This window comes from Pseudomonas sp. efr-133-TYG-23 (assembly GCF_030209215.1).
Classification (GTDB): domain Bacteria; phylum Pseudomonadota; class Gammaproteobacteria; order Pseudomonadales; family Pseudomonadaceae; genus Aquipseudomonas; species Aquipseudomonas rhodesiae.
Map to the genome: position 1 here is coordinate 1 of NZ_JARVSL010000022.1, position 57,435 is coordinate 57,435.

The window sequence follows — 57,435 nt, forward strand, 5'->3', positions numbered from 1 at the left end:
CCCTGATGCTGGGCGCCCAAATCGGCGAGCGCGTGGCCGACATGCCCGCGCCCCGCCTGCAAGGTGCCGTGGGCAACAACGTCAACCCCGCTGACGTTACAGGCAGCGATGTACTGGTGACGTTCACTTACCTCGATACCCAGCCCGGCGACAAGCTCCATTGGTCTTGCATCGGCTCGGGCCTGGGCGGCTCCGCCAACGGTACCCTGGACATCAATGGCGCCACCGCAGGCCGGGAACTGCCCTATCCGGTCACCCGCGACATTCTCGACAAAAACAACAACGGCAGTTTACGCATCAGCTACAGCCTGGAACGCCAAGGCCCGCCCCGGGTGGAACTGCGTTCGGAAGCCCTGAACCTGACGGTTGGCGTCGGCGTTCAGTTGGAGCGGCCGGTGGTCGGAGGTGCCTCGTTATTCCCTGACCAGCTCAACCCGCTGGCCGTGGTAGACGGTACCTATGTGTTGGTGAAGTTCCGGCCGATGCTGGCAACCGATCAGATTCGTGTGGACTGGATCAGCGCCGACGGCACTGGCAGCGTGGCCGTGAGTGCACAAGGCAACCCCAGCACCCACGAAGTAGAGGTGCCCATACCGTCCGAGGTCATCGCCAAAGGCATCCGCGAGGGCGGCAATCGCATCAGCGTGCAGTACCACTTCACGCGCGGCAGCTTCCCCTATGAGTCCGATGTGCTGGACCTGGAACTGCTGCCCCTGACCGGGCTGCCCACGCCGACCATCGACGGGGTGGGCGACAAGGTGCTGTTGGTGCTGGCAGAACTCAACGATGCCGCCCGTACGCGTATTCCGGTGTGGAGTTTCATCGCCCCCAACCAACTGATGTGGATGACCTACACAGGGACTTTCGCCAACGGCAGCATTTATAAAGAGCACACCTACACCGCCAACCTGGTGACCCCGAACGGCGTCACCCATGGCATTTTCCCTCCGACCCCGGTGGACAAACTGCGCCTGCTCAAGGATGGCTCACGGCTGACCATCGAGTTCTGGGTCACCTTGTCCGAAAGCTACGACATAAACTCGGCCGTGCTGTTCGGTGTGCGCGAACACACGGTGCAGGCGCTGCCTTCCACCTTGCCCGCCCCGGCATTTGACAACCGGCCGGGCGCGACCCTGACCATCTACCCGCTGGACTATGAAAACACCGCGTCGGTCACGGTGAAATACGACGGCATGAACGGCGAACACGTAATCCAGTTGAAATGGTTGTTCCCCGATGGCTCCGAAGCCGATATTCCGGCTAAGAATGGTCTGGCCGGCGGTCGTGTGGACTTTGCCATCAGCCAGCAGATCCTCGCCGCCAGCGTGGGTAAAACCATCGAGTTGATGTATATCGCCATGATCAATGGCAGCCCGGTGGACTCCTTCGAACAACGGCTGACGGTGCAAACGATCCGCGAATCGGACCTGCCACGGGTATTGATCAACGCTAAGGCCAATGGCGACACGCTGGACCTCAACACCTTTACTGGCAACGCCACCGCGGCCCTGGCCAAGTGGCGGTTGAGTATCACGGGGCAACGGGTATGGATCACCTGCAGCGCTCCGGGCGTCACGCCTCTGGAAGTTTTAAGCGCGTATGACATTAACTCACTCGAAGCCAACAATGGCCTGGCGAATAAGACGGTGCTGCGCACCTGGTTGGCGGCGTTGCCGAATAATCAGGAGATCACGGTTAGTTGTGCGGTGACGTTTGATGGAAGTACAGATAGATCAACGGCCGTGGACTTGCCGTCGACGACCTATCGCGTCTTGACAGCCATTGGGGAGTTGCGATTGCCCAACTTGGTCCAAGCCAGTGGTATCGGTGCCTCCCAGACGCTGGCGCCCTTAAGTGCCTTGAATGGCGGCACGGTGGAAGTGAGCTACGACGGCATGCTGACCACCGACATCATCAAAGTCACCATGGTGGGTAATGGCGCTGCCGGTTCTCCCAACATCCCGGAGAAAAATGGCAGTGTATCGGGCACCGTTCCATTCCCCATCCCAGCGCATGCTATTGGGGTCAATATCGGTCGTACCAACCAGACTTTCACCCTCCAGTACAAGGTCACCCGGAACGGCTCGCCCAAAAATTCCGGCGTAGTAACGGTGACAGTGACGCCGATCCCCGTGGGGAACATGCCAAGGCCGTTGATCAACAACACCCCTGCCGGAGCGACGCTGGACCTGAACACCTTTGTCGGTAATGCAATGGCTACGCTGGCGAAATGGCCGTTCAGTGCCGCTGGTCAACGGGTGTGGTTGATTTGCAGCAGTGCGAATGTGGGAGACCTGTATGTGCTCAATGGTGAGCCCATCAGTCAGTCAGAAGCGACAAACGGGCTGGCGAATAAACCGGTGTTACGCACTTGGTTGGAATCTGTGCCCAACGGCCAGCAGATAGAGCTCAAGGCCCAGGTGACGCTCGACGGTAGTCAGACTCCGGGCAGAGAGACTCCTTTTCAGAGCACGACTTACAAAGTCTCGCAGGCTTTCCAGATCGATCGTAGCGATATGGATTTGAAAGGGTTTGCGATTATTGCATTCAACTGGCCGAGGAATGGGCAGGATTACCCTGGAAATGCAGCAACTCGCGTACCCACGGGAGGTCAACCGCCCTATACCTATGTATCACGCAACTCAGCCATCGCCCAGGTGACCTCGACGGGTAAAGTGACAGGCTATAGCAATGGCGTCACGACCATTGATGTACGAGACAATGCAGGGCACTGGTTGTCTTACAATGTGTACGTTTCGAACGTGTGGGCAGTGCGCGAATACCCCCATGCGATAAGCAGCGCTGACGCCTATAACTGGCGCCGATCATTACCCGGCGCCATTGGTCTGGATTGGCCCAACGGTCTTGAACATATGCAAAAAGTCTACGGTCCATCCTCGCAGTTCCCAGTGCCTTATGATGCCTTTTACTGGGTGTGTATCGACAACGGTGTGTATTGCTTCACGTTAGTCGATGCTGCTTGGGACACGCGACTGCCAACACAGATCAGGTGTTTAGGCGTCAACTATCGAGCACCGGCCTGGTGCTTACAGCCGACTTGATTATCCATTCACCGCCGATTAACACGTAACGGAGTTTGAAAGATAAACCCGTTACGTGTTTTTACTTAGTTTCAAATCCCCCAACACTTCCCACTCTTCGCCAACCGCCCCCGCATCGCATCCACATTCGCCGCTAGTTGCAGCGTTAACAACCGATACCCATCCAGCGCGCTGTACACCGGCGCATCCAGCGTGGGCTCGCGGCCCGTGCCGGTACTTGGGCGCTCCAGTCGTTCGGTCATGCCGGATTTCAACGCCCGCGCCATCCCCACCAATTGCACACGGATCTGCCGATGCTCGGCCTTCAAGACGGCCTGCATACGGGCCATCGCTTGTTCGTCGCGAGGGTCGGGACGGGTGTTGCCGAGAATCTCCAGGGTGCTGATGCACAGCCGTAGATGACGCTGGATGGCGTCCAGCTCGGTCATGGAAATGCGCACTTCCTTGGATACCGACGGCATCAGCGAGCGCAGTTGCACCATTGCCGCATTCAAACGGTTGAGCAGTTTGACGTGTTCATCATCGGTGACCGACTTTCCACTGATGATCCGGCTGTAGATCTGTGCGCAGTCACGCAGGGCGCTGGCCAGGTTATAGCGCCACGAATACACGGCATACAGCGGCAGGGCGAAGGAGAACGCCAGGGCCAGGACGATACCGATGAGAATATCCACGGTACGCCATAAACCATCCGACAACGGGTTGTCACCGTGGCCGGCGACGATAAACACGGTGATCGCCGACAGCAGCGCGATATAACCGCCCTTGCCGATGGCGTGATAGGAGAAGAACCCGCACACCACCGACATTAGCAGGTAGGTCAGCAGCGGTAGGCCGAAGTAGGCCTGTTGCACCACCAGCAGCAGACCGACACTGGCACCGATTAAGGTGCCGTAGGCGCGTTCCACGGCTTTTTTGCCGATATTGCCGTGGTGCTGCAGCCCGCCGATCACGATCAACATGGTTACCGACGCCCATTCGCCGTGGGGCAGGTTGATGCCGGTGGTCAGCAGGATCGTGGCCAGCAAGCCGATGGACACGCGCACGGCGTGGATCAGCTTGGCATGCCGGTAGCGGCGGTAGGGGTCGAGCAAGGGGCGCAACAGGCGCCGGGCAAACATCGGCAGATTCATTGATAACAAAGGACCCTCAACTCTCCAGCTATAAACAATCCAAATGTGGGAGGGGGCTTGCCCCCGATAACTGTGGATCAGTAAAGAATCGGTTAGCTGACACACCACTATCGAAGCCAAGCCCTCTCCCACATTGTTTGACCGAGGTGAACTTAGAAGATGTAGTCAGTGGTCAGGAAACTTGAATCACGGTTGCGCAGGATCTCGCTGACCAGTGCCTTGTTGCTCTCTTGGAACTTGGTCGCCACCAGGGTGCGGATCGAAAACACGCGCAACGCGTCATGTACCGACAGCGTGCCTTCAGCCGAGTTCTTGCGCCCGTTGAAGGGGAAGGTGTCCGGCCCGCGCTGGCATTGGGCGTTGATATTGATGCGCCCGACCTGGTTGGCAAAGGTATCCACCAGGCGCCCGATGGCTTCGGGGTTGGTGCCGAACAGGCTGAGCTGTTGGCCGAAGTCCGAATCCAGAACGTAATCGATCACGGTATCCAGGTCGCGGTAGGGCACGATCGGCACCACCGGGCCGAATTGTTCTTCGTGGTAGACGCGCATTTGCGGATTCACTGGGTACAGCACCGCCGGGTAGAAGAACGAACCGCGACTGACCCCGCCATTGGCATTCACCACCTGGGCCCCGTGCTGCGTCGCGTCGGCCACCAAGCCGTTGAGGTAATCGACCTTGCCCACTTCCGGCAACGGCGTCAGCGAAACGCCGTCCTCCCAAGGCATCCCGGGCTTGAGCGTCGCCAGGCGTGCGTTGAATTTTTCGATAAAAGCCTCGACCACCTCTTCATGCACGAAGAGGATTTTCAACGCGGTGCAGCGTTGGCCGTTGAACGATAGCGAGCCCGTCACCGCTTCGCTGACGGCATTGTCCAGGTCCACCTCGGGCAGCACGATGCCGGGGTTTTTCGCGTCCAGGCCCAGAGCGGCCCGCAAGCGGTGCGGCTTGGGGTGCAGTTTCTTCAAGTCGCTGGCGGCTTTGTTGGTGCCGATGAACGCAAAGATATCGATCTTGCCGCTGGCCATCAGCGCGCTAACGGTCTCGCGGCCGCTGCCATAGATCACGTTGATCACCCCGGCCGGGAAGCTGTCGCGGAACGCTTCCAACAGTGGGCGGATCAGCAGCACGCCGAGCTTGGCCGGCTTGAACACCACGGTGTTACCCATGATCAGTGCCGGGATCAGGGTGGTGAAGGTTTCGTTGAGCGGGTAGTTGTAGGGGCCCATGCACAGCGCCACGCCCAGCGGCACGCGGCGGATCTGCCCGAGGGTGTCCTGTTCCAGCTCGAAGCGGCTGGAGCGGCGATCCAGCTCTTTGAGGGCGTTGATGGTGTCGGTGATGTAGTCGCAGGTGCGGTCGAATTCTTTCTGGGAATCCTTGAGGTTCTTGCCGATCTCCCACATCAGCAGCTTGACCACCCCATCGCGCTGCTCGCGCATGCGCCGCAAAAACGCTTCGACGTGGCGGATGCGGTCAACTACGCGCATCGTCGGCCATTCGCCCTGGCCACGATCGTAGGCACGCACGGCGGCGTCGAGGGCGGTGAGGGCGGTGTCGGCGTCCAGCAGCGGCGTGCTGCCGATCACCACCCGTTGGTCACCCAGTTGCACCGGGCTGTGCACTTGGGCCAGCGGGCCATTCCACACCCGCAACTGGCCGTTCACCAGGTAGTCACGCTGTTCGATGGGCGCTGCCAGGCGGTATTGCTCTGGGATCTCGGCGGTGGAAGTAGGAAACAGCTGAGCGAGCAAGGGCTGAGTGGTCATGGAGCTATCCCTGTAATAGTTACAAAACTTGACTGGTACTTGACTAGAGAGTCACCCAACCAAGGGCTCTATGGCAAGGCTTGCGCGCTTTGCAGTACGCAGAGCGACTGGCGCCGGGTAAACTGCGCGCCTTTCTTGAAGGAGTTCATATGAGTCAGTACCAGCCGGGCATTCTTGCTGCACCGGTGCCGTTGCAGGCACGCCATCTGTTTTTCGCCGTGGATTCCCTGGCCGCCGTTCCCGTTGCGTTGGACGCATTGGTGCGGATGGCGGATGCGGCGGCGGTGGTCGGGTTGGGTGAGCCGCTGGTCACTGCACTGGGCGCAACCATTGACGGCTTGCGGCCGTTTCCGGCGATCAGCGCGCCGGGGGCGCATAACCCGTCGACCCAACAGGCGCTGTGGGTGTGGCTGCACGGTGCGGATCGCGGCGAACTGCTGCTGCGCAGTCGCGCGTTCGAGAAGGCCCTGGCCCCGGGCTTTCGTCTGGTGCAGTCGATTGAAGGCTTCCGCTACAAGACCGGCTTCGACCTCACCGACTACGAAGACGGCACCGAAAACCCTCACGACGATGCTGCCGTGGACGCCGCCTTGACTGACGGCGGTGCCAGCTTCGCCGCCCTTCAGCAATGGCAGCACGACCTCGATGGTTTCGCCGCGTTGCCAGCCCAGGAACGCGACCACATCATCGGCCGCCGCCACGGCGATAACGAAGAACTGGACGACGCCCCAGAGTCGGCCCACACCAAACGTACCGCCCAGGAGAGCTTCACCCCCGAGGCCTTCGTGGTGCGCCGCTCCATGCCGTGGGCCGAAAACGGTCAGGCCGGCCTGATGTTCCTCGCCTTCGGCCATTCCTTCGATGCCTTCGAGGCGCAGCTGCGCCGTATGAGCGGCCTGGAAGACGGGATTGTCGACGGCCTGTACCGCATCAGTACGCCGTTGACCGGCGGCTACTACTGGTGCCCGCCGGTCCTGGATGGGCACCTGGATCTTAGTGCGCTGGCCAGTTGATAGTGGCGCGCGTGACTAGCCGATCAGCTCAACCTTGCCGCTGTCGAGGCGGTACACACCGCCGACAATCTGCAAGGTGCCTTTGGTCAGGGCGTCGGCCAACAGGCTGGATTCAGTCTTGAGCCGTGCGACGGTATCAATGACGTTCTGTGCGATGGCGTTATCCAACACGTTGCCCGGCGCTTTCAGCACCTTGGTCACGGACGGTTTGATCGCGTCGGCCAGGCCCTGAATCTTGCCGGGGAATTGAGCGTTGTCTTTGACCGCCTTGACCCCGGCCGCCACAGCCCCGCAACTGTCGTGCCCCAGCACCATGATCAGTGGCGTGCCCAGCACCGCCACGGCGTATTCGAGGCTGGCCAGTCCGTCATCGGTGACGAAGTTGCCGGCCACACGCACGGCGAACAGGTCGCCTCGACCGGTATCGAAGGCATATTCGGGCGCGATCCGCGAGTCGGCGCAACTGAGTACCGCGACGAAGGGGTTTTGCCCGCCGACCAAGGCCTCACGTTCGTGCATGAAATCATGGCGTCGTTTGACGCCGGCGGCATAGCGCTGATTGCCCTCCATCAAACGTTCCAGCGCCTGTTGTGGGTCGAGCTTGTTGGCCGCTTTCGGCACCGGGGCGGCCTGAACCATGCCGCTGGGTAAAGCGCCGGCCAGCATCAACGCGCTGGCGCCGAGTGTGGTCAGACGCAGAAAGTCACGGCGGCCGTTGTTCGACGGCGTATCAGTGGGGCGATGGGCGTTGCACATGGAGGGGCTCTCGATAGGGGTTAGCGAAAGCGCCAAGGGTGCAAAGAATGCTGAGCGAAGAATGTAGGAGGTTTCTGCATGTGCAGCGGACGCTGAACCCGAATAGGTCGAAAGCTCGTCGATCGTCCGCTGAAAAGAACAACGCCAGCCCTAAACCTGAGAGCCTTCGCCGCCTGCGTGAATCGTTTGTGACTCAGACGCTTTTGAGGTGGTCGAGCCAGGCAGGGTCCAGGCGGGTCTGGTCGGTGTCCAGCCCCAGCGCCTGCATCTTGCTGACGTGGGCCTGCATCTCACCGACCAACTGCGCCTGGGCGCTGGAGTTGGCGTCCAATTCGTGCATCTGAGTCAGCCCCAGGTGATAAAAACGCAGCAGCTTCATGGCTGTCGGATCATTGGCCTGCACTCCCTCGGTGACCTTGTGCATCACGTTAGTCACGCTCATCAGGCTACGCTTGAGCTGCCAGCCATACACCGCCGGTGCCAGCCACGCCTGGCCCCAAAAGGGGCCGCGCACCAGCGCCAGGGTGATCAGTACGCCGGCGAACACACCACCGACGTTGAAGCGGAAATTATCCCCGCCGGGCTCGCCGAACAGCGTCACCGCCAGGCTCGACAGCACCATGGCTAGGGCCAAGAACAGCACCGCCACGGTCAAAGTGCTGCGGCGGGTCTGTTGGCGGTAGAGGGCGGGGTCACAGGGTTTGAGCTCGAACATCCGGGTCAGGTCTCTAGAGGATGGCGGGGTGGCATCATCGCACGTCGGGGCAAACAAGTTGAACGTTGGTGCGCGGGGCTTTCTCTAAATCGGTGCAGGCCACCCATTATGACGAGGTGAACCATCATGCCCGAATACAAACAGCCACCGCCCGGCACGCCAGACCCCAACCGTACCCCCGGTGAGGAGGAGCGCGACAACGACGCTCTGCGCCCCAATGATCCCGCGCATCGTCAGGACATTGACGATACGGAGCAAGCCGAGCAAGACCTGGAAACCCTTCACGATAAAGCCCGTCCGCTCTAGAGGAGATAGCCATGACCGCTCCAGACAAAGGCCCGCGCTCCAGCGAGCACGCCAGTGGCAAGGATGAGCTGGGTTTCGACCCGGACTCGCCGGATGTCGCCGACCCGCAGGTCGACCCGATCGGCCCGGCCATCGCGCCGCTGGACAAGGATAAAAAAGATCACCCGGAAAAAAAGCCGCCTTACGATCCGTTGGGCGACTTGAAGAAGTGATGCAGGCCCCGCTCGATTGAGCGGGGCTTTTTGGTTTAGGGGATGGGGGTTATTTAGGTGGCATCCAGGTCACATTGGTGATGCCGTATTTCTCCGCCCAGGGGCGGGTGGTTTTTTTGACTTGCTCATGGCCCACGCGGCCAATGCGACTCACATGGGCAACGTCGGCGTCGACCGCCGCCCAATGCCAGGCCTCGGCGTTATTCATCACTTCGGCGCGTACTACAAAGGACTTCGGTTGACCGTGCAGCTGATAATTAATGGTGTAGATTTTTGCGGTACTCATGGTGCCTCCCTGACTTGTTATAAATGGATAGGAAGGCGTTTAAAAAGGTTCATTCAAAATGACAATCTGCACGCGGGCGCGGCATAGTGACGCCTTCGACCGTGCTCAAGGACCGTGCCATGCCCCGTCTCACCCATTGCCAGCGCTACCTGCAACGCCTGGGCTACGACACTCCGCCACCGCCCACCCTGCAAACTCTGCAAGACCTGCAATTGCGCCATGTTTGCACCTTTGCCTTTGAGAGCCTGTCGACCCTGCTGCACCAGCCGGTACCGATCGATCTGCCGAGCGTCGAGCACAAAGTATTGTTCGAGGGGCGCGGCGGCTACTGCTACGAGTTGAACCAGATGTTTCTGATGCTATTGCAGGAATTAGGCTTCGACGCGCGCGGCATCACCGGCCGGGTTGTCATGGGCGGCCCGCCGGATGCGCGTACGGCGCGTACCCATCGTCTGAGCCTGGTGAACCTGGACGGAGTGCGCTACATCGCCGACGTGGGCTTTGGTGGCATGGTGCCGAGCAGCCCGTTGCAACTCGATACCCAGGCGGCGCAGGCCACGGCCCATGAGCCTTACCGCCTGACATTCGATGCGCAGGAGAGCAGCTATACGCTGTGGGCCGAAGTGGCCGGGGAATGGCGCGGCTTATACGTGTTCGACCTGCAAGTGCAGGCCGACATCGATTACGAAATCGGCAACTGGTACGTCTCGACCCACCCTGGCTCGCCCTTTCTGGGGCAGCTCAAAGTCGCGCGGCTGGCCGTGGGGGAGCGGCACACGTTGAACAACGCGCATTACGCAATTCACTATCTGGACAGGCCCAGCGCCAAGCGTACGTTGCAACACAGCGATGAACTGCTGGCATTGCTACGCGACACGTTCGGCATTCAGGTGCCTAAGCACCCACGTTTGAGCGACGCATTGGATGACTTGATCCGCGCAGGCCGCCAAGAGCCTTGATCTAGAGCGTTCGCTGAACCGTTTTACCTCCAAAATCAGGTGAATTTTTTCGAACCTTTTGCGCGCGCGGAGGTTCGAAGCGGTTCCTGAATAATTTGTCCACCTGACAAGGAGATGTAAAACGATGTCCAAACTATTCGGATCATTCCTCAAAAACGCCTCGCTGCTTGCGCTGGCCACCGCGCCGGCGATGGTGTTCGCAGCGCCGTCCACCGACCCGATTTCCATCTTCGGTCTGCAGGGCAGCTACAACGATTTCAAACTCGAAGGCGGCAGCCAGAGCGACAAGGACCACATGCCCGAAGCGGGCCTGTTCTACAACTTCGGCAACAAGCTTACCGCTGAGTCCGGTTTTATCTACCAAGCCGGCCTCGAAGCCAAATATGGCGAGAAGAGCGACAACAAACTCAAGGAAGGCCAGGCCGATCTGGACCTGGGCTGGCGTGCCGCGCTGGATGCGCGCAACTTTGTCGACGTGATCGTGGGCGGTGGTTACAGCTGGACCCGCTACGAGCCAGAGTCCAACGGCAATGACCTTGAGCTGACCACCAAGTCGCCATTCGCCAAAGCGGCACTGGGTTACAACCACCAGTTCGATGACATGACCCTGCGAGTTGAAGCCGGCGCTCGTCACACCCTCGACGGCCGCGTCAAAGTCAAGGTTGACGGCTTGGGCAGCGACTCCGTCGACCTCAAGGACCGCACCAACCCGTACGCGGAAGTCAGCCTGCTGATGAACCAGAAAGGCAACCTGCCTGTGATGGCGGGCCTGTACTACACCCGCACCGAATACAAACTGGATGAAGACTCCCCCGTGGCCGACAACACCAAACTCAAGCGTGACGAGTATGGGTTCAAGGTCGGTATCGCGTTCTAACCCGTTTGTAGTGAGCTGGCTGATTGGATAAGAGGGGCTTTTGTGGCGACTGAGCTTTTGTGGTGTATCGGCTTTTATGCTGAACAGGCTTTTGAGGTGAGCGGGCTTGCCCCGCGCCGGGCTGCGCAGTAGCCCCACCAAAGGCATTGCTAAACCCGGCTTGGCACTGCGCTGCAAACCTCCAACCCAATCCCCACAATGCAAAAACGGCGCCCGAAGGCGCCGTTTTTGTTTACTCACGTCCCGCTAAGCGATCAAACACCCAGCACCGCGTGCTGCACCAGGGTGAGCAACGGCTGTGGGTAAACGCCGAGGAAGAAGGCGAGCAGGGCGATGGCCAGCAGCATCACGCCGCCGGCTTTCTGTTCCCAATGCAGCTCGGCATCCACACGACGCAGGTTCGGCTCGATCAGGTACAGGGTGACCATCACGCGCAGGTAGTAGAACACGCCGATGGCGCTGCCCAGAATCAGCGAGGCAACCAGCCACCACTCATGGGCTTCGACACCGGTAGCGATGATGTAGAACTTGCCGATAAAGCCTGCGGTCAGCGGGATACCGGCCAGGGACAGCATCATCACGGTCAGTACAGCGGTCAGGTACGGACGGCGCCAGAACAGGCCACGGTATTCGTACAGAGCGTCAGCGTCACGGCCCTTGTAAGGGGAGGACATCAGAGTAATCACGCCGAATGCGCCAAGGCTGGTGATCACGTAGGTGACCAGATACACACCGATGGCTTCCACGGCCAGGCCTTTGCTCGCCACCAGGGCGATCAGCAGGTAGCCGAAGTGGGCGATAGACGAGTAACCCAGCAGACGCTTGAGGTTGTTTTGAGTCAGCGCCAGCAGGTTACCGAACAGGATCGACGCAATGGCGATCACGGTCAGTACGTTGCTCAGCACGCCGGTGTTGGCAGCGGGGGAGATCTGGAACAGACGCACCATCACCGCAAACACTGCCACTTTCGACGCGGTCGCCAGGAACGCAGCCACCGGCGCCGGGGCGCCTTCGTACACGTCCGGGGTCCACAGGTGGAACGGCACCAGCGACAGTTTGAAGGCCAGGCCGATCAGCATCATCGCCAGGCCCAGTTGGGCGATCGGTGCAGGCATGTTGGTGGCGGCCAAGGCATGACCGATACCGGTGAAGCTCAGGCTGCCGGCTTCGGCGTAGAGCAAGGCCATACCGAACAACAGGAACGCGGAACCGGCGGCCGACAGCACCATGTACTTGATGCCGGCTTCCAAAGAGCGCTTGTTGAAGAAGGCATAGGCCACCAGGCCGTACGTCGGGATCGACAGCAGTTCCAAACCGATGAACAGGCCTGCCAGGTGCTGGGCGCTGACCAGCACGATACCGCCGGCCGCAGCCAGCAGGATCAGCAGGTACAGCTCTTCGCGGTTGCCCGGGTAGCCGGTGCCGCCTTCGCCGAGGTAGGCGTGGGCGAGGGTGACGCACGCCAGGGTGGCCACCAGGATCAACGCGATGTACAGCAGTGCGAAGTCATCGATCATCATCAGCGGGGTGACCGCCAACGGCGCGACCTTGAGGGCCGGAATGATCGACAGCAGGGCCAGGTTCAACCCGGCACAGGACAGCAGGAACGTTTGCGAGTGATTGCGGCGCCAGGCGATCGCCAGCATCACCACCACGATGGTGAGGCTGGTGATCAGCAGCGGCGCAAGCGCGATAAAGTGTTGGATCGTGAATTCCATAGCGCTCTTACCGGGCCGAAGCGAGTTGAGAGAAAGCGGTGCCGAACCACTGCTGCACGCCATGCATCGTTGCGGCAGAAGTGTCCAGGAACGATTGCGGGTACACGCCGATGTAGATCAGCAATACCGCAAGACCGAGCACCATGATCAGTTCGCGCGCATCCATCCCTTTGAGGACAGTGTCGGACTTGGCGGGGCCGAAGTAAGCGCGGTGGATCATGATCAGCGAGTAGACCGAACCGAACACCAGACCGGAGGTGGCGATGGCGCTGATCCACGGCGTTTGTACGAACGCGCCCATCAGGATCAGGAATTCGCCGATGAAGTTGCCGGTGCCCGGCAGGCCCAGGGACGCGGCGGCGAAGAACAGGCTGATCGCCGGCAGGTAGGCAATGCGCGACCACACGCCACCCATCTCGCGCATGTCACGGGTGTGCAGACGCTCGTACAGCTGACCACTGAGGATAAACAGGGCCGCGGCCGAAACGCCGTGAGCCAGCATCTGGATCACTGCACCTTGCAGCGCCAGTTGGCTGCCGGAATAGATGCCGATCAGTACGAAGCCCATATGGGAAACGGACGAGAAAGCAATCAGACGCTTGATGTCGGTTTGCGCGAAGGCCAGGAACGCACCGTAGAAAATCCCGATCAGACCGAGGGTCATGGCGATCGGCGCAAATTCGGCCGAAGCATTCGGGAACAGCGGCAGGGCAAAACGCAGCAGACCATACGCAGCGGTCTTCAACAGGATACCGGCCAGGTCCACGGAACCGGCAGTCGGTGCCTGGGCGTGAGCGTCCGGCAACCAGGAGTGGAACGGCACCACCGGCAGCTTCACCGCGAAGGCGATGAAGAAGCCCAGCATCAGCACGTACTCGGTGGTCAGGGACATCTTGGTCTTCAACAGGTCTGCGTAGTTGAAGGTAATCACGCCGGTGTTGTTGAAGTTGACCAGCACCAGACCCAGGATCGCCACCAACATGATCAAGCCGGAAGCCTGAGTGAAGATGAAGAACTTGGTCGCCGCGTAGATCCGGGTTTTCTTGCCGTCCGAAGAACTGTGACCCCAGAGCGCGATGAGGAAGTACATCGGCACCAGCATCATTTCCCAGAAAAAGAAGAACATGAACAGGTCGAGGGCGAGGAACACGCCGACCACACCGCCCAGGATCCACATCAGGTTCAGGTGGAAGAAGCCCACGTGACGCTGGATTTCTTTCCAGGAGCAGAGTACCGAGAGGATACCCAGCAGGCCGGTCAGCAGGATCATCAACAGCGACAGGCCATCGAGGGCCAGGTGCACGTTGATGCCGAAGCGCTGGATCCACACGTGCTTGAATTCAAGCGCGAAGGTGGGATCGACACCCGGTGCCGGAGCAAATGAATAGTCGCCATGGGCCCACAGCCAGAGGCCGAGCGCGAGTTCCAGGGACATGGTCAGCAACGCAATCCAGCGGGGGAGGGTGGCGCCGAAGCGTTCACCCATCCAGCAGAGCAGGCCGCCGATAAAGGGGATCAGGATTAGCCAGGGCAGAATCATGACGGGCTCGTTTCCTTTCGCAAGTTCGCAAAGTTCATATCAGACCGCTACCACTACGATGGCGCCGATCACCAGCACGGCGCCAGCCGCCATGGAAGCCGCATACCAACGCAATTGGCCGGTCTCGCTGCGGCTCAGGGCGGTGTGACCGCCTTTGGCCGCGCGCGGGATCAAACCAATGGTCTGGTCGAGCGGGTCTTTACGCAGTACATGGCTGATGGCCAGGTACGGCTTGACGAACAGTTTGTCGTAGATCCAGTCGAAGCCCCAGGCAGCGAACCACCAGGCCGACAGGAAACGGCCGATGCCACTGTTGGCCACGGCGGTCACGAAGCGGCGCTTGCCGAGGAACAGCAGGGCTGCCAGCAGGATACCGGCAATGGCAATGGCGCCCGAGGCGATTTCCAGGCTGTGCTTGGCGTCGCCGCCAGCATGACCGACGCTTTCCGGCAGTACGCCGGCCAGTGGCGGGGTGATCATGGCGCCGATAAAGGTCGACAGGATGATCAGCACCGACAGTGGCAGCCAGTGGGAGATGCCATGGCCTGCGTGCGCTTCGGTCTTGGCTTCACCATGGAAGGTGATGAAGATCAGGCGGAAGGTGTACAGCGAGGTCATGAAGGCACCGACCAGGCCTGCGTACAGCAGGTTCTGGTTGCCGCTGGCAAAGGCTTCCCAGAGGATTTCGTCCTTGGAGTAGAAACCGGCGGTCACCAGCGGCAGGGCGGCCAGGGCGGCACCACCGACGATGAAGCTGGCGTAGGCCAGTGGCAGTTTCTTCCACAGGCCGCCCATTTTGAAGATGTTCTGCTCGTGGTGGCACGCCACGATCACCGCACCGGAAGCGAGGAACAGCAGCGCCTTGAAGAAGGCGTGGGTCATCAGGTGGAAGATCGCCGCGTCCCAGGCGCCGACGCCCAGGGCCAGGAACATGTAGCCGATCTGGCTCATGGTCGAGTAGGCGAGGATACGCTTGATGTCGGTCTGCACCAGCGCGGCAAAGCCGGCCAGTACCAGAGTCACGCCGCCGACCAGGCCGACCAGGTGCAGGATCTCCGGCGCCAGGGTGAACAGGCCATGGGTACGGGCGATCAGGTAGACACCCGCGGTCACCATGGTTGCGGCGTGGATCAGAGCCGACACCGGGGTAGGACCGGCCATCGCGTCCGCCAGCCAGGTCTGCAGTGGCAGTTGCGCGGATTTACCCACGGCGCCGCCCAGCAGCATCAGGGTCGCCAGGGTGATCCAGAAGTCACCGACCTGGAATTTCTGTGGCGCCAGCACCAGCAGTTCCTGGATGTTCAGCGTGCCCACCTGTTGGAACAGGATGAACAGGCCGATGGCCATGAACACGTCGCCGATACGGGTGACGATAAACGCTTTGAGTGCGGCGTTACCGTTGTTGCGGTTGCTGTAGTAGAAACCGATCAACAGGTACGAGCACAGGCCCACGCCTTCCCAGCCGAAGTACAGGAACAACAGGTTATCGCCGAGCACCAGGAACAGCATGCTGGCGATAAACAGGTTGGTGTACGAGAAGAAGCGCGAGTAGCCCGCTTCACCGCGCATGTACCAGGACGCGAACAGGTGGATCAGGAAACCCACGCCCACCACCACGCCAAGCATGGTGATCGACAGGCCATCGATGTAGAGGGCGAAGTTGGGCTTGAAGCCCTCCACCGACATCCACTGCCACAGCACCAGGGTGTAGTGACCGCCTTCCGGCGGCGCCACGTTGAATTGCCAGATGACGTAGGCGGCGACGATCGCCGACAGGCCAATGGACCCCACGCCGATCAAAGCCGAAAGGTTTTCCGACCAGCGCCCGCGAGAGAACGACAGCAGCAGGAACCCGATCAGGGGAAACAGGAAAGTCAGAAAGATCATGTTCATCCGCGCATCTCACTGGCAGCGTCGATATCAAGCGTGTGGAAGCGACGATACAGCTGCAGCAGGATCGCCAGGCCGATACTGGCCTCGGCCGCTGCCAGGCTGATCACCAGGATGAACATGACTTGTCCATCCGGCTGGCCCCAACGTGCACCCGCAACGATGAAGGCCAGTGCTGCGGCGTTCATCATGATTTCCAGGCTCATCAACACGAACAGAATGTTACGGCGAACCATCAGGCCGACCAGGCCAAGGCAGAACAGGATGCCGGCGACCGCCAGACCATGCTCCAAGGGGATAGCAGGCATCGTCATTGCTCCTTGGCTTCGTTGCGGCCCAAGTGGAAGGCGGTGACGGCTGCGGCGAGCAGCAGCATCGACGCCAGTTCGACCACCAGCAGGTACGGGCCGAACAGGCTGATGCCCACGGCTTTTGCATCCACAGTGGTGTGGCCGATGGCCTGGCCGCTCTGGTGAGCGAACAGTACATACAGCAGTTCACCCAGCAGCAGGGCCGCGAGGACAACCGGGCCGAGCCAGATGCCGGGCTTGAGCCAGACGCGTTCCTGGGCGACCGAAGCCGGCCCCAGGTTGAGCATCATCACCACAAACACGAACAGCACCATGATGGCGCCGGCGTAGGCGATCACTTCCAGTACACCGGCGAACGGTGCGCCGAGGCTGAAAAAGGTCATGGCCACGGCGATCAGCGAAATGATCAGGTAGAGCAGGGCGTGCACGGGGTTGGTGTTGGTGATCACGCGAAGCGTGGACACAACCGCGATACCCGATGCGAAATAGAAAGCGAATTCCATCTTTCTTCCTTAAGGCAGCAAGCTCTTCACGTTGATCGGCTCGGCTTCGTTTTGTGCGGCGCCTTTTGGCTTACCGGCAACGGCCATACCTGCAACACGATAGAAGTTGTAATCAGGGTTTTTACCGGGACCAGAGATCAACAGATCTTCTTTCTCGTACACCAGGTCCTGACGTTTGAACTCGGCCATCTCGAAATCCGGTGTGAGCTGGATCGCGGTGGTCGGGCAAGCTTCCTCGCACAGGCCGCAGAAGATGCAGCGCGAGAAGTTGATGCGGAAGAAGTCCGGGTACCAGCGACCGTCTTCGGTTTCAGCTTTCTGCAGGGAGATGCAACCCACCGGGCACGCCACGGCGCACAGGTTGCAGGCAACGCAACGCTCTTCGCCATCGGGGTCGCGGGTCAGCACGATGCGGCCGCGATAGCGCGGCGGCAGGTACACCGCTTCTTCCGGGTATTGCAGGGTGTCGCGTTTGCGGAAGCCATGGCCGAAAACCATCACCAGGCTTCGCAACTGGGTACCGGTACCCTTAACGATGTCGCCAATATATTTGAACATGGGTCAAATCCTCACTGAACCGCGCCCGCTGGCGTGTTCAACAACACAACGGCAGCAGTCACCAGCAAATTGATCAGGGTCAGCGGCAGGCAGAAGCGCCAGCTGAAATCCATCACCTGGTCATACCGTGGACGCGGAATGGAAGCGCGCAGCAGGATAAACAGCATGATAAAGAACGCGGTCTTCAGGAAGAACCAGAAGAACGCCAGCTGCGGCAGGATGCCGAATGGTCCGTGCCAGCCGCCGAAGAACAGCGTGACCAACAGGGCCGAGATCAAGATGATGCCGATGTACTCACCGACGAAGAACATGCCCCACTTCATGCCGGCGTATTCAATGTGGTAACCGTCGGCCAGTTCCTGTTCCGCTTCCGGCTGGTCGAACGGGTGACGGTGCGTCACGGCCACGCCAGCGATGAAGAACGTACAGAAGCCGAAGAACTGCGGAATGATGAACCACAGGTTCTGCGCCTGGTACTCGACGATGTCGCGCATGTTGAACGAGCCGACCTGCACCACGATGCCCATCAGCGCCAGGCCCATGAACACTTCGTAGGACACGGTCTGGGCCGAGGCCCGCAAGCTACCCAGCAGGGCGAACTTGTTGTTGCTCGACCAACCTGCGAACAGCACCGCATAGACCGACAGACCGGCCATGGCAAAGAAGAACAGCAAGCCGATGTTCAGGTCCGCCACGCCCCAGGTCGGGGTGATCGGGATGATCGCGAAGGCGATCAGCAAGGCGCTCATGGCCACGACCGGCGCCAGGGTGAAGATCACCTTGTCGGCAAACGGCGGGGTCCAGTCTTCCTTGAAGAACATCTTCAGCATGTCGGCGGCGATCTGGAACATGCCGAATGGGCCAACGCGGTTCGGGCCGTAACGGTCCTGCCACCAGCCCAGCAGGCGACGTTCGACGAAGCTGAGCAGGGCGCCCGCCACGACCACGGCCAACAGGATCACGATGGCCTTGACGACCGAGATGATCACGTCGATCACTTCAGGGGTGAACCAGGTCATTGCGCTGCCTCCTGCAGACCGTCAACGGTTTTGCCGAAGATCGCCGGCGGGATGCCGGCGAGGCCTTTAGGCAGTGCAACCAGGCCGGCACTCAGCTCTTCGTTGATACGCAGCGGCAGACGCAGGGTCTGGCCGGCAACGTTCAAGCTCAGCAGGGCACCGTCGTTGACACCCAGGCGGTCGGCTTCGGACTTGGCCATGGACACGTAGGCGGCGGGGATGCGCTCCTGAACCGGTGCGGCCTTGGAAGAGTTCTCCTCGCTGCCGAACAGGTGGAAGAACGGCACGACCTGCCAGGTGCCCGGGGCCGGGTTGAAAGGACGCGGGACCGCCGCGAACCAGTTCAGCGAATCGCCCTGGGTTTCGATCAGGCGAGTGCCTGGGTCGCCAGCGCGGATGTGGCCACCGACTTCGTCCTGGAACTTGTTCCACGCCTGTGGCGAGTTCCAACCTGGCGACCAGGCGAACGGCACTTGCTGACGCGGTTCGGCCGAACCCGAATAACCTTCCATCGAGAACGCGAACGCGGTGTCGTTATCTTGCGGCGTGCGCGGTTCATGCACGCTGATATCGGCGCGCATGGCGGTACGACCGGAATAACGCAGCGGCTCACGGGCCAGTTTCAGACCCTTGATGCGGAATGCGGCGGACGGCGCGGCGTCGACGATACGTGCCAGTTGCGGCGCGCTCGCGGCAGTGGCGGCGGTGACGTGGTCGAGCTGTGTCCAGTCGATCGGCCGGTTCAGCAGGGTGGAGCGCAGGGCATGCAGCCAGCGCCAGCCTTCATGAACCAGGATGCTGGCGTCCATGTACTTCGGATCGAACACCTGGAAGAAGCGCTGCGCACGGCCTTCCTGACTGACCAGGGTGCCGTCGCCTTCGGCGAAGGTGGCGGCTGGCAGTACCAGGTCGGCACGGTCGCTGGTGGCGGTCTTCTGGTGGTCGGCGACGATCAGCACTTTGGCCGCGTTCAAGGCGGCGTCCACCTTGGCCGCGTCGGTGCGGGTATACAGATCGTTTTCCAGCACCACGATGGCGTCGGCGTTGCCGTCGATCACCGCTTGCAGTGCGGCATCCACGGATTCGCCACCGAGCATGGCCAGGCCGAGGCTGTTGGCTTCCGGTACCACCAGGCTGATGGAGCCGTTCTTGTCGCGCAGCTTCAAGGCCTTGGCGATGTTGGCGGCGGCCTCGATCAGCGCCTTGGAACCCAGCGAGGTGCCGGCGATGATCAGCGGACGTTTGGCGGCCAGCAGCGCGTCGGCGATGCGTTGGGCCAATTCGACGGCTTCGGCGTCCAGGCCGTCGACGGCAGGGGCGCTCGCGTCCAGGGCATGAGCCACGGCGAAACCGAGGCGGGCCAGGTCGTCGGGGGCGGCGTGCACGCATTCTTCGGCGATATCGTCGAGCTTGGTTTCCGCCAGGCTAGCGATAAACAGTGGGTTCAGCGCGTGCTGGCCGATGTTTTTCACGGCGGCGTCCAGCCAAGGCTGTACGCGCATGGCGTCGGCCATCTCTTCAGCCTTGCCTTTGACCGACTGACGCAGCGACAGCGCGATACGCGCGGCGGTCTGGGTCAGGTCTTCGCCGAGCACGAAAATGGCGTCGTGGTCTTCGATGTCGCGCATGTTCGGCACCGGCAGCGGGCTGTCGTTCAGCACCTGCAGGACCAGGCGGATACGCTCCAGCTCACCGGCTTCGATACCGCTGTAGAAGTGCTCGGCGCCGACCAGTTCGCGCAACGCATAGTTGCTTTCGAGGCTGGCGCGTGGCGAGCCGATGCCGACGATCGTGCGGCCGCGCAGCAGGTCGGCGGCTTTATCCAAGGCTTCGTCGGTGCTCAGCTTCGCACCGCCGGCCAACAGTGGCTGGCGTGGGCGGTCTTCGCGGTTGACATAGCCATAGCCGAAACGGCCACGGTCGCACAGGAAGTACTGGTTGACCGAACCGTTGAAGCGGTTTTCGATGCGACGCAGCTCGCCGTAGCGTTCGCCCGGGGAGATGTTGCAACCGCTGGAGCAGCCATGGCAGATGCTCGGGGCGAATTGCATGTCCCACTTACGGTTGTAACGCTCGGAGTGAGTCTTGTCGGTGAACACACCGGTCGGGCAGACCTCGGTGAGGTTGCCGGAGAACTCGCTTTCCAGCACGCCGTCTTCGACGCGACCGAAGTACACGTTGTCGTGGGCGCCGAATACGCCAAGGTCGGTGCCGCCGGCGTAGTCTTTATAGAAGCGCACGCAGCGGTAGCAGGCGATGCAGCGGTTCATCTCGTGGGAGATGAACGGGCCGAGGTCCTGGTTCTGGTGGGTACGCTTGGTGAAGCGATAGCGGCGCTCGTTGTGGCCGGTCATCACCGTCATGTCCTGCAGGTGGCAGTGACCGCCTTCCTCACAGACCGGGCAGTCGTGAGGGTGGTTGGTCATCAGCCACTCGACGACACTGGCGCGGAACGCCTTGGATTCTTCATCGTCGATGGAGATCCAGGTGTTGTCGGTGGCTGGGGTCATGCAGGACATGACGATACGACCACGGGTGTCGTTCTCGTCGGTGTATTGCTTGACCGCACACTGGCGACAGGCACCGACGCTACCGAGCGCGGGGTGCCAGCAGAAATAAGGGATGTCGAGGCCTAGTGACAGACACGCCTGTAACAGGTTGTCCGCCCCATCGACTTCGAGCGCTTTGCCGTCTACGTGGATAGTGGCCATGGTTCAAAGTTCTTCGTTGGCCCGTTGTCAGCGGGCGTGGCTAATGGAATCTTGTTATTCATGTGCATCTACACAGCCTTAAAGGCGTCAGCACATGACAAGGCGAAGGGCACGGACCCTTCGCCTGTTTAAGCGTTACGCACCGACCATGGTCGGTGATACCACCTGATTGAGATCGCCTGCGCGGGTTGGCGCGATGCCGGCCTCGAATTCAGAGCGGAAGTATTTGATTGCGCTGCCCAACGGCTCCACGGCGCCCGGTGCGTGAGCGCAGAAGGTCTTGCCTGGGCCGAGGAAACCGACCAGACCCAGCAGGGTCTCGATATCACCCTCGCGGCCTTCGCCTTTTTCCAGGGCCATCAGCAGCTTGACGCTCCACGGCAGGCCATCGCGGCATGGGGTGCAGAAGCCGCAGGATTCACGGGCGAAGAACTGCTCCATGTTGCGCAGCAACGAGACCATGTTGACGGTGTTGTCCACCGCCATCGCCAGGCCCGTACCCATGCGGGTGCCCACCTTCCCGATGCCGCCGGCGTACATTTGGGCGTCGAGGTGCTCGGGCAGCAGGAAACCGGTACCGGCGCCACCCGGCTGCCAGGCTTTCAAGGTGTAGCCGTCGCGCATGCCGCCGGCGTAGTCCTCGAACAGCTCGCGGGCAGTCACGCCGAAGGGCAGCTCCCACAGGCCAGGATTCTTGACCTTGCCGGAGAAGCCCATGAGCTTGGTGCCCATGTCTTCGCTGCCTTCGCGGGCCAGGGATTTGTACCAGTCCACGCCGTCGGCGATGATCGCCGGCACGTTGCACAGGGTCTCGACGTTGTTCACACAGGTCGGCTTGCCCCAAACGCCCACGGCGGCAGGGAAGGGCGGCTTGGAGCGCGGGTTGGCGCGACGGCCTTCGAGGGAGTTGATCAACGCGGTTTCTTCACCGCAGATATAACGCCCAGCGCCGGTGTGCACGAACAGTTCGAAGTCAAAACCCGAACCGAGGATATTCTTGCCCAGCAGGCCGGCGGCCTTGGCTTCTTCCACGGCACGGTTGAGGTGCTTGGCGGCGGTGGTGTATTCGCCGCGCAGGAAGATGTAGCCACGGTAGGTCTTCAGTGCGCGAGCACTGATCAGCATGCCTTCGATCAGCAGATGGGGCAGTTGCTCCATCAGCATGCGGTCTTTCCAGGTGTTCGGCTCCATTTCATCCGCGTTGCACAAGAGGTAACGGATGTTGATGGATTCGTCCTTGGGCATCAGGCCCCATTTGACGCCCGTGGGGAAGCCTGCACCGCCGCGGCCTTTGAGGCCGGCGTCTTTCACGGTCTGGACGATATCGTCCTGGGCCATGTCGGCGAAGGCCTTGCGCGCTGCGGCGTAACCGTTCTTGGCCTGGTACTCGTCAAACCATACCGGTTCGGCATCGTCGCGCAGGCGCCAGGTCAATGGATGAGTTTCGGGCGACCGCTGGATGCGGTTGGCTGGGCCGAAAGAAGTCAGGGTCATGGGTAGCCCTCGAGCAATTGGGTCACGCCAGCAGGCTGTACGTCACCGAATGTGTCGTCGTCGATCATCAACGCCGGCGCCTTGTCGCAGTTGCCCAGGCAGCACACCGGCAGCAGCGTGAAGCGGCCGTCCGGGGTGGTCTGGCCGAGGCCGATGCCCAGCTTGTTCTGGATTTCGCTGACCACGGATTCGTGACCGCCGATGTAGCAGACCATGCTGTCGCACACGCGAATGATGTGGCGGCCGACCGGCTGACGGAAGATCTGGCTGTAGAACGTGGCCACGCCTTCAACGTCGCTGGCGGGGATGCCGAGGATCTCGCCGATGGCGTAAAGGGCACCGTCCGGTACCCAGCCACGTTCCTTCTGGACGATCTTCAAGGCTTCGATCGACGCCGCGCGCGGGTCTTCGTAGTGATGCAGCTCGTGCTCGATGGCCGAGCGCTCGGTTTCACTCAAGGTGAAACGGTCTGTCTGGATAAGCGTGCTGTTCATGCTTAGCGGTCCACGTCGGCCATAACGAAATCGATACTACCCAGGTACGCAATCAAGTCCGCGACCATCTCGCCTTTGATCACCGAAGGGATCTGCTGCAAGTGGGCGAAGCTTGGGGTACGAATCCGGGTGCGGTAGCTCATGGTGCCGCCATCGCTCGTCAGGTAATAACTGTTGATACCCTTGGTCGCTTCGATCATCTGGAAGGATTCGTTGGCCGGCATGACCGGGCCCCACGAAACTTGCAGGAAGTGCGTGATCAGGGTTTCGATGTGCTGCAGAGTGCGTTCTTTCGGTGGCGGCGTGGTCAGCGGGTGATCCGCCTTGTAGGGACCGGTCGGCATATTGCGCATGCACTGCTCGATGATCTTCAGGCTCTGGCGCATTTCTTCGACGCGCACGATGCAACGGTCGTAGGCATCGCCGTTGGCCGCCAGCGGTACTTCGAACTCGAAGTTCTCATAGCCGGAATAAGGGCGTGCTTTACGCAGGTCGAAATCGCAACCGGTGGAACGCAGGCCAGCACCGGTGACGCCCCATTCCAGGGCTTCCTTGGTGTTGTACTGGGCGACGCCGATGGTACGACCCTTGAGGATGCTGTTGTCCAGGGCGGCCTTCTGGTACTCGTCCAGACGCTTGGGCATCCACTCGACGAACTCCTTGACCAGGCGCTCCCAGCCGTTCGGCAGGTCGTGGGCCACACCACCAATGCGATACCAGGCCGGGTGCAGGCGGAAGCCGGTGATGGCCTCGATGACCTTGTAGGCGCGCTGACGGTCGGTGAAGGTGAAGAACACCGGGGTCATGGCGCCGACGTCCTGGATATAGGTACCCAGGAACAGCAGGTGGCTGGTGATGCGGAAGAACTCGGCCATCATGATGCGGATGGTGTCGACGCGGTCTGGCACCTTGATGCCGGCCAGCTTCTCGACTGAGAGCACGTACGGCAAGTTGTTCATCACGCCGCCGAGGTAGTCGATACGGTCGGTGTACGGGATGAAGCTGTGCCAGGACTGACGCTCGGCCATCTTCTCGGCGCCACGGTGGTGGTAGCCGATGTCCGGTACGCAGTCGACGATTTCTTCGCCGTCCAGCTGCAGGATGATGCGGAAGGCACCGTGGGCCGAAGGGTGGTTAGGGCCCAGGTTGAGGAACATGTAGTCCTCGTTGGCGCCGGAACGCTTCATGCCCCAGTCTTCCGGGCGGAAGCGCGCGGCCTCTTCTTCAAGCTGCTGCTTGGCGAGGTTGAGGCTGAACGGGTCGAATTCCGTGGCACGGGCCGGGAAGTCCTTGCGCAACGGGTGACCTTCCCAGGTCGGCGGCATCATGATGCGCGACAGGTGCGGGTGACCCGGGAAGTCGATGCCGAACATGTCCCAGACTTCGCGCTCGTACCAGCTGGCATTCGGCCAGATGCCGGTCACGGTCGGGATGCTCAGGTCGCTCTCGGACAGCGCGACCTTGATCATCACATCGCTGTTACGTTCCAGCGACATCAGGTGATAGAACACGGTGAAATCGGCGCCGCTCGGCAGCCCCTGGCGCTTGGTGCGCAGACGCTCGTCCACGCCATGCAGGTCATAGAGCATGACGTACGGCTTGGGCAGGTGGCGCAGGAAGGTCAGGACTTCGACGAGCTTGGCGCGCGCCACCCACAACACCGGCATACCGGTGCGCGTGGCCTGGGCGGTGAAGGCGTCAGGGCCAAAACGGTTATTGAGTTCGACGACCACATCCTGGTCGTCTGCCTTATAAGGCGGGATGTACAGAGCACTGCCTGTAGTCATGGTTTTTTATCGCTTTCGGTCAACGTAAAGAATGAAGCCAGGTTTTCGTTCTATGAAAGAAGCGGCGCTGGATCAGACTTCGTCGGGGCTGCGCAGGTTGGTGACCTGAATACGCTGTTCGCGGCGCTGTTCCTTTTGTGACGGCATCTCGGCGCGGTATACGCCTTGATCTCCGACAACCCAGGAAAGTGGGCGACGCTCCTTGCCAATCGATTCCTGCAACAGCATCAAGCCTTGCAGAAATGCTTCAGGACGGGGCGGGCAGCCAGGCACGTAGACGTCCACGGGCAGGAACTTGTCCACCCCCTGGACCACGGAGTAGATATCGTACATGCCACCGGAGTTGGCGCACGAACCCATGGAGATAACCCACTTTGGCTCGAGCATTTGCTCGTAGAGACGCTGGATGATCGGCGCCATCTTGATAAAGCAGGTACCGGCGATAACCATGAAATCCGCCTGGCGCGGCGAGGCCCGGATCACTTCGGCGCCGAAGCGCGCAATGTCGTGGGGCGCCGTGAAGGCGGTGGTCATTTCCACGTAGCAGCACGAAAGGCCGAAGTTGTACGGCCACAGGGAGTTCTTACGCCCCCAGTTGACCGCGCCACTCAGCACGTCTTCGAGTTTGCCCATGTAGATGTTTTTGTGGACTTGATCTTCTAACGGATCGGAGACGGTTTCCCGTTCGCCGATGGGGTACTGCTCGTTAGGAGCATCCGGGTCGATCCTGGTGAGATTGTATTGCATCGCCAAAGCCTCATTGTTTCAGCTTCGCTTGCCGCTTGCGACGAGCTTCCGGAGCCCAGTCAAGGGCGCCCACTCGGAACAGGTAGACAAGACCTGCCAACAGAATTGCTATGAAAACGAGAGCTTCGACGAATCCGGTCCAGCCGCTTTCGCGGACGGACACAGACCAGGCAAAGAGAAAGAGGGCTTCGATATCGAAGATCACGAACAGCATCGCGACCAGATAGAATTTGGCTGAGAGCCGCAAGCGGGCGCCACCTGTAGGTAGCATGCCGGACTCGAACGGTTCGTTTTTGCTGCGGCCCCAGGCTTTTGACCCGAGGAGGCTGGAGACGCCGAGCATGAAGGCGCAGAGGCCGACAACACCGAGGAGGAAAATGGCAAAGCCCCAGTTGTGGGCCATGAGTCCTGTCGCTTCGGTCATGCTGGAAATCCTTAACAGAGAGCAAAGGTCTCTGAGCTCGAAAAAAGTAACGATGCAGTGACGATATGTCGCAGCGTAGTCAATCGCGTTGATTTTATGGCTAAACACCGGGCAAGTAAAATTCCGATGGCGAAATTATTCGGTGGAATAAGGACATAGTGCACCTTTGTGGGGCTGCAGCCCTTGTGGCGTGGGCATTAGCGGGCATTTGATCAATTGTGTTTTGTTTAGGTTGTAACGAAGTTTCTATGTTCTAAATGATAATGAATATTGTTTGGGCGAGTTTTAAGCGGGTGGTCGTGGTGTGGCGAGGGAAGTTGCCGTTACTTGCTCGGTTACCGCTAGTTGTTGAAGCGGATTTTTTAACCGATTTATCTGCAACGAATACCGCTCTGGATCAAGGTTTTGTACAAAATCTTCAGGTTGCAAGGTTCCTCATGTGGGAGGGTGGTTGCCCCCGATGGCTGAGTGTCAGGCTATAGCTTTCTTGCTGATCCACCTCTATCGGGGGCAAGCCCGCTCTCACATTGGGTCCTTATTGAATCGATGAGGTGTGTGCGGGCAAAAAAACGCCCCGAACCAGTCGGGGCGTCAGATCGTGCGGCACTGCGGTTAGCTTTTTAAGAAGTCCGCCGTGGCCGTGTACTCACATCGATCAGTGAAACTGCTCTTCTTCGGTCGAACCGGTCAGCGCGGTCACGGACGAGGTGCCGCCCTGGATCACGGTGGTCATGTCGTCGAAGTAGCCGGTGCCCACTTCCTGCTGGTGGGCCACGAAGGTGTAGCCCTTGGCGGCGTCAGCGAACTCCTGCTCCTGCAGCTTGACGTAAGCGGTCATGTCGTTGCGGGCGTAGTCGTGCGCCAGGTTGAACATGCTGTGCCACATGTTGTGGATGCCGGCCAGGGTGATGAACTGGTGCTTGTAGCCCATGGCGGACAGTTCGCGCTGGAATTTTGCGATGGTCGCGTCGTCCAGGTTCTTCTTCCAGTTGAAAGAAGGCGAGCAGTTGTAGGACAGCAGTTGGTCCGGGTATTCCTTCTTGATTGCTTCGGCGAAGCGACGGGCTTCGGCCAGATCCGGCTTGGCGGTTTCGCACCAGATCAGGTCGGCGTACGGGGCATAGGCCAAGCCGCGGGCGATGGCTTGATCCAGACCTGCGCGCACTTTGTAGAAGCCTTCCTGGGTACGCTCGCCCGTGACGAACGGCTGGTCGTACGGGTCGCAGTCCGAAGTCAGCAGGTCGGCGGCATTGGCGTCGGTGCGGGCCAGGATGATGGTCGGCGTGCCGGCAACGTCAGCAGCCAGACGCGCCGCGGTCAGTTTCTGTACGGCTTCCTGGGTCGGTACAAGCACCTTGCCACCCATGTGGCCGCATTTCTTCACGGACGCCAGTTGGTCTTCGAAGTGCACGCCGGCAGCGCCTGCCTCGATCATGCTCTTCATCAGCTCGTAGGCGTTCAGTACGCCGCCGAAACCGGCTTCGGCGTCAGCCACGATCGGCGCGAAGTAGTCGATGTAACCTTCGTCGCCTGGGTTCTTGCCGGCTTTCCACTGGATCTGGTCGGCGCGACGGAACGAGTTGTTGATGCGCTTGACCACGGTCGGTACGGAGTCCACCGGGTACAGCGATTGGTCGGGGTACATGGATTCAGCGGAGTTGTTGTCCGCCGCCACTTGCCAGCCGGACAGGTAGATCGCCTGGATACCGGCTTTTACCTGCTGGACTGCCTGGCCGCCAGTGAGGGCGCCCATGCAGTTAACGAAATCTTTGTCGGGACGGAAGGATGGCTTGGCACCTTGAGTGACCAGGTTCCACAGCTTCTCGGCGCCGAGTTTTGCAAAGGTGTGCTCAGGTTGAACCGAGCCGCGCAGGCGGACGACGTCAGCAGCGGAGTAAGCGCGGGTCACGCCTTTCCAGCGTGGGTTCTCAGCCCAGTCTTTTTCAAGGGCTGCAATTTGCTGTTCGCGTGTCAGTGCCATGGGGAAAAACCTCGTCGCGTCTTTGTGGAAAATCTACTGGGTTGAACATTCCGTTGGCCAGCCACTGTAGTCAGTGCGTGGTCATGGCTGCTCGCTGATCAGAAGCGTAGGCGGTCAGGTCAGGTTCGACGGGGTAGGCGACGGGGTGAACGATGGGCTCAAGGGGGGAGTTGAGCAGGTAAGGGCAGACTGCGAACGGTCTTCAGGCGTCGTGGGCCTTTGTACGATCCATCAGTGTGTTGCCGGGTTACCTGGTTAGCTTCCGTCCCTCGGGACAACTTCGTTCCAGTCGCAACCTCGTCAAACACGCCTTGTGGGCGGTACAGACACGAATCGGCTCGGGTGGGTAGCTTGGAGCGACGATCCGAAGGCCCTTGCCAGGGCCCCTGATTAGCGGGAGCGAGGCCATCATGCCCAGGCTTTTTTCGATCGTCAAATGTTTTGTAGTGCTTTTTTTCAGGCACTACATCTTTAGTCTAATACGACTCGTCAGTCAGTTTTTGGTGCTTCAGTTCAGGGTGTCGACCTTGACCCGCAATGTCAGGTCATCGCGGCCCTGAGTAGAGTAGGTGCGGGTTGTGGAGGTTTTATCGGCCTGAGTCTGGCGATTGATGCCGGCCAGAGGAATCCACTCGCCCAAGCGGCCGCTGATGGTTGTGTCGGTGCTCTGCACGTTCACTACATCGGGACGTTCCTGGCTCATGCGGTCACGGTTGGTACTGATCGCCAGGTGTACGGTGTCGCCGGTGACGCTGGCGGTGACATAGAACCCTTGGGTGACGTTGCGATACTGGGTCTGGTTTTGCAGGCGCCCGTAGCTGTCTTGCGAGGTGGTGGTCAGCGGCACGCTCTGGCCGACCTGGATCAGTGCGGGCACGCCTTCACTGGCCTGGATCTGCTGAATGCCGCCGTCGCGGCTGACGGTGCCGTAGCTGATGATGCGGGTCTGGCTGTCGCCGGTGTCCTGCTGATTGTTTTCATTGGTGTCGACGGTGATCAGCAGGCGCTTGGCTGGCGTATCCAGTTGTGCCAGCAGGGTGCGTAATCCCTGCACCTTGTCTGGGGCCGCGTTGACGATCAGCTGGTTGCCATAGGCGCTGACAGTACCGTCCTTGCCGATAAAATTCTGCGCCACCGGCAACAGGTCGGCGCTGGTGCGGTTGCTGAGGTTGACGACTTCGGTGTCGGCGTTGGCCGAGACGCTGACGGCCAGGAGAAGGGCGGTAAGCAGGGTACGTAGGGACATGTCCGTTATCTCTGCGAGTCAATTAGGCGTGATAGTGCCAGTTTGTCGGCCTGGGCGGTCGCTTATTGAATCGTAGACGGCAAAATGCCCCACATGGCAGGGCATTGCTGGTGGTGCTGAAATAGCTATCGGGGGCAAGCCCCCTCCCACATGTTGACCCTGTACATTTCAAATGTGGAAGGGGGGCTTGCCCCCGATAGCAGCGACGCGATCTCGAATCAGGCTCCGCGCACCATATCGACATGAGGGATCCCGACTTCCAGGAACTCATCGCTGACGATCTCGAAACCCAAGCGCTCATAGAACGGTGCGGCATACACCTGGGCGCTGAGGAATTGCTTGGTCTGGCCACGTTTCTCAGCCGCTTCGATCACCGCCTCCATCAGCTTGTCGCCTACCTTTAGACCGCGCCAGTCCTTGAGTACCGACACGCGACCGATCTCGCCGCTGGGCAGCAGGCGAGCGGTACCAATCGGAAAGTCACCCTCGTACGCGAGAAAATGCATGGCATCTGCGTCGTCCGAGTCCCACTCCAGTTCAGGTGGGACCGATTGTTCAGCGATAAACACCGCTTCACGAATGCGCCGAATCTCGGCGATATCCTTATGCCAGTCCGCGACACTTACGTGAATCTTATTCATCGGCAAATCCCAGGCTTCCTTGCTTGACCAGTTCGCACAGCAGAGCTCGACCGTCTTCGTCCGCCAGCCATGGGCCGAGGTTCTCGGCGTGCAGGGCATCGGCGGAGCAAATCATTTTCAGCAGTTCGCGCAATTTACCCGGCAGGTAGCGACTCTGGCCGCTGGCGAACAGCAGCACGTCATCGTCCACTTCCGACCAGGCCATGCGCGCGCTCGGGTTGCGCACCAGAATCGCGCCGTCTTCCAGGCTGTTGATGAAGTCCTCTTCTCCCAGCTCTTCGCCGGCCACTAGCTCCGGATAGCGCGGCTCGGTCATGAACTGGCCGAACCAGGTCAGCAGCATGCGCTCGTCACTCATATGCTCGGCCAGCAGGCTCTTGAGGCGATCGAGGGCGTCGCTCTGGATCTGGTGCGGGTCGCTGACCGGTTGGACGTCGGCGTCGGTGTAGCGCTCTTCGTCGGTCAGGTATTGAGCGAGGAAGTCGGTGAAGTGGGTCAACACCTCGGCTGCGCTTGGGGCGCGGAAGCCGACGGAGTAGGTCATGCAATCGTCTTCGGCAATGCCGTAGTGGGCCAGGCGCGGTGGCAGGTAGAGCATGTCACCCGGTTCCAGTACCCATTCGGCGCTTTCTTCGAATTCAGCCAGGATGCGCAGGTCGGCATGTTGCAGCAGCGGGCTCTCGGAGCTGCACATCTGGCCGATCTTCCAGTTGCGCTTGCCTTGGGCCTGCAGCAGGAACACATCGTAGTTATCGAAGTGCGGGCCGACGCTGCCGCCGGGCGCGGCAAAGCTGATCATCACATCGTCGATGCGCCAGCTTGGCAGGAAGCGGAACTGCTCTAGCAGTTCGGCCACTTCCGGTACGAACTGATCGACCGCTTGCACCAGCAGGGTCCATTCGCGCTCGGGCAGTGTGCTGAAGGCGTCTTCGGCAAACGGGCCGCGGCGCAGTTCCCACGGACGCTCGCCGTGCTCGATCACCAGGCGCGATTCGACTTCTTCTTCCAGTGCCAGGCCGGCCAGTTCGTCGGCGTCGATGGGGCTTTCGAAGTCAGGGATGGCCTGACGGATCAGCAACGGTTTTTTCTGCCAGTAGTCGCGCAGGAATTCCCGTGCCGTGATGCCGCCCAGAAGTTGAAGAGGGATATCAGGATTCATGTGTAACCTATTGAAAAAAAGCACTTTTCAGACTGGAATAAAAACGCCCGGCGCGGCCGGGCGTCTCAAGGGTCTTGCTTGGATCAGATGCGCTTGGCCTGGGCCACGGCATTACCGATGTAGTTGGCCGGGGTGAGGAGTTTCAGCTCGGCCTTGGCAGCAGCTGGCATATCCAGGCCATCGATGAAAGTTTGCAACGCTTCAGGGCTGATGCCCTTGCCACGCGTCAACTCTTTGAGCTTCTCGTAGGGGTTTTCGATGTTGTAGCGACGCATCACGGTCTGGATCGGCTCGGCCAGTACTTCCCAGCAAGCGTCCAGGTCAGCGGCGATTTTCTGCTCGTTGAGTTCCAGTTTGCTGATGCCTTTGAGGCTGGCTTCGTACGCGATCACGCTGTGGGCGAAGCCCACGCCGAGGTTACGCAGTACGGTGGAGTCGGTCAGGTCGCGCTGCCAGCGAGAGATCGGCAACTTGCTGGCCAGGTGCTGAAACAGGGCGTTGGCGATGCCGAGGTTGCCTTCGGAGTTTTCGAAGTCGATCGGGTTGACCTTGTGCGGCATGGTCGACGAACCGATTTCGCCGGCAATGGTGCGCTGCTTGAAATAGCCCAGGGAGATGTAGCCCCAGATATCGCGATCGAAGTCGATCAGGATGGTGTTGAAGCGCGCAATGGCGTCGAACAGCTCGGCGATGTAGTCGTGCGGTTCGATCTGTGTGGTGTACGGGTTGAAGCCCAGGCCCAGCTCGTCTTCGATAAATGCACGGGCGTTGGCTTCCCAGTCGATCTCGGGGTAGGCCGACAGGTGGGCGTTGTAGTTGCCCACGGCGCCGTTGATCTTGCCCAGCAACGGCACGGCGGCCACTTGGGCGATCTGGCGCTCCAGGCGGTAGACCACGTTGGCCAGCTCTTTGCCCAGGGTGGTAGGCGAGGCCGGTTGGCCGTGGGTGCGCGACAGCATCGGCACGTCGGCGAAGCGGATCGCCAGCTCGCGGATAGCGTTGGCGGTCTGGCGCATCAGCGGCAGCATCACGTCATCACGGCCTTCGCGCAGCATCAGGGCGTGGGACAGGTTATTGATGTCCTCGCTGGTGCAGGCAAAGTGGATGAACTCGCTGACCTGGGCCAGTTCCGGCAGCTTGGCCGCTTGCTCTTTGAGCAGGTACTCGATGGCTTTGACGTCGTGGTTGGTGGTGCGCTCGATCTCTTTTACACGCTCGGCGTGCTCCAGGGAGAAATTTTCCGCCAGGGTGTTGAGCACGGCGTTGGCTTCGGCGGAAAACGCCGGCACTTCGCTGATGGCAGGGTGAGCGGCCAGGCGCTGGAGCCAGCGCACTTCAACCAGGACGCGGGCACGGATCAGGCCGTACTCGCTGAAAATTGGGCGCAGGGCCTGGGTTTTGCCGGCGTAGCGGCCGTCAACAGGGGAAACCGCAGTGAGCGAAGAGAGCTGCATGGGGTGTTCTCGGACAGTCGGGCAACGAAATGGGGCGCGTATCATACATGAAAAAATCCGCCGGTCCGTCGCCAACTGACCGGCGTATTACGCGTAACGGCTTGAAAACAGCCTGCTGCTGCGACTTATTCGTTGCGCATCAACGGGTAAAGCTCTTTAAGCAATTTGCGACGGCTGATGACCAACTGCCAACGATGACCGCCCAACTGGCGCCATAACCGCGCCGAACGAATACCGGCCAGCAATAGGGCGCGGATCTTCGAAGCATTGTTCGGTTGTTGCAGGTTGCGCATGTCGCCATGCACCTGGATGCGTTGGCGCAGGGTGCTCAAGGTGTCTTGGTACAGCGCACCACAGGCGGCGATCACGTTTTCGTGGGCCGGGCCGAAGTGCTCCACCTGGGACTGGATTTGTGGCAGACGCTTGCCGATGGTCTCCAGCATGTCCTCGCGCTTGGCCAATTGGCGCTCCAGACCGAGCATCGACAGGGCGTACCGCAGTGGCTCGCGTTGCAAGGTGCTGGGGTCGCGTTCCAGGGCGCCGATCAGGGCGCGATAACCTTCACGCAGCGCCAGGTCGTCGCCACCGTAGACTTCCAGGGTGTCCTTGGGGTCGCGGATCAGCAGGCTGCCGAGCATGCAGGTCAGGCCCGCCTCGCTGACCTGGCCGGTCTTGGCGATCTTGTCCACCAGCACGGCGGCCAGAAATACACCGCCCAGTGCGGTCAATTGCTCCTGGATCGGGCTCATGCCGGGTTGCTCCAGGGTTCGGCGACTTCGATCACGCCACCGCCCAGGCAGATCTCGCCGTCATAGAACACCACGGACTGGCCAGGGGTGACAGCGCGTTGCGGGTCATCGAAGGTGGCGCGGTAGCCGTTGGCGGTTTTTTCCAGGGTGCAGGGCTGATCGCTCTGGCGATAGCGCACTTTGGCGGTCAGGCGACGCGGGGTGCTGAGGTCGATCGGGTTGACCCAGTAGATCTCCGACGCCAACAGCGCGCCGGAGAATAGCAGCGGATGTTCATTGCCCTGGCCGACGATCAGCACGTTGTGCTCCAGGTCTTTAACCAGCACGTACCACGGTTCTTCACCGGCGTCTTTTAGGCCGCCGATCCCCAGGCCCTGGCGTTGACCGATGGTGTGATACATCAGGCCATGATGACGGCCGATGACTTCACCTTCGGTGGTCTTGATCTCGCCCGGTTGTGCCGGCAGGTATTGCTTGAGGAAGTCGCTGAAGCGGCGTTCGCCGATAAAGCAGATCCCGGTGGAATCCTTCTTCTTGGCGGTGGCCAGGCCGTGCTGCTCGGCAATCTTGCGCACTTCGGGCTTTTCCAGTTCGCCCACGGGGAACAAGGTCTTGGCGATCTGTTCGCCACCGACGGCATGCAGGAAGTAACTCTGGTCTTTGTTCGGGTCCAGGCCCTTGAGCAGCTCGGTGCGCCCGTCGATATCGCGACGGCGCACATAGTGGCCAGTAGCGATCAGGTCGGCGCCGAGCATCATGGCGTAGTCGAGGAACGCCTTGAACTTGATTTCGCGGTTGCACAGGATGTCCGGGTTCGGCGTGCGACCGGCCTTGTATTCGGCCAGGAAGTGCTCGAACACGTTGTCCCAGTACTCGGCGGCGAAGTTGGCGGTGTGCAGCTTGATACCGATCTTGTCGCACACTGCCTGGGCATCCGCCAGGTCGTCCATGGCGGTGCAATATTCCGTTCCATCGTCTTCTTCCCAGTTCTTCATGAACAGGCCTTCCACCTCATAGCCCTGCTCCATGAGCAGAACGGCGGAAACGGAAGAATCCACGCCGCCGGACATGCCGACGATGACGCGCTTCTTTTGTGTGTCAGAAGGGGCTGGATCACGCATAGGGTTTCAACGGGTGTCTTGAAAAAGGACGCGATTCTAACAGGCTGCGGCCTCTAAGGCTAAAGAGAAGGGCGGATCAATGCGAGGCTATGGTGCAGGCCGCTCAAATAATCGTCGATGCAACGGATGATCAGCTCGCTGCGCCAACTGTCGCGCAGGTCCATCAACTCGTCGCGGGTGAGCCATCGGGCGCGCAGGATGCCTTCGTCCAATTGATAGTCCGGGTGGTGTTTCAGCGCTTTGGCGATAAAACACACCCGTTGATAGGTCACGCCGTTGCTGGGGGCGGTGTACAGGTAGATGCCGACGATACCGGTCGCTTCCACGTCCCAACCGGTTTCCTCTAGGGTTTCGCGTACGGCGGCTTCGGTCAGGGTTTCATGTGGATCGAGGTGGCCGGCCGGCTGATTGAGTACGGCGCGACCGCCCTTAAGTTCTTCGACCATCAGGAACTTGCCATTGTCTTCGACGATGGTGGCGACGGTGATGTGGGGTTGCCAGGTCATGAGATACCTCTTGGTTCTGAATGTAACCCAGTCTTGGAGCCGGATCGCAGCGATGATGGGGTGGTGCATAAGCAATCTGCATGATGCACCTGACATTTTATGATTTTACCGACTTCAGCTGCTGGCGCAGTTTATCTCTCCAGAGTTATCAGTCTGGAGAGTGTTATGAACCCGATTGCGCACAAACGCTACGAAGTACGCCTTACATCGCCCCTGCCCATTGCCTTCATTCTGCTTTGGAGTTCCGGCTACATCGGCGGTGCGTTCGGTGTGCGTTATGGCGAGCCCTTCACCATGACGTTCTATCGGTTTGCCTTGGCTGCTCTGGTGTTTCTGGGGGTGGCGCTTGCGATAAAGGCTGAATGGCCGAGGCGGCTTGCACCTTACCTTCATGCGGTAGTCGTGGGCGTGCTCTTGCAGGCTCTGCAATTCGGCGGTCTCTACACCGGAATAAGTCAGGGCGTCCCCGCCGGGCAAGCTGCACTGATTGTCGGGTTGATGCCCATATTCGTCGTGATCGGCGCCTATTTCTGTTTGGGTGAGCAATTGAGCTGGCGCGACCTGCCAGGTTCGATTCTGGGTGTCGGAGGAGTGGTCATTGTTGTCGGCAACAGTTTTTCAGGCGCCGACGCACCAGTAGGCGGCTATGGCGCGGTGGGATTGGCGCTGTTGGGCATCACCCTCGGTACTCTTTATCAGAAGCGTTTTCTGGGTGGGGTCAATCTGTGGGTGGGTTGCTTCATTCAAATGGTTACTGCGTCGCTGGTCATGTTGATGCTGGCTTGCGCCGCTGAAACCATGCAGGTGACGCAGTGGATGCCTTTTATTGCCTCGGTGGCCTGGATTAGTTTGATGAATTCTGTAGGCGCACTGACGATATTGTATTTGATGATTCGGCGGGGAGAGGCGAGTAAAGCGACGAACTTATTTCATGTGATTCCGGCGGTTACGCAGATCATGGCGGCGTTAGTGTTGGGGGAGGTGCCGAGCGTAGTAGTGATTGTGGGGTTTATTGTTTCGGGGGGAGGAGTTTATTTGATGAATCATTCGCGAGCAAAATAAGCCTGAATTACTGAGTACCTCTTAGCAGGAGAATAACAATGAATAAAAACGAGATAAATAATAAAAATATATTGAGCGATAAAATTTGCCGATCAGGAGGAGGGTTGTATATCGATGGAGTTGATTGTTTAAATTTTGAGCCTTATGAAATTGATGGGCGAAAGGGCGTCTCAATATTTTACCTTTATGATGCGAGGCGCAATGGGGAAGGATCAGTGGCTGCACTGGTGCGTTATGACGGTGGCGCTCTAACGCCCAGGCATATACATCTGGGCTGGGAGTTGGTGCTGGTGGTCGATGGCGAACTTGTCGATGACAGAGGGCGACATACGATAGGTGCGCTCCAAGTGTACCCTCCTGGCTCTACCCACCAACTTTCGTCTCCTTCAGGATGCACGTTTTTAGTCGTCTGGGAGCAGCCGGTTCAGCCTGTGACGTGTCTGAATGCAGAGGCTGTAGCATGAAAGTTATTAGCGAGCGACGAGCGGCAGAGCTAATTGAAGATGGATGGACAGTTATCCCTGGGGGGTTTGGTAGTTGTGGGCATCCTGATGGACTTACTCGAGCAATCGGCGATCGTTACAAGCGAGAGGGGCGGCCTCGTAAACTTAGTCTGCTCTTTGCCTCTGCTGCTGGAGATCTTGAAGAAAGGGGCTTAGACGTTTTGGCCCAGAGTGGGCTGGTGGATAAGGTAATTGGAGGGTTCTGGGGGCTTATTCCACGGCTGGGAAATATGGCGCGCCTAGGAGAGATAGAGGCCCATAATTGGCCGCAGGGGGTCATTAGTCAGCTTTTTCGCGCGATTGCGGCGAAAAAGCCTGGGGTGATTTCGAATATCGGCTTAAATACTTTCGTTGATCCTGATTATGAGGGAGGACGCTTAAATATGCGGGCGGCACGTGCGCTCGTTCAGAAAATTTTTATCAATGATAAGTCAATGCTTTTTTACCCTGCTATTAAGGTCGACTGTGCGTTGTTAAGAGGGACATCTTGTGATCCCTTGGGCAATATTTCGATGGAGCGGGAAGTGTCTCATAGTGACGCTCTAGCGCAGGCAATGGCAGTTAAAAACTGTGGTGGAATAGTGATTGTGCAGGTTGAAAGTTTAGTAGGTTTGCATGATATCGAGCCGCATGACGTCAAAGTCCCCGGACTATTGGTAGATTACGTGACAGTTTCGCGCCCTGGTGAGCATCCTCAAACTTACGGCGTGGCACATGACTCAGCGTTTACACGTCCGGGAGTGCTCACCCCTGGTACAAGGTCGATTTCGTGTGCAGAGAGAGTTATTGCTAGGAGAGCTTTGCAGGAAATTCAGCATCAAAATGCCCGAGTTATCAATCTCGGTATTGGTATACCGGTAGCTATTGCTCAGGTGGCTGAGGAGTTGGGCTGTGCGGAATCGATGAGCTTTACTGTTGAGTCCGGCGTTATAGGTGGCAGGCCAGCAGCTGGGCTGTCATTTGGTGCCAGCTATCGCCCACAGAGTATCATTGAACAGGCGGCTTTGTTTGATTTCTATGAAGGTGGCGGAATTGATGTAGCGTGCTTAGGCTTTGCTGAAATGGATAGCTTTGGCAATGTTAATGTCTCGAAGTTTGGTCAGAAGTTACAAGGTGCAGGTGGATTCATAAATATCTCTCAGTCCGCACGATGTATTATTTTTTGTGGCACTTTCACGGCGGTAGGGTTGATCGTGAATATAAATAAGGGCCAAATCCGGATAGTTCGGGAAGGTCGTGTAAGTAAATTCGTTCGTCAGGTTTCACATTTAACTTTCAGTGGCGACCATTCTAAATCGTTAGGTCAGAGAGTCATATATGTAACGGAGCGAGCTGTTTTTGCATTGAGAGATAGGGTTGTTTATCTGGAAGAGGTCGCTCCCGGTATAAGTGTTGAGCGGGATATTATGCCGTTCATAGAGGGTGGGTTTGTAGTTTCAAGCAGCTGTAAGCTTATGTCTGAGGATTTGTTTTTTTTGTAACTGCATAGTGTCTAATTCTTTGAGTGGTTAGGTGTTTTGTGTTCGTAAGAAAATTATGTAGGAGGTTGTTATGTCAGGTGAGGTTATAACGATAATCGGTGGAGGTGCCTCAAGCGTCTCTTTTATTTACGCGTTTTTAAAAGGGCTGGCGAGACATGGATGTCATTCGAATCTATCGATTTTTTTGGTGGATAAGCAATCTCAATGTGGTCGAGGACTTGCGTATTCCGAGGACTGCGGTACAAATATCTTAAACACACGAGCCGAATTCATTTCGCCTTTCCCAGACCAGTCTGGGCATTTCTACAGATGGTTATTGGCTAATCGAGAAATTTGGGAAGATGATTTTCCTGATATTGAGCTATGTCCGCATGCATTTCTACCCCGACCCTTATTTGGGCTATATCTTGCGCACATGCTTCAATGTCTCATTAAAAAAGCTGTAGAACTCGGTTGCCAGTTAATCGCAGTGCATGACGAAGTCGTTAATCTTAGTTTTTCGCATGATGGAAGGGTCGTAGTATCCACAAAGGGAAATCTATCTTTCCCTAGTGATCATGTAGTATTGAGTTGTGGTAATGCGCGCAGTCTGGAACACCGACACCTTGCTGGCGCTGAAGGTTTTTTCTCCAGCCCTTACCCTATCAAACGTCTATGCAGGCTGATTCAAAAGCAGGCGAGTGTTGCAATTGTCGGTTCAAGACTGAGTGCTATCGATGCGGTGATCGGACTTACTGCTAATGGCCATAAAGGGCCCATTACTATGCATTCGCGCACGGGAGCCTTGCCTAGTGTCAGAGGGACTCAGGGGCGTTATAAGCCGTCAATACTAACGCCGGAAACTGTTAGATCTTGTATTTCTCGAGCTGGGGTAGTGCGGCTTGAAGACGTACTTCGTTGGGCGATGCAGGAATTAGCCTTGGAGGGCAAGCCGATTGATGCTGATTGGTCGACAATGTGTTCACAAAGGCCGGCTTTGGAGTTTCTTGAGGCGGAAATAGCTGCTGCCCGTCACCCACGGTTTTGGCAGTCCGTTCTCTATTCCACGAATGCTGTGCTTGATCTAATTTGGCCTGCAATGCCAGATGAGGATAAGAAAAGATTCCTGGGTTATTCAAGTTGGTGGATGGCATACCGTGTTTCAATTCCGATTGAAAATGCTCTAAAAATCAAGTCTTTAGTCGAGTCTGGGCAGCTATCAATCATCAAGGGAGAGCTTCAGTCTATTGAATATAATGGGAGATTTACCTTGAAAGTAGCTAAGCAGTCGAAAAGATATTTCCGCGGTTATGACGCTGTTGTGGTTGCTACAGGTACCCCTCGCGATGTTACTAAGTTTGATAATCTTTTGGTGCAGAATATTATTCAGCAGGGAATTGGGTGTGTAGACCCATTCGGAGGGTTAAAGGTATCTGCTGAGTCGGGCGGATTGATAAATCAGTCAGGATGTGTGGATGACAGAATCACTGTTCTGGGAGAGCTAACGAGCGGTGCGTTCTTTTTTACTAGTGCTTTAGAGATTAATTCTCGCCATTCGACGCAACGTGCAGAGTATGTTTTGGCTAGATTGTCGCAAACCTCCAATGCGCATTTTCATTCGCTTAAAGCTCAATTGCTGGCATAAAATGACGGAAAAATCTCAAATTAAACATTTTTTGTATTTTTTACTCGTAAATTCAGTTTTTCCCTAGCCGAACAGCTAGTGGCGAGTGAGACGTTGATTTGCCAAAATTGGAATATTTATTTTGGTAGGTGTGCGTCATGAGAGTCAATCTTGATGTTCAGTCTTTGCGAAGCTTTATAAAAGTAAGCGAAACCAAAAGTTTTACGCGCGCAGCCGAAGCTTTAAGCCTCACTCAGCCTGCCATTAGCCAGCAGATCAAGCGATTAGAAGATTTGTTAGGTGTGGAGTTATTTGCAAGGGAAAATCGACAGGTGTTTTTGACGGTGGAAGGAGAGAAACTTTTCGGTTATGCCAAGGATATCGTTGTTTGTAACGATAAAATTGGTAGGCTTTTTGAAGTGGTTGAGAAAAGAGAAATAATTGTAATGGGTATGCCAGAGCATTTTTGTGAGGGGGTGCTCCCCAAAATTATTTCCAGCATGGCTGCTCACTTTCCTGCTATACAGCTGGTGGTAAAGGTCGCTAGGTCTGGTTTGCTAAGAGAGGCGGTAAATGAGGGCAAGATCGACCTATGCCTCGTGATAGATGAATTAAAAGAAACACATGAGCATCCTTGGCATACGTTATCGGTAAGGTGGTTTGCTGGTGAAAGCGCTGACTTGATCGATAACGTGCATAACGTTCCTCTCGCTTTGTTCAAGCCGCCCTGCGGGTTTCGTAGTCTGGCGATTCGGAGTCTAGAGGGCTGCGCTATCAAATGGCATTGTGTTTATGAGTCGGAGGATTTGATGTCGCTGAGGTCTGCAGTTCAGGCGGGAATTGGTATTACATTGCTACCTTTTATTGCGCATGTATCGGGTTTAAAAAGTCTAGAAAATTTCTCAAGTTTGCCGAAGTTACCTCAATTTGGAGTGATACCTAAAGAGCGAGCGGGTTGGAATCCTGTGTATAGGCGCGAGGTGCTTGAGTTGATTCGCTCAGTATGGATTTCAGAGTATGCCAATATTAAGCAATGACTTAGAAAACACAAACCCCGACACTTGGCCGGGGTTTGTGATGCTGCTTTACAACCTTACTTCAACTTGGCAATCGCCGCGTTAAACGTGTTGCTCGGGCGCATGGCCTTGCTGGTCAGCTCAGGGTTCGGTGCGTAGTAGCCGCCGATGTCCACTGGCTTGCCCTGTACGGCATTGAGCTCGGCGACGATGGTCGCTTCGTTCGCAGCCAGGGTTTTGGCCAGTTCGCCGAACTGTGCTTGCAATGCCGTGTCTTCGGTCTGAGCGGCCAGGGCCTGGGCCCAGTACAGCGCCAGGTAGAAGTGGCTGCCGCGGTTGTCGATGTTGCCGACTTTGCGCGATGGCGACTTGTTGTTGTCCAGGAACTGACCGGTGGCCTGGTCCAGGGTCTTGGACAGTACCAGGGCCTTCGGGTTGTTGTAGGTGACGCCCAGGTGTTCGAGGGACGCGGCCAGGGCCAGGAATTCACCCAGGGAGTCCCAGCGCAGGAAGTTTTCTTCCAGCAGTTGTTGTACGTGCTTCGGTGCAGAGCCGCCAGCGCCGGTTTCGAACAGGCCGCCGCCGTTCATCAGCGGCACGATGGACAGCATTTTGGCGCTGGTGCCCAGTTCCATGATTGGGAACAGGTCGGTCAGGTAGTCACGCAGGACGTTGCCGGTCACCGAGATGGTGTCCAGGCCCTTGCGGGTGCGTTCCAGGGTGAACTTCATCGCGTCGACCGGCGACATGATTCGGATGTCCAAACCTTCGGTGTTGTGGTCTTTCAGGTAGGCCTGAACTTTCTCGACCACCACGCCGTCGTGGGCGCGCTTAGGGTCCAGCCAGAAAATGGCCGGGGTGTTGCTGGCGCGGGCACGGTTTACGGCGAGTTTGACCCAGTCCTGGATCGGCGCGTCTTTGGTCTGGCACATGCGGAAGATGTCGCCAGCTTCGACGCTCTGTTCCATCAGCAGGTTGCCCTTGCTGTCGGTGACGCGGACCACGCCGTCAGCCTTGATCTGGAACGTCTTGTCGTGGGAACCGTACTCTTCGGCTTTCTTGGCCATCAGGCCAACGTTCGGCACGCTACCCATGGTGGTTGGGTCGAACGCGCCATGGGCCTTGCAGTCTTCGATGACGGCTTGGTAGATGGTGGCGTAGCAACGATCCGGGATCACAGCCTTGGTGTCGTGCAGTTGGCCGTCGGTGCCCCACATTTTGCCGGAGTCACGGATCATGGCCGGCATCGAAGCGTCGACGATCACGTCGCTCGGCACGTGCAGGTTGGTGATGCCCTTGTCCGAGTTGACCATCGCCAGGGAAGGGCGAGCGGCGTAGACGGCCTGGATGTCGGCTTCGATCTGCGCTTGTTGGTCGGCCGGCAGGGTCTTGATGCGAGCGTAAAGGTCGCCGATGCCGTTGTTCAGGTTGAAGCCGATCTGTTCCAGCACGGCGGCGTGCTTGGTCAGGGCGTCTTTATAGAACTCGGCAACGATCTGGCCGAACATGATCGGGTCGGAGACCTTCATCATGGTGGCTTTGAGGTGGACCGACAGCAATACGCCTTTTTGCTTGGCGTCTTCGATCTCGGCGGCGATGAACGAACGCAGGGCGTTCTTGCTCAGCACGGCGCTGTCGAGGATTTCGCCAGCCTGAACGGAAGTCTTTTCCTTCAGCACGGTGGCGGTGCCGTCTTTGGCAATCAGCTCGATCTTCACGGCGTCAGCGGCTTCGATTTGTACGGCTTTTTCGCTGCCGTAGAAGTCGCCGTTGCTCATGTGAGCGACGTGGGACTTGGAGTCCGCCGCCCAGGCGCCCATTTTGTGCGGGTGCTTGCGTGCGTAGTTCTTGACCGACAGCGGAGCGCGGCGGTCGGAGTTGCCTTCGCGCAGTACCGGGTTTACGGCGCTGCCTTTGACCTTGTCGTAACGGGCACGGGTTTCTTTTTCCGCGTCGGTGGTTACGGTTTCCGGATAGTCCGGGAGGGCGTAGCCCTGGGCCTGCAATTCTTTGATCGCCGCCTGCAATTGAGGGGTCGAGGCGCTGATGTTAGGCAGTTTGATGATGTTGGCTTCAGGGGTTACGGCCAGGTCGCCCAGTTCGGCGAGGTGGTCCGGTACGGCCTTGTTACCCAGTTGCTCGGGGAAGCTTGCGAGGATGCGCCCGGCGAGGGAAATGTCGCGGGTTTCCACGGCAATATCAGCGGAAGCGGTGAAGGCCTCTACGATAGGCAGCAGTGAATAGGTGGCGAGGGCTGGAGCTTCGTCGGTGAAGGTGTAGATGATCTTCGAGCGGGTGGGCATATTCGGATTAACTCTCTTCTTTGCTGAAAGCGTGCGCAGAAACTCGAGATGCGCCGGGTGGAGCGCGTTCGTTCAAAGTCATCCATGAGCGAAATATCGAGGTTTCTTCGCGGTGATGTTGGGTTGCATCAGTCGAGCGTCAAGCGGGTGGACTATTGTAATAGTCCTGCTTTCTGGCGGAGGGCCCGGTTCTAGAGCGGTCTGCCGGCGTGACTCTTGGGTCAGCGGCGGCATTATACATAGGTCGCTATGCTTACGCTGAGCCTTCATACAAAAGGTGGGTCGTCCATTGGTCTAAAGGTCGCAGGTACCGGTTTACGCCTAAAGTCGCACGATGTGCTCAAGATTGGCGTTTTTCCCTTTGCTTTCAGGTTTGTAGGCGACAATTTATGCTGTTTTCGATGCAAATGAGCATGGCGCAAGGTTTCAGTCGCCATTTATCTGGAGTAGGCTCGAACGCAGCCAGATGTTCAATCCAACGATGGAGTTCAGCATGGGATACAAGAAGATTCAGGTTCCGGCAGTCGGCGACAAAATCACCGTCAACGCAGACCATTCTCTCAATGTTCCTGACCACCCGATCATCCCGTTCATCGAGGGTGACGGCATTGGCGTCGACATCAGCCCGGTGATGATCAAGGTAGTCGACGCAGCGGTTGCCAAGGCTTACGGCGGCAAGCGCAAGATTTCCTGGATGGAGGTCTATGCCGGCGAGAAAGCGACACAGGTTTACGACCAAGATACCTGGCTGCCTCAGGAAACCCTGGATGCAGTTAAGGACTACGTGGTGTCGATCAAGGGCCCGTTGACTACCCCGGTGGGTGGCGGTATCCGTTCGTTGAACGTTGCCCTGCGCCAGCAACTCGATCTGTATGTGTGCCTGCGCCCTGTGCGCTGGTTCGAAGGCGTGCCCAGCCCGGTGAAAAAGCCCGGCGATGTGGACATGACCATCTTCCGTGAGAACTCCGAAGATATTTATGCCGGTATCGAATGGAAGGCCGGTTCGCCGGAAGCGATCAAAGTGATCAAGTTCCTCAAGGAGGAAATGGGCGTCACTAAGATTCGCTTCGACCAGGACTGCGGGATTGGCGTCAAGCCGGTGTCCAAAGAAGGTACTCAGCGTCTGGCGCGTAAAGCCCTGCAATATGTCGTGGATAACGACCGTGACTCGCTGACCATCGTGCACAAAGGCAACATCATGAAGTTCACCGAAGGTGCCTTCAAAGAATGGGCCTACGAAGTGGCTGCGCAGGAGTTTGGCGCGACTCTGTTGGATGGCGGTCCTTGGATGCAGTTCAAGAACCCGAAAACCGGTAAGAACGTGGTGGTCAAAGATGCGATTGCTGACGCCATGCTCCAGCAGATACTGCTGCGTCCGGCCGAATATGACGTGATCGCGACCCTTAACCTCAACGGTGACTACCTGTCCGATGCCCTCGCGGCGGAGGTGGGCGGGATTGGTATCGCGCCAGGCGCCAACCTGTCCGACACCGTGGCGATGTTCGAAGCCACCCACGGCACAGCGCCCAAATATGCGGGCAAAGACCAGGTCAACCCAGGTTCGCTGATTCTGTCGGCGGAAATGATGTTGCGCCATATGGGCTGGACCGAAGCTGCGGACTTGATCATCAAGGGCACCAACGGGGCGATTTCGGCCAAGACCGTGACCTATGATTTCGAGCGCCTGATGGAGGGTGCGAAGCTGGTGTCGTCGTCAGGCTTTGGTGATGCGTTGATTTCGCATATGTAAGGCAGGCTAAAAAACGGCCATTCTGCTGAACCAGAATGGCCGTTTTTTTTGCAGGCTATTTACCCAATGCGATCAGGCCAGTTGCTTGTTTTCTTTAGAGGGCTGGTCTTTTTTGGGCTTTGTTTCGTGAGTAACGTCGTGTGCCGTCCCGGGAGCCGCCGCGCAGGCCGCACAAATTGCGACGGCATGCAGTCCCTTTGGCCCCTGAATGATTTCGAACTCCACACTTTGGCCTGCTTTCAGCGTCTTGTAGCCGTCCATGGTGATCGCTGAATAGTGCGCAAAAAGGTCCTCGCTTTTACCTTCTTCATTAATAAAGCCATATCCCTTGGCATTATTGAACCACTTGACCTTGCCTTTGATCTTGACGCCAGACATAACCCATTTCCTTCTGCACCAGACTCCATCACTGGAGTATCATCCAGTTTATCCGTCCTAACCCGAATAAATAAGGTTGACTGCGCGGACCTTTTTTACCCACTGTGGGTTCTATTGGTTGTAACACCGATTTGCCGATAGTCAAGGCGACCAATAGGTCAGAGTTGAAATTCTGACAGGTTGCCCCCACCACTGTATTGAACAACTGACGAACCTTTCTTTCCATGCATGCAATCAGCCAGATTCGACTAACATTCAATCAGGATCGACCGGATCACGAACACGATGACGACGGTTCTGCAGGCATTGCTGTTCAGGAGGCCAAGCCTGCCTTACAGGCGCCGCCGATGTACAAGGTGGTTTTGTTCAACGATGACTACACACCGATGGATTTCGTCGTCGAAGTGCTCGAGGTGTTTTTTAACCTGAACCGCGAGTTGGCGACCAAGGTAATGCTGGCCGTTCATACAGAAGGACGGGCAGTATGTGGAGTGTTTACCCGCGACATCGCCGAGACAAAGGCCATGCAGGTCAACCAGTACGCCAGGGAAAGCCAGCATCCGCTACTCTGTGAAATCGAGAAGGACGGTTAACGCCGACCACTTGGGTATGAGGTGAAGCTATGTTAAACCGCGAGCTCGAAGTCACCCTCAATCTTGCCTTCAAGGAGGCCCGCTCGAAGCGTCATGAATTCATGACCGTCGAGCACCTGCTGCTGGCACTTTTGGATAACGAAGCTGCCGCCACCGTTTTGCGTGCGTGCGGCGCCAATCTCGACAAACTCAAGCATGATCTGCAGGAGTTTATCGACTCCACCACGCCACTGATCCCCGTGCATGACGAGGACCGTGAAACCCAGCCTACTCTGGGCTTTCAGCGGGTATTGCAGCGTGCTGTGTTCCACGTACAGAGCTCCGGTAAGCGCGAAGTCACGGGCGCTAATGTGCTCGTGGCGATCTTCAGCGAACAGGAAAGCCAGGCTGTGTTTCTGCTCAAGCAGCAGAGCGTTGCCCGTATTGATGTCGTCAACTACATCGCCCACGGTATTTCCAAAGTGCCAGGGCACGGCGATCATTCCGAGGGTGAGCAGGATATGCAGGACGACGAGGGCGGTGAGTCTTCTTCTTCGGGCAATCCACTGGATGCCTATGCCAGCAACCTCAACGAACTGGCGCGCCAAGGGCGGATCGATCCGCTGGTGGGGCGTGAGCTTGAGGTCGAGCGAGTAGCGCAGATCCTCGCGCGCCGTCGCAAGAACAACCCCTTGCTGGTCGGCGAGGCAGGTGTAGGCAAGACTGCAATCGCCGAAGGCCTGGCCAAGCGTATTGTCGACAACCAGGTGCCGGATCTGCTCGCCAATAGCGTTGTTTACTCACTCGACTTGGGCGCGTTGCTCGCCGGTACCAAATACCGCGGCGACTTTGAGAAGCGCTTCAAGGCGTTGCTGGGCGAGCTGAAAAAACGTCCCCAGGCGATTCTGTTTATTGACGAAATCCACACCATCATCGGAGCCGGTGCGGCTTCCGGCGGGGTCATGGATGCCTCCAATTTACTCAAGCCCTTGCTGTCGTCGGGTGATATCCGCTGCATCGGTTCGACCACGTTCCAGGAATTTCGCGGGATCTTCGAGAAAGACCGCGCCTTGGCGCGTCGCTTCCAGAAGGTCGATGTGTCCGAGCCGTCGGTTGAGGATACCATCGGCATCCTGCGCGGGCTGAAAGGGCGTTTCGAAACGCACCATGGCATCGAGTACACCGACGAGGCGCTGCGTTCGGCTGCAGAGCTGGCATCGCGCTACATCAATGATCGACACATGCCGGATAAGGCGATCGATGTGATTGATGAGGCGGGCGCTTACCAGCGTCTCCAGCCGGTTGAGAAGCGTGTCAAGCGTATCGACGTGCCACAGGTTGAAGACATTGTGGCCAAGATTGCGCGGATTCCGCCAAAGCACGTCACCAGCTCCGACAAAGAGCTGCTGCGTAACCTGGAGCGCGACCTCAAGCTGACCGTGTTCGGCCAGGATGCGGCCATCGACTCGTTGTCCACCGCGATCAAGTTGTCGCGCGCGGGCCTCAAGTCGCCGGACAAGCCCGTCGGTTCGTTCCTGTTTGCTGGTCCTACCGGCGTCGGCAAGACCGAGGCGGCGCGGCAATTGGCCAAGGCCATGGGTATCGAACTGGTGCGCTTCGACATGTCCGAGTACATGGAGCGGCATACCGTGTCGCGTCTGATCGGTGCGCCTCCAGGCTATGTTGGCTTCGATCAGGGCGGTCTGCTGACCGAGGCGATCACCAAGCAGCCTCACTGCGTATTGTTGCTCGATGAAATCGAGAAGGCTCACCCGGAAGTCTTCAACCTGCTGCTACAGGTTATGGACCACGGGACCCTCACGGACAACAACGGGCGCAAGGCGGATTTCCGCAATGTGATCGTGATCATGACCACTAACGCCGGTGCCGAAACGGCTGCGCGGGCCTCGATTGGCTTCAGCCATCAGGATCACTCTTCCGATGCGATGGAAGTGATCAAGAAGAGCTTTACGCCAGAGTTCCGCAACCGTTTGGACACCATTATCCAGTTTGGTCGACTCAGTCATGAGGTTATCAAGAGCGTGGTGGACAAGTTCCTTACCGAGCTTCAGGCGCAGCTGGAAGACAAGCGCGTGCAGTTGGAGGTGACGGACGCCGCACGCAGCTGGCTGGCAGAGGGTGGTTACGACGCGGCAATGGGCGCTCGTCCGATGGCGCGTCTGATCCAGGACAAGATCAAGCGGCCGCTGGCCGAAGAGATCCTGTTTGGCGAGTTGGCGGACCATGGCGGCGTGGTGCATATCGATCTGAAGGACGGCGAGTTGACCTTCGACTTCGAAACCACGGCGGAAATGGCCTGATCGTTCCGTACCCATGCAGAAGGCGCCGAAACAGACTGTGTGAAAACACACTGACAGGCCTTAGACCAAACGCCCCGACTTGTTCGGGGCGTTTGTTTTTGTGCTGAAAAAGGCTCTTCAGCCCATCAGTTGCATCATTTTCTTGGCTCCCAAGACACTGATCGCCCGCTTGAAGTTGTACGCGGTCACGGCCAGGGCCATTTCAGCTTTCGTCCCTTCAAGTTGTCGTAGCAAGAACCGCCCGTTCCCAAATAGCCATTGTTTGAGATTGCCAAACGGGTGCTCCACGATGGATCTGCGTCGCTCCATCATCTCTGGATGCAGTTGCATCCGCTGCGCCATACGCTCAAAGGCTTCCTCTTGTGCGTGACGTGAGACATAGCGGCGCTGAGCCTTTGTACATTGGGCTTTCAGCGCACATCCAGCGCAGTCGCTGACTGCCGCCTGGTAGATCCGGTCGCCTTTGCAACGCTGCTTCAGGGTTAGCCATTGACCTGCCGGGCACTGGTATCGATCCTGTTCAGCGTCATAGGTAAAGTCCTGGCGCTCGAATAATGTCTCTCCGCCTGGGTTCGAAGTTCGGTTTGGCGGCACGTACACGGTAATGGAGGCATCCTCGCACGCCTGGAATTGCTGGCCATTTGAGTAGCCCATATCGGCTGTCACGGTCAGCGTGTCCTGCCCCAGTTCGGCCTTGGCAGCTTTAGCTATGGGTTCAAGCTGTTTGCGGTCGTCACCATCTTGCGTCACCTCATGGTGCAAAATCAGACAGTGCTCTGCGTCCACGGCTGTTTGCACGTTATAGGCAACACGAGCCCCCTTTGGCGTGCGCATCATTCGGGCATCGCTTTCGTGCGTGTTGAATTGCTCCAGCCCCATCGACTTCATCAAAGCTTGGCAACTACGGTTGTCTTGCTGCTTGGCCTCAAGCTTCGCCAGTGCCGCCTTGATCGCAGTGCGATCGACCACTTGCTCGCCCTCTGCTTTATCAACGGCATCCAGGTCAGCCAGGTATTGGGCGATCCGCTTATCCAGCTTCTCCTCCTGACGCTTGAGCTGATTCAAATTCAGCTGGCGTCGCGAGGAAGCGACTGCCTGAAACTTACTGCCATCGATCGCAACCAGATCGCCCGCAATCAAGCCGACGGATCGGCAGAACTGCACAAAAGCTCGGCACGTCGTAACGAACGCTACTTTGTTGTTCTTGCGAAAGTCGGCGATGGTCTTGAAGTCGGGTTTAAGCCGGTTGATCAACCACATCACTTCGATGTTGCGTTGGCACTCAGCTTCTAGGCGCCGCGACGATCGAATGCGCTGAAAATAGCCATAGAGATAGAGCTTGAGCTGATCGGCGGGGTCGTAAGCTGGGCGCCCAGTGGCCTTGGGCTGAGCCTTCTCAAAACCGAGCTGGCCCAGATCGAGCTTGGTGACATACAGGTCGATGACCCGTACGAGGTGATCTTCAGGGATCAGTTCCTCCAGCGAGACCGGGGACAGGCTGGTCTGGCTACGGGACTCGCCTTGTATGTAGGCCATAACGAAAAATGCTCCGTATCTTTCGATACGGAGCATTCTCTTAAAGGGCCGGACAGATTGCTAGGTTTTCACACAGTCTGGAAAGGCGCCTTTTTGCTGTCTGGAAAAGTAATTGCAAGAGCAATTAATTCCAGTGTGGGAGGTGTCAGCAAAATCCCGGGCACACAAAAACGCCCGGCATAACCGGGCGTTTTGTATTGACTTGCTTAGCGAGCGCGGTAAGTGATGCGCCCTTTGCTCAAGTCATAGGGCGTCAGCTCGACGCGCACTTTGTCACCGGTAAGAATACGAATGTAGTTCTTGCGCATCTTGCCGGAGATATGCGCGGTTACGACGTGCCCATTTTCCAACTCCACACGAAACATGGTGTTGGGCAGGGTGTCGACGACAGTGCCTTCCATTTCGAAGCTGTCTTCTTTCGACATGCAGTAAAGCCCTCGGTATCCAGTGAATGGCCCGGTGCAACTGCGCCAGGCAAAAGCGGCGTGCATTGTGCCCGAAAAAGGGTGTTTAAGCCAAGGGGTTCTAGTTAAGCGTGACCCATCTTTGATTAATCAGCAGCTCAATGGGCCGATATTGGGTCTTGTAGTTCATCTTTTTGCAGTTTTTGATCCAGTAGCCGAGGTACACCGCCTCCAGTTCCAAGCGCAGTGCTTCGCCAATCTGCCAGAGGATCGCAAACCGTCCCAGGCTGCGCCGTTCCTCGCCCGGCTCATAGAAGGTGTACACCGCCGACAGGCCATTAGGCAGCAGATCGGTCACCGCCACTGCCATCAGTTGCCCGTGTGCACGAAACTCATAGAATCGCGAGAACGGCAGATCGCGCACCAGAAAGGTCGAAAACTGGTCGCGACTGGGCGGGAACATATCGCCGTCGGCGTGGCGCTGTTCGATGTAGCGCTGGTAAAGATCGAAATACTCTTCGGTGAAGCGTGGCTTGGATGAGGTTACCGTCAGATCGGCGTTGCGCTTGAGGATGCGCTTTTGATTGCGGTCCGGCGTGAATTGCGCAACCGGGATGCGGGCCGGGACGCAGGCATTGCAGTTCTGGCAGTGAGGCCGGTACAGATGGTCGCCGCTGCGTCGAAAGCCCATTTCCGACAAGTCGGCGTACACATGCACGTCCATGGGCTGGCTGGGGTCGAGGAACAGCGTAGTCGCCTGCTCGTCGGGCAGATAGCTGCAAGAGTGAGCTTGAGTGGCATAAAACTTCAAGCGCGCCAGCTCGGTCATGATCAACCCTCGAAATAAGCTTTGAATAAGTGTAAGCCAGGTCAGCGCAAGTCGCTTAATAAACCCAGGGTCCGGTGTTGGGTCGGTCCAAGTGCTCACGCAGAAAGCCCGCGAACTCATGGCGCGGGATGGCGCGGGCGCCCAAGCTGTGCAAATGGTCGTTGGGCATCTGGCAGTCGATCAGCACGTAACCCCACGCCTGCAACTGGCGGGTGAGGGTGGCAAAACCGAATTTCGAGGCGTTATCGGCGCGGCTGAACATGGATTCGCCAAAAAACAGCTGGCCCATCGCTAGCCCGTATAGGCCGCCGACCAGCGTTTCGCCGTCCCACACCTCCACCGAGTGGGCATAGCCACGTTTGTGCAGTTCCACATAGGCACTCTGGATGCCTTCGGTGATCCACGTGCTGTCGGCGTAAGCTCGCGGTGCGGCGCACGCTTGGATAACGGCGGCGAAGTCCTGGTCAAAGGTCACGGTATAGCGCTGCTGGCGCAACAGTTTGGCCAGGCTGCGGGATACGTGCAGCTCATCGGGGAATATCACGGTGCGCGGGTCCGGTGACCACCACAAAATGGGCTGGCCCTGCGAGAACCATGGGAAACAGCCATGACGATAGGCTTCAACCAAGCGCTCGGCCGATAGGTCGCCACCGGCGGCGAGCAGGCCATTGGGTTCGCGCATGGCTTTGGCCAGCGGCGGGAAGGTCAGTGAGTCGCGTTGTAGCCAGGTCAGCATGGGCATCCAGGTTTGCGGAAGGGGAGGGGAGTGACGGGCTTGGCGCCTGTCTCGCACAGGCTGATTATTGTCGACCCAACGCTGTGGGGCCAGCCCGAATCGGTTGTCAGGGTGGAACAGCCGTCGCAGGTGCCTCTGCAACTCTGTGTCATGGGTGTGGTCGTAATCGGGTCAGGCGCATGCAGGCCATTTGCCAAGCTTGCTTGGATTGGTAAAAACCGCGCATAAGCCTTTGTCAGCAAAGACAATGCATGCTCAAATTGAACATGCTGTCATACATTAATTGGGCGGGCTGTCGGGTAGGCGGCAATGGCGTGGCATCGCGGGCACAAATCCGTACAATGCGGCCATTGTGGCGGTATCGCCGTTTCGCCTGGCAATCGGCAGTGTTAAAAGTACTTTCTACCCGTTCGTTCATTTTTCAGCTGCCCGGATCCGGCAGTATTTTGCAGTCATTCAACAGATGGACGCGCTAAAAGGCGCAGGAAAAGACCCGTTTTGAAGAAAACCACCGCGACACCTAAAACAGTCGTGCCGGCCTGGCGTCAGCACCTGCATTATCGTCTCAAGGAAGGTGCGCTTATCGCGATCGGCGCTTTGTGCCTGTTCCTGATGATGGCCTTGCTCACCTATGGCAAGGACGATCCCGGCTGGAGCCACAATAGCAAGATCGATGACGTGCAGAACTTCGGCGGCCCCGTGGGCTCCTACAGCGCCGATATTCTGTTCATGGTGCTGGGTTACTTCGCCTATATCTTCCCCCTGCTGCTGGCGATCAAGACCTGGCAGATCTTCCGCCAGCGCCATGAGCCTTGGCAGTGGAGCGGCTGGCTGTTCTCGTGGCGTTTGATCGGCCTGGTGTTTCTGGTGTTGTCCGGCGCGGCTCTGGCCCATATCCACTTCCATGCGCCTACTGGCCTACCAGCAGGTGCGGGCGGTGCGCTGGGCGAAAGCCTCGGCGACCTGGCGCGCAAGACCCTGAATATCCAGGGCAGCACCTTGATGTTTATCGCGCTGTTCCTGTTCGGCCTTACAGTGTTCACCGACCTGTCATGGTTCAAGGTGATGGACGTGACCGGCAAGATCACCCTCGATCTGCTTGAGCTGTTCCAGGGCGCCGCCAACCGCTGGTGGGCCGCCCGTGTGGAGCGCAAGCGCATGGTGGCCCAACTGCGCGAGGTGGATACCCGTGTCAACGAGGTGGTCGCCCCGAGCACGCCGGATCGGCGTGAGCAGGCCAAGGTCAAGGAGCGCCTGATCGAGCGCGAGCAGGCCCTGAGCAAGCACATGTCGGATCGCGAGAAGCAGGTGCCACCGGTGATCGCCCCGGCACCGCCCAAGGCTCCCGAGCCGAGCCATCGCGTACAGAAAGAGAAACAGGCCCCGTTGTTTATCGACAGCGCGGTCGAAGGCACCTTGCCACCTATCTCGATCCTCGACCCCGCCGAAAAGAAACAACTCAACTATTCCCCAGAGTCCCTGGCGGCCGTTGGCCATCTGCTGGAAATCAAACTGAAGGAATTCGGCGTAGAAGTGTCGGTGGACTCCATTCACCCCGGCCCGGTGATCACCCGCTACGAAATCCAGCCCGCCGCCGGCGTCAAGGTCAGTCGCATCGCCAACCTGGCCAAGGACTTGGCGCGTTCGCTGGCTGTAACCAGCGTGCGTGTGGTGGAAGTGATCCCCGGTAAAACCACCGTGGGTATCGAGATTCCCAATGAAGACCGCCAGATCGTGCGCTTCTCCGAAGTGCTGTCGACTCCCGAGTACGACAACTTCAAATCGCCGGTCACCCTGGCTCTTGGCCATGACATCGGCGGCAAGCCGGTGATTACCGACCTGGCGAAGATGCCCCACTTGCTGGTGGCCGGTACCACCGGTTCCGGTAAGTCGGTGGGCGTGAACGCCATGATCCTATCGATTCTGTTCAAGTCCGGCCCGGAAGACGCCAAGCTGATCATGATCGACCCGAAGATGCTCGAACTGTCGATCTACGAAGGCATTCCGCACCTGTTGTGTCCTGTGGTCACCGACATGAAGGACGCCGCCAACGCCCTGCGCTGGAGCGTGGCCGAGATGGAGCGCCGCTACAAATTGATGGCGAAGATGGGCGTGCGCAATCTTTCGGGCTTCAATGCCAAGATCAAGGAGGCCCAGGAGCGCTGCGAGACCATTCCGGACCCGCTGTACAAACGCGAGAACATCCACGACGAAGCGCCGATACTGACCAAGCTGCCGACCATTGTCGTAGTGGTGGACGAATTCGCCGACATGATGATGATCGTCGGCAAGAAGGTCGAAGAACTGATCGCGCGTATCGCCCAGAAAGCTCGTGCGGCCGGTATTCACCTGATCCTCGCGACCCAGCGTCCGTCGGTGGACGTGATCACCGGTCTGATCAAGGCCAACATCCCGACCCGCATGGCGTTCCAGGTGTCGAGCAAGATCGACTCGCGGACCATCATCGACCAGGGTGGCGCCGAACAGCTGCTGGGCCACGGTGACATGCTCTACATGCCGCCGGGCACCAGCCTGCCGATCCGTGTTCACGGTGCGTTCGTTTCCGATGATGAAGTTCACCGCGTGGTGGAAGCCTGGAAGCTGCGTGGCGCCCCCGAGTACAACGACGACATCCTCAACGGCGTGGAAGAGGCCGGCAGCGGCTTCGAGAACGGCGGCGGGGGTGGTGACGACGATGCCGAAACCGATGCGCTGTACGACGAAGCCGTGGCCTTTGTGCTGGAGAGCCGTCGTGCCTCGATCTCCGCGGTGCAGCGTAAGCTGAAGATCGGCTACAACCGTGCCGCCCGCATGATCGAAGCCATGGAAATGGCCGGCGTGGTGACCGCAATGAACACCAACGGCTCGCGCGAAGTCATTGCCCCCGGGCAAATGCGCGACTGACCTCGCGCCGCATGGCAGCATGCGGCGTGCCCTGCTTACTCAATGAGGATTTCCATGCGTCTTATCCGCATGCTGTTGTTGCCGGCCCTGGCCCTGACCGCTGTTTCGGCCCACGCCGACCCGGCCTCCGTCAAAAGCCTGACCAACCTGCTGGACAAATCCAAGACCCTGACCGCGCGCTTTTCGCAGCTGACCCTGGATGCCGGCGGCACTCATCTGCAGGAAACCGCAGGGGAAATGGCAGTGCAGCGCCCAGGGCTGTTCTACTGGCACACCGAGGGCAAGGCCGAGCAGACCATCGTGTCCGATGGCCAGAAAGTCACGTTGTGGGACCCGGACTTGGAGCAAGCGACCATCAAGAAGCTCGACCCGCGCCTGAACCAGACTCCAGCACTGCTGTTGTCGGGCGATGTGTCGAAAATCAGCGACAGCTTCGACATCACCTCCAAGCAAACCAGCAACGTGATCGAGTTCACCCTCAAGCCTAAGTCCAAGGACACGCTGTTTGACACACTGTCCTTGTCGTTCGGCAATGGCGTGATCAATAACATGCGCCTGATCGACAGCGTCGGCCAGCGCACCGATATCCTGTTCTCCGGGGTCAAGGCCAACGAGCCGGTGCCGGCGTCCAAGTTCAAGTTCGACATCCCCAAGGGTGCCGACGTGATTCAGGAATAATCTGCCCCGAGGTTTCAAACGCTGCCCATGGATTTGTTTCGAAGTGACCCGATTGCCCAGCCCCTGGCCGCGCGCTTGCGTTCGACCAACCTGGATGAGTACGTCGGTCAAGAACACCTGCTCGCTCGCGGCAAGCCCCTGCGCGAAGCCCTGGAGCAGGGGGCGCTGCACTCGATGATCTTCTGGGGGCCGCCAGGCGTGGGCAAGACCACCCTGGCTCGCCTGTTGGCGAAGGTCTCGGATGCGCATTTCGAAACGGTCTCGGCGGTGCTCGCTGGGGTCAAGGAGATCCGCCAGGCCGTTGAAGTGGCCAAGCAGCAGGCCGGTCAGTATGGCAAACGCACCATTTTGTTCGTCGATGAAGTGCACCGCTTCAACAAGTCGCAGCAAGATGCGTTTTTGCCGTATGTCGAAGACGGCACGCTGATTTTTATCGGTGCCACCACCGAAAACCCCTCATTTGAGCTTAACAACGCGTTGCTGTCGCGGGCGCGAGTCTACGTGCTCAAAAGCCTCGATGAAGCAGCGATGCAAAAGCTACTGCATCGCGCCTTGAGCGAGGACAAGGGGCTGGGCAAGCGTCGGCTGAGCGTTGGCGACGAAGCCTTCAAGATTTTGCTCACGGCCGCAGACGGCGACGGCCGCCGCTTTCTCAATCTGCTGGAAAACGCCTCGGACCTGGCCGAAGACGGCAGCGAAATCGGTGTCGACTTGTTGCAAAGCCTGCTCGGTGACACACGCCGGCGTTTCGACAAGGGCGGCGAAGCGTTTTACGACCAGATTTCGGCGTTGCACAAATCCGTGCGCGGCTCCAACCCGGACGGTGCGTTGTATTGGTTCGCGCGCATGATCGACGGTGGCTGCGACCCCCTGTACCTGGCCCGCCGCGTGGTACGCATGGCCAGCGAAGACATCGGCAACGCCGACCCGCGGGCTTTGAGCCTGTGCCTGGCGGCCTGGGATGTGCAGGAGCGCCTCGGCAGCCCGGAAGGCGAGTTGGCGGTGGCCCAGGCCATCACCTACCTGGCCTGCGCGCCAAAAAGCAATGCGGTGTATATGGGCTTCAAGTCCGCCCTGCGCGCGGCCGCCGAGTACGGCTCGCTGGAAGTGCCGCTGCACCTGCGCAATGCGCCGAGCAAGCTGATGAAACAACTGGGCTACGGTGACGAATACCGTTATGCCCACGATGAGCCGGACGCCTACGCTGCCGGCGAAGACTACTTTCCCGACGCCCTGGAGCCTCAGCCGTTCTACCAGCCAGTGCCGCGCGGCCTGGAGCTGAAGATCGGCGAAAAGCTCAACCACCTCGCGCAACTCGATCGCCTCAGCCCCAAACAGCGGAGAAAGTAGTGCTCAAGACAATTCTTGCCGTGTCCATGGCCGGCATCGCTGGTACATTATTGCGTTTCGCCACCGGCACCTGGGTCAGCGCCAACTGGCCGAAGCATTTTTATGCGGCGACCTTGGCGGTCAACCTGGTGGGCTGTTTGATTATCGGGCTGTTGTACGGCTGGTTCCTGTTGCGCCCGGAAGTGCCGATTGAGATTCGTGCTGGCTTGATTGTCGGCTTTGTAGGCGGTCTGACGACCTTTTCATCCTTTTCACTGGATACGCTGCGCTTGCTGGAAAGCGGGCAGGCCCTTGTCGCCTTCGGGTACCTGGGTATCAGCGTGTTCGGCGGGCTGCTCGCCACCTGGGCTGGCCTGTCCCTGACCAAACTTTGATAAACGAGAGACCGACATGCTCGATTCCAAACTGTTACGTAGCAACCTTCAGGACGTAGCGGACCGCCTGGCTTCCCGTGGCTTTGCCCTGGATGTCGCGCGCATCGAAGCGCTGGAAGAACAGCGCAAGACCGTCCAGACCCGCACCGAAGCACTGCAGGCTGAGCGGAATGCGCGTTCCAAATCCATCGGTCAGGCCAAGCAGCGCGGTGAAGACATCGCGCCGCTGATGGCGGACGTCGAGCGCATGGGCACCGAGCTGTCCGACGGCAAGGCCGAGCTGGACAAGATCCAGTCCGAGCTGGATCAGATCCTGCTGGGCATCCCCAACCTGCCGGACGCCTCCGTACCGGTCGGCGAAGACGAAGACGGCAACGTCGAAGTGCGCCGCTGGGGCACGCCGAAAGCCTTTGATTTCCCGATCAAAGACCACGTCGCCCTGGGCGAATTGAGCGGTGGCCTGGATTTCGAGACCGCCGCCAAGCTGTCCGGCG

Annotated in this window: 51 protein-coding genes (1 of these 51 only partly in view); 19 read left to right on the forward strand and 32 right to left on the reverse strand. The window is 58.6% G+C overall.

Translation table 11 applies throughout. From position 1 onward, the window contains the following. Positions 1-3,062, forward strand: a 3,062-nt coding sequence (locus QRN41_RS15725) for an immunoglobulin-like domain-containing protein (protein ID WP_502941900.1), incomplete at its 5' end; no start/stop codon positions are given. A 71-nt stretch (positions 3,063-3,133) separates the two neighbouring features. Here QRN41_RS15725 and QRN41_RS15730 read toward each other — a convergent pair. After that, on the reverse strand, positions 3,134-4,195 hold the full coding sequence (locus QRN41_RS15730) for an FUSC family protein (protein ID WP_034136469.1): 1,062 nt from the start codon (positions 4,193-4,195) through the stop codon (positions 3,134-3,136). Between the two features lie 152 nt (positions 4,196-4,347). Then, positions 4,348-5,964 carry an NADP-dependent glyceraldehyde-3-phosphate dehydrogenase gene (locus QRN41_RS15735; protein ID WP_123480093.1) on the reverse strand — a complete coding sequence of 539 codons (1,617 nt, stop codon included), beginning with the start codon at positions 5,962-5,964 and terminating at the stop codon, positions 4,348-4,350. Positions 5,965-6,113: 149 nt separating this feature from the next. Here QRN41_RS15735 and QRN41_RS15740 point away from each other — a divergent pair, with 149 nt between their 5' ends. Continuing rightward, entirely contained in the window at positions 6,114-6,977 is an 864-nt protein-coding gene (locus QRN41_RS15740; RefSeq protein ID WP_167417875.1) for a Dyp-type peroxidase, read from the forward strand. Positions 6,978-6,992: 15 nt separating this feature from the next. Here QRN41_RS15740 and QRN41_RS15745 read toward each other — a convergent pair whose 3' ends face one another. Both QRN41_RS15745 and QRN41_RS15750 read right to left on the reverse strand, forming a co-directional pair. Continuing rightward, positions 6,993-7,733 (reverse strand): carbonic anhydrase, encoded by a 741-nt coding sequence (locus tag QRN41_RS15745; protein WP_167417874.1) that lies wholly within the window; start codon positions 7,731-7,733, stop codon positions 6,993-6,995. A gap of 193 nt (positions 7,734-7,926) precedes the next feature. Continuing rightward, positions 7,927-8,448: a DUF3087 domain-containing protein gene (locus QRN41_RS15750; RefSeq protein WP_167417873.1), complete on the reverse strand. Its 522-nt coding sequence runs from the start codon at positions 8,446-8,448 to the stop codon at positions 7,927-7,929. Positions 8,449-8,574: 126 nt separating this feature from the next. Between QRN41_RS15750 and QRN41_RS15755 the strand changes: the two genes are divergently transcribed. Then, positions 8,575-8,754: a hypothetical protein gene (locus QRN41_RS15755; RefSeq protein WP_034136464.1), complete on the forward strand. Its 180-nt coding sequence runs from the start codon at positions 8,575-8,577 to the stop codon at positions 8,752-8,754. An 11-nt stretch (positions 8,755-8,765) separates the two neighbouring features. Beyond that, positions 8,766-8,966, forward strand: a complete 201-nt coding sequence (locus QRN41_RS15760; RefSeq protein WP_034136463.1) for a DUF6021 family protein — start codon at positions 8,766-8,768, stop codon at positions 8,964-8,966. Between the two features lie 49 nt (positions 8,967-9,015). Here the strand turns inward: QRN41_RS15760 and QRN41_RS15765 are convergent, their stop codons facing one another. After that, positions 9,016-9,252 (reverse strand): DUF6555 family protein, encoded by a 237-nt coding sequence (locus QRN41_RS15765; protein WP_034098712.1) that lies wholly within the window; start codon positions 9,250-9,252, stop codon positions 9,016-9,018. Between the two features lie 119 nt (positions 9,253-9,371). Here QRN41_RS15765 and QRN41_RS15770 point away from each other — a divergent pair, with 119 nt between their 5' ends. Then, entirely contained in the window at positions 9,372-10,211 is an 840-nt protein-coding gene (locus tag QRN41_RS15770; protein ID WP_167417872.1) for an arylamine N-acetyltransferase family protein, read from the forward strand. Between the two features lie 124 nt (positions 10,212-10,335). After that, on the forward strand, positions 10,336-11,088 hold the full coding sequence (locus QRN41_RS15775) for an outer membrane beta-barrel protein (protein ID WP_034136461.1): 753 nt from the start codon (positions 10,336-10,338) through the stop codon (positions 11,086-11,088). A 254-nt stretch (positions 11,089-11,342) separates the two neighbouring features. Here the strand turns inward: QRN41_RS15775 and nuoN are convergent, their stop codons facing one another. The 21 genes from nuoN to QRN41_RS15880 form a co-directional block, all read right to left on the reverse strand. Next, on the reverse strand, positions 11,343-12,806 hold the full coding sequence (gene nuoN / locus QRN41_RS15780; RefSeq protein WP_034098709.1) for an NADH-quinone oxidoreductase subunit NuoN: 1,464 nt from the start codon (positions 12,804-12,806) through the stop codon (positions 11,343-11,345). Between the two features lie 7 nt (positions 12,807-12,813). Further along, positions 12,814-14,346, reverse strand: a complete 1,533-nt coding sequence (gene nuoM, locus QRN41_RS15785; protein ID WP_167417871.1) for an NADH-quinone oxidoreductase subunit M — start codon at positions 14,344-14,346, stop codon at positions 12,814-12,816. Between the two features lie 39 nt (positions 14,347-14,385). Then, on the reverse strand, positions 14,386-16,239 hold the full coding sequence (gene nuoL / locus QRN41_RS15790) for an NADH-quinone oxidoreductase subunit L (RefSeq protein ID WP_034098705.1): 1,854 nt from the start codon (positions 16,237-16,239) through the stop codon (positions 14,386-14,388). After that, positions 16,236-16,544: an NADH-quinone oxidoreductase subunit NuoK gene (gene nuoK / locus QRN41_RS15795; protein ID WP_003174727.1), complete on the reverse strand. Its 309-nt coding sequence runs from the start codon at positions 16,542-16,544 to the stop codon at positions 16,236-16,238. Before nuoK ends, nuoL begins: the two co-directional genes overlap by 4 nt. Positions 16,545-16,546: 2 nt before the next feature. Further along, positions 16,547-17,050: an NADH-quinone oxidoreductase subunit J gene (gene nuoJ, locus QRN41_RS15800; protein WP_016974048.1), complete on the reverse strand. Its 504-nt coding sequence runs from the start codon at positions 17,048-17,050 to the stop codon at positions 16,547-16,549. A 9-nt stretch (positions 17,051-17,059) separates the two neighbouring features. Beyond that, positions 17,060-17,608, reverse strand: coding sequence for an NADH-quinone oxidoreductase subunit NuoI (gene nuoI / locus QRN41_RS15805; protein ID WP_003174725.1), 549 nt, complete (start codon positions 17,606-17,608; stop codon positions 17,060-17,062). 11 nt (positions 17,609-17,619) lie between these two features. Next, positions 17,620-18,627 carry an NADH-quinone oxidoreductase subunit NuoH gene (gene nuoH, locus QRN41_RS15810; protein ID WP_017137518.1) on the reverse strand — a complete coding sequence of 336 codons (1,008 nt, stop codon included), beginning with the start codon at positions 18,625-18,627 and terminating at the stop codon, positions 17,620-17,622. Then, positions 18,624-21,338 carry an NADH-quinone oxidoreductase subunit NuoG gene (gene nuoG / locus QRN41_RS15815; protein WP_034098703.1) on the reverse strand — a complete coding sequence of 905 codons (2,715 nt, stop codon included), beginning with the start codon at positions 21,336-21,338 and terminating at the stop codon, positions 18,624-18,626. Before nuoG ends, nuoH begins: the two co-directional genes overlap by 4 nt. Before the next feature lie 135 nt (positions 21,339-21,473). After that, the gene (nuoF, locus tag QRN41_RS15820; RefSeq protein WP_034098702.1) at positions 21,474-22,832 is read right to left on the reverse strand and encodes an NADH-quinone oxidoreductase subunit NuoF; all 1,359 of its coding nucleotides are present in this window, start codon (positions 22,830-22,832) and stop codon (positions 21,474-21,476) included. Continuing rightward, the gene (nuoE, locus tag QRN41_RS15825) at positions 22,829-23,326 is read right to left on the reverse strand and encodes an NADH-quinone oxidoreductase subunit NuoE (RefSeq protein WP_003174721.1); all 498 of its coding nucleotides are present in this window, start codon (positions 23,324-23,326) and stop codon (positions 22,829-22,831) included. The genes nuoF and nuoE overlap by 4 nt, the downstream gene beginning before the upstream one ends. Positions 23,327-23,328: 2 nt before the next feature. Further along, entirely contained in the window at positions 23,329-25,113 is a 1,785-nt protein-coding gene (gene nuoC, locus QRN41_RS15830; RefSeq protein WP_285421807.1) for an NADH-quinone oxidoreductase subunit C/D, read from the reverse strand. Between the two features lie 72 nt (positions 25,114-25,185). Further along, positions 25,186-25,860, reverse strand: coding sequence for a NuoB/complex I 20 kDa subunit family protein (locus QRN41_RS15835; RefSeq protein ID WP_003219572.1), 675 nt, complete (start codon positions 25,858-25,860; stop codon positions 25,186-25,188). A 10-nt stretch (positions 25,861-25,870) separates the two neighbouring features. Beyond that, complete coding sequence (locus QRN41_RS15840) at positions 25,871-26,284, reverse strand: NADH-quinone oxidoreductase subunit A (RefSeq protein ID WP_003219575.1); 414 nt, start codon at positions 26,282-26,284, stop codon at positions 25,871-25,873. Between the two features lie 655 nt (positions 26,285-26,939). Continuing rightward, a complete protein-coding gene (gene aceA, locus QRN41_RS15845) occupies positions 26,940-28,265 on the reverse strand; it encodes an isocitrate lyase (protein WP_034138586.1) in 1,326 nt (441 codons plus the stop codon). Positions 28,266-28,773: 508 nt separating this feature from the next. Continuing rightward, complete coding sequence (locus tag QRN41_RS15850; RefSeq protein WP_167417870.1) at positions 28,774-29,511, reverse strand: secretin N-terminal domain-containing protein; 738 nt, start codon at positions 29,509-29,511, stop codon at positions 28,774-28,776. 218 nt (positions 29,512-29,729) lie between these two features. Continuing rightward, a complete protein-coding gene (locus QRN41_RS15855; protein ID WP_034098695.1) occupies positions 29,730-30,152 on the reverse strand; it encodes a GNAT family N-acetyltransferase in 423 nt (140 codons plus the stop codon). Further along, positions 30,145-31,311 carry a ribosomal protein uL16 3-hydroxylase gene (locus tag QRN41_RS15860; protein ID WP_123480084.1) on the reverse strand — a complete coding sequence of 389 codons (1,167 nt, stop codon included), beginning with the start codon at positions 31,309-31,311 and terminating at the stop codon, positions 30,145-30,147. The genes QRN41_RS15855 and QRN41_RS15860 overlap by 8 nt, the downstream gene beginning before the upstream one ends. 83 nt (positions 31,312-31,394) lie before the next feature. Beyond that, a complete protein-coding gene (purB, locus tag QRN41_RS15865) occupies positions 31,395-32,765 on the reverse strand; it encodes an adenylosuccinate lyase (protein ID WP_034098692.1) in 1,371 nt (456 codons plus the stop codon). 125 nt (positions 32,766-32,890) lie between these two features. After that, positions 32,891-33,514 (reverse strand): high frequency lysogenization protein HflD, encoded by a 624-nt coding sequence (hflD, locus tag QRN41_RS15870; RefSeq protein WP_034138583.1) that lies wholly within the window; start codon positions 33,512-33,514, stop codon positions 32,891-32,893. Continuing rightward, complete coding sequence (gene mnmA / locus QRN41_RS15875) at positions 33,511-34,635, reverse strand: tRNA 2-thiouridine(34) synthase MnmA (RefSeq protein WP_034098688.1); 1,125 nt, start codon at positions 34,633-34,635, stop codon at positions 33,511-33,513. The genes hflD and mnmA overlap by 4 nt, the downstream gene beginning before the upstream one ends. Before the next feature lie 59 nt (positions 34,636-34,694). Next, positions 34,695-35,141, reverse strand: a complete 447-nt coding sequence (locus QRN41_RS15880; protein ID WP_285421808.1) for an NUDIX hydrolase — start codon at positions 35,139-35,141, stop codon at positions 34,695-34,697. A gap of 165 nt (positions 35,142-35,306) precedes the next feature. Between QRN41_RS15880 and QRN41_RS15885 the strand changes: the two genes are divergently transcribed. From QRN41_RS15885 to QRN41_RS15905, 5 genes are all read left to right on the forward strand, one after another. After that, positions 35,307-36,203 carry a DMT family transporter gene (locus tag QRN41_RS15885; RefSeq protein ID WP_285421809.1) on the forward strand — a complete coding sequence of 299 codons (897 nt, stop codon included), beginning with the start codon at positions 35,307-35,309 and terminating at the stop codon, positions 36,201-36,203. 38 nt (positions 36,204-36,241) lie between these two features. Beyond that, complete coding sequence (locus QRN41_RS15890; RefSeq protein ID WP_080761458.1) at positions 36,242-36,667, forward strand: cupin domain-containing protein; 426 nt, start codon at positions 36,242-36,244, stop codon at positions 36,665-36,667. Further along, on the forward strand, positions 36,664-38,187 hold the full coding sequence (locus QRN41_RS15895; protein ID WP_173603526.1) for an acyl CoA:acetate/3-ketoacid CoA transferase: 1,524 nt from the start codon (positions 36,664-36,666) through the stop codon (positions 38,185-38,187). The genes QRN41_RS15890 and QRN41_RS15895 overlap by 4 nt, the downstream gene beginning before the upstream one ends. A gap of 70 nt (positions 38,188-38,257) precedes the next feature. Next, entirely contained in the window at positions 38,258-39,811 is a 1,554-nt protein-coding gene (locus QRN41_RS15900) for an FAD/NAD(P)-binding protein (RefSeq protein WP_167417866.1), read from the forward strand. A gap of 137 nt (positions 39,812-39,948) precedes the next feature. Beyond that, a complete protein-coding gene (locus QRN41_RS15905) occupies positions 39,949-40,827 on the forward strand; it encodes a LysR family transcriptional regulator (RefSeq protein ID WP_047881871.1) in 879 nt (292 codons plus the stop codon). A 56-nt stretch (positions 40,828-40,883) separates the two neighbouring features. Here the strand turns inward: QRN41_RS15905 and QRN41_RS15910 are convergent, their stop codons facing one another. Beyond that, positions 40,884-43,109 (reverse strand): NADP-dependent isocitrate dehydrogenase, encoded by a 2,226-nt coding sequence (locus QRN41_RS15910; RefSeq protein WP_094065843.1) that lies wholly within the window; start codon positions 43,107-43,109, stop codon positions 40,884-40,886. A gap of 493 nt (positions 43,110-43,602) precedes the next feature. Here QRN41_RS15910 and icd point away from each other — a divergent pair, with 493 nt between their 5' ends. After that, positions 43,603-44,859, forward strand: coding sequence for an NADP-dependent isocitrate dehydrogenase (gene icd, locus QRN41_RS15915; protein ID WP_034098676.1), 1,257 nt, complete (start codon positions 43,603-43,605; stop codon positions 44,857-44,859). A 72-nt stretch (positions 44,860-44,931) separates the two neighbouring features. On the opposite strand, the gene cspD is transcribed toward icd, so the two are convergent. Then, positions 44,932-45,237: a cold shock domain-containing protein CspD gene (gene cspD / locus QRN41_RS15920; protein WP_034138575.1), complete on the reverse strand. Its 306-nt coding sequence runs from the start codon at positions 45,235-45,237 to the stop codon at positions 44,932-44,934. Positions 45,238-45,461: 224 nt separating this feature from the next. Here cspD and clpS point away from each other — a divergent pair, with 224 nt between their 5' ends. Next, positions 45,462-45,830 (forward strand): ATP-dependent Clp protease adapter ClpS, encoded by a 369-nt coding sequence (gene clpS, locus QRN41_RS15925; protein ID WP_010567912.1) that lies wholly within the window; start codon positions 45,462-45,464, stop codon positions 45,828-45,830. Between the two features lie 29 nt (positions 45,831-45,859). Further along, positions 45,860-48,130 carry an ATP-dependent Clp protease ATP-binding subunit ClpA gene (gene clpA, locus QRN41_RS15930; protein WP_167417865.1) on the forward strand — a complete coding sequence of 757 codons (2,271 nt, stop codon included), beginning with the start codon at positions 45,860-45,862 and terminating at the stop codon, positions 48,128-48,130. Positions 48,131-48,247: 117 nt separating this feature from the next. On the opposite strand, the gene QRN41_RS15935 is transcribed toward clpA, so the two are convergent. The 4 genes from QRN41_RS15935 to aat all read right to left on the reverse strand — a co-directional run bounded on the left by QRN41_RS15935 (position 48,248) and on the right by aat (position 51,635). After that, positions 48,248-49,666 carry an IS1182-like element ISPfl3 family transposase gene (locus tag QRN41_RS15935; RefSeq protein ID WP_285421810.1) on the reverse strand — a complete coding sequence of 473 codons (1,419 nt, stop codon included), beginning with the start codon at positions 49,664-49,666 and terminating at the stop codon, positions 48,248-48,250. A gap of 206 nt (positions 49,667-49,872) precedes the next feature. After that, the gene (gene infA / locus QRN41_RS15940; protein ID WP_002553999.1) at positions 49,873-50,091 is read right to left on the reverse strand and encodes a translation initiation factor IF-1; all 219 of its coding nucleotides are present in this window, start codon (positions 50,089-50,091) and stop codon (positions 49,873-49,875) included. 100 nt (positions 50,092-50,191) lie between these two features. After that, positions 50,192-50,899: an arginyltransferase gene (locus QRN41_RS15945; RefSeq protein ID WP_034098670.1), complete on the reverse strand. Its 708-nt coding sequence runs from the start codon at positions 50,897-50,899 to the stop codon at positions 50,192-50,194. A gap of 55 nt (positions 50,900-50,954) precedes the next feature. Continuing rightward, on the reverse strand, positions 50,955-51,635 hold the full coding sequence (gene aat / locus QRN41_RS15950) for a leucyl/phenylalanyl-tRNA--protein transferase (RefSeq protein ID WP_034138574.1): 681 nt from the start codon (positions 51,633-51,635) through the stop codon (positions 50,955-50,957). 498 nt (positions 51,636-52,133) lie between these two features. On the opposite strand from aat, the gene QRN41_RS15955 reads away from it, so the two are divergent. The 5 genes in view from QRN41_RS15955 to serS are tightly spaced (at most 54 nt apart) and all read left to right on the forward strand, a layout consistent with a single transcriptional unit that may run on beyond the window. Further along, positions 52,134-54,539, forward strand: a complete 2,406-nt coding sequence (locus tag QRN41_RS15955) for a DNA translocase FtsK (RefSeq protein WP_285421811.1) — start codon at positions 52,134-52,136, stop codon at positions 54,537-54,539. Between the two features lie 54 nt (positions 54,540-54,593). Continuing rightward, a complete protein-coding gene (gene lolA / locus QRN41_RS15960; RefSeq protein ID WP_034098665.1) occupies positions 54,594-55,217 on the forward strand; it encodes an outer membrane lipoprotein periplasmic chaperone LolA in 624 nt (207 codons plus the stop codon). Between the two features lie 27 nt (positions 55,218-55,244). Next, the gene (locus QRN41_RS15965; RefSeq protein ID WP_167417863.1) at positions 55,245-56,567 is read left to right on the forward strand and encodes a replication-associated recombination protein A; all 1,323 of its coding nucleotides are present in this window, start codon (positions 55,245-55,247) and stop codon (positions 56,565-56,567) included. After that, on the forward strand, positions 56,567-56,941 hold the full coding sequence (crcB, locus tag QRN41_RS15970; RefSeq protein WP_034138572.1) for a fluoride efflux transporter CrcB: 375 nt from the start codon (positions 56,567-56,569) through the stop codon (positions 56,939-56,941). Before QRN41_RS15965 ends, crcB begins: the two co-directional genes overlap by 1 nt. Before the next feature lie 16 nt (positions 56,942-56,957). Next, positions 56,958-57,435, forward strand: partial view of a serine--tRNA ligase gene (gene serS / locus QRN41_RS15975; protein ID WP_034098658.1) — the 5' end (the start) only. 803 nt of this gene lie beyond the right edge of the window; 478 of the gene's 1,281 nt are visible here — the first part of the coding sequence; it begins with the start codon at positions 56,958-56,960; its stop codon lies beyond the right edge, outside the window.

Excerpts from the sequence above, each read along its gene's own strand:
- aceA (WP_034138586.1), bottom strand. The coding sequence starts at position 28,265 with ATGGCACTGACACGCGAACAGCAAATTGCAGCCCTTGAAAAAGACTGG.
- QRN41_RS15770 (WP_167417872.1), top strand. The coding sequence starts at position 9,372 with ATGCCCCGTCTCACCCATTGCCAGCGCTACCTGCAACGCCTGGGCTAC.
- QRN41_RS15945 (WP_034098670.1), bottom strand. The coding sequence starts at position 50,899 with ATGACCGAGCTGGCGCGCTTGAAGTTTTATGCCACTCAAGCTCACTCT.
- nuoL (WP_034098705.1), bottom strand. The coding sequence starts at position 16,239 with ATGAACATGATCTTTCTGACTTTCCTGTTTCCCCTGATCGGGTTCCTG.
- QRN41_RS15755 (WP_034136464.1), top strand. The coding sequence starts at position 8,575 with ATGCCCGAATACAAACAGCCACCGCCCGGCACGCCAGACCCCAACCGT.
- nuoH (WP_017137518.1), bottom strand. The coding sequence starts at position 18,627 with ATGACCTGGTTCACCCCTGAAGTGATCGACGTGATCATCTCGGTCGTC.
- infA (WP_002553999.1), bottom strand. The coding sequence starts at position 50,091 with ATGTCGAAAGAAGACAGCTTCGAAATGGAAGGCACTGTCGTCGACACC.
- QRN41_RS15735 (WP_123480093.1), bottom strand. The coding sequence starts at position 5,964 with ATGACCACTCAGCCCTTGCTCGCTCAGCTGTTTCCTACTTCCACCGCC.
- nuoM (WP_167417871.1), bottom strand. The coding sequence starts at position 14,346 with ATGATTCTGCCCTGGCTAATCCTGATCCCCTTTATCGGCGGCCTGCTC.
- purB (WP_034098692.1), bottom strand. The coding sequence starts at position 32,765 with ATGCAGCTCTCTTCGCTCACTGCGGTTTCCCCTGTTGACGGCCGCTAC.
- QRN41_RS15905 (WP_047881871.1), top strand. The coding sequence starts at position 39,949 with ATGAGAGTCAATCTTGATGTTCAGTCTTTGCGAAGCTTTATAAAAGTA.
- mnmA (WP_034098688.1), bottom strand. The coding sequence starts at position 34,635 with ATGCGTGATCCAGCCCCTTCTGACACACAAAAGAAGCGCGTCATCGTC.
- QRN41_RS15835 (WP_003219572.1), bottom strand. The coding sequence starts at position 25,860 with ATGCAATACAATCTCACCAGGATCGACCCGGATGCTCCTAACGAGCAG.
- QRN41_RS15840 (WP_003219575.1), bottom strand. The coding sequence starts at position 26,284 with ATGACCGAAGCGACAGGACTCATGGCCCACAACTGGGGCTTTGCCATT.
- QRN41_RS15935 (WP_285421810.1), bottom strand. The coding sequence starts at position 49,666 with ATGGCCTACATACAAGGCGAGTCCCGTAGCCAGACCAGCCTGTCCCCG.
- QRN41_RS15880 (WP_285421808.1), bottom strand. The coding sequence starts at position 35,141 with ATGACCTGGCAACCCCACATCACCGTCGCCACCATCGTCGAAGACAAT.
- nuoN (WP_034098709.1), bottom strand. The coding sequence starts at position 12,806 with ATGGAATTCACGATCCAACACTTTATCGCGCTTGCGCCGCTGCTGATC.
- QRN41_RS15890 (WP_080761458.1), top strand. The coding sequence starts at position 36,242 with ATGAATAAAAACGAGATAAATAATAAAAATATATTGAGCGATAAAATT.
- QRN41_RS15740 (WP_167417875.1), top strand. The coding sequence starts at position 6,114 with ATGAGTCAGTACCAGCCGGGCATTCTTGCTGCACCGGTGCCGTTGCAG.
- QRN41_RS15850 (WP_167417870.1), bottom strand. The coding sequence starts at position 29,511 with ATGTCCCTACGTACCCTGCTTACCGCCCTTCTCCTGGCCGTCAGCGTC.
- QRN41_RS15900 (WP_167417866.1), top strand. The coding sequence starts at position 38,258 with ATGTCAGGTGAGGTTATAACGATAATCGGTGGAGGTGCCTCAAGCGTC.
- aat (WP_034138574.1), bottom strand. The coding sequence starts at position 51,635 with ATGCTGACCTGGCTACAACGCGACTCACTGACCTTCCCGCCGCTGGCC.
- QRN41_RS15855 (WP_034098695.1), bottom strand. The coding sequence starts at position 30,152 with ATGAATAAGATTCACGTAAGTGTCGCGGACTGGCATAAGGATATCGCC.
- nuoJ (WP_016974048.1), bottom strand. The coding sequence starts at position 17,050 with ATGGAATTCGCTTTCTATTTCGCATCGGGTATCGCGGTTGTGTCCACG.
- QRN41_RS15860 (WP_123480084.1), bottom strand. The coding sequence starts at position 31,311 with ATGAATCCTGATATCCCTCTTCAACTTCTGGGCGGCATCACGGCACGG.
- nuoF (WP_034098702.1), bottom strand. The coding sequence starts at position 22,832 with ATGACCCTGACTTCTTTCGGCCCAGCCAACCGCATCCAGCGGTCGCCC.
- nuoC (WP_285421807.1), bottom strand. The coding sequence starts at position 25,113 with ATGACTACAGGCAGTGCTCTGTACATCCCGCCTTATAAGGCAGACGAC.
- nuoI (WP_003174725.1), bottom strand. The coding sequence starts at position 17,608 with ATGTTCAAATATATTGGCGACATCGTTAAGGGTACCGGTACCCAGTTG.
- nuoE (WP_003174721.1), bottom strand. The coding sequence starts at position 23,326 with ATGAACAGCACGCTTATCCAGACAGACCGTTTCACCTTGAGTGAAACC.
- hflD (WP_034138583.1), bottom strand. The coding sequence starts at position 33,514 with ATGAGCCCGATCCAGGAGCAATTGACCGCACTGGGCGGTGTATTTCTG.
- clpA (WP_167417865.1), top strand. The coding sequence starts at position 45,860 with ATGTTAAACCGCGAGCTCGAAGTCACCCTCAATCTTGCCTTCAAGGAG.
- QRN41_RS15965 (WP_167417863.1), top strand. The coding sequence starts at position 55,245 with ATGGATTTGTTTCGAAGTGACCCGATTGCCCAGCCCCTGGCCGCGCGC.
- QRN41_RS15910 (WP_094065843.1), bottom strand. The coding sequence starts at position 43,109 with ATGCCCACCCGCTCGAAGATCATCTACACCTTCACCGACGAAGCTCCA.
- QRN41_RS15760 (WP_034136463.1), top strand. The coding sequence starts at position 8,766 with ATGACCGCTCCAGACAAAGGCCCGCGCTCCAGCGAGCACGCCAGTGGC.
- QRN41_RS15730 (WP_034136469.1), bottom strand. The coding sequence starts at position 4,195 with ATGAATCTGCCGATGTTTGCCCGGCGCCTGTTGCGCCCCTTGCTCGAC.
- QRN41_RS15895 (WP_173603526.1), top strand. The coding sequence starts at position 36,664 with ATGAAAGTTATTAGCGAGCGACGAGCGGCAGAGCTAATTGAAGATGGA.
- cspD (WP_034138575.1), bottom strand. The coding sequence starts at position 45,237 with ATGTCTGGCGTCAAGATCAAAGGCAAGGTCAAGTGGTTCAATAATGCC.
- QRN41_RS15750 (WP_167417873.1), bottom strand. The coding sequence starts at position 8,448 with ATGTTCGAGCTCAAACCCTGTGACCCCGCCCTCTACCGCCAACAGACC.
- lolA (WP_034098665.1), top strand. The coding sequence starts at position 54,594 with ATGCGTCTTATCCGCATGCTGTTGTTGCCGGCCCTGGCCCTGACCGCT.
- QRN41_RS15775 (WP_034136461.1), top strand. The coding sequence starts at position 10,336 with ATGTCCAAACTATTCGGATCATTCCTCAAAAACGCCTCGCTGCTTGCG.
- nuoK (WP_003174727.1), bottom strand. The coding sequence starts at position 16,544 with ATGCCTGCTATCCCCTTGGAGCATGGTCTGGCGGTCGCCGGCATCCTG.
- QRN41_RS15745 (WP_167417874.1), bottom strand. The coding sequence starts at position 7,733 with ATGTGCAACGCCCATCGCCCCACTGATACGCCGTCGAACAACGGCCGC.
- nuoG (WP_034098703.1), bottom strand. The coding sequence starts at position 21,338 with ATGGCCACTATCCACGTAGACGGCAAAGCGCTCGAAGTCGATGGGGCG.
- QRN41_RS15765 (WP_034098712.1), bottom strand. The coding sequence starts at position 9,252 with ATGAGTACCGCAAAAATCTACACCATTAATTATCAGCTGCACGGTCAA.
- clpS (WP_010567912.1), top strand. The coding sequence starts at position 45,462 with ATGCATGCAATCAGCCAGATTCGACTAACATTCAATCAGGATCGACCG.
- QRN41_RS15885 (WP_285421809.1), top strand. The coding sequence starts at position 35,307 with ATGAACCCGATTGCGCACAAACGCTACGAAGTACGCCTTACATCGCCC.
- icd (WP_034098676.1), top strand. The coding sequence starts at position 43,603 with ATGGGATACAAGAAGATTCAGGTTCCGGCAGTCGGCGACAAAATCACC.